Below are 56,487 nucleotides of genomic sequence, written 5' to 3'. Positions count from 1 at the left end.
TTCCAAACATCCTAAAGTTCCTAACAGTAATGGGACAAGGTATGCTTGAACAAAATTATACAGTAGAAAAGTATTTCTCATTTCTTTTTAATCTTGTTGTTCCATTTGCTGCGTTTTTTGACATGCCAGTTGTCATTATGTTTTTAACGAAGATTGGCATAGTAAAACCTAGCTACTTACAAAAGGTTAGAAAATACGCATACTTTATATTAGTAATTGTAGCATGCTGTATTTCACCACCAGATTTTATTTCTCATATTTCAGTTTCAATACCATTAATTTTATTATACGAACTAAGTATTTTTACATCTAAATCGGTTTATAGAAAAAAAGAGGTAAATGAGTAAAAGCTCATTTACCTCTTTTTTTTCACATTAAGAAAGTATAAATTGGCAATTTTGAAGAAAAGCATCTATCTTCGTCCGACGGCTCATCAATCGGCGAGTTTTCTTTATCTATATCTATTAATCGTTTTATTAATAAAAATTTAAACTTTGAACAAGTTGAATATTCATAAATTCATCATAGGTTATAAAAAGCTAGGCAAACACCCTTTGACAGAAAATGAATGGAGTTAGGAGCATACACTATGCAATATTCAATTTGGTTCACTGTTTTATTTCTCGCTTTTTCATCTAGTATAGATAATTTTGGAGTAGGAATAACTTATGGAATCCGTGGAATAAAGGTTGGTATATTAGCTAATTTAATTATCTCAATCATAGCGTTTATTTTCAGTGAAGCGGGAATTGTTTCAGGGCAATATATTTCAAAAGTATTCCCTGGAACACTATCCAATGTAATCGGAGCATTTTTTTTATTAGTTATTGGACTTAGAATTGTCCTTCTTACGATTCCAAGAAAAAACAAAGAAGAAATTATAAATGATCATGAAGATGAATCAAATACTAATGGCCTTACAAATTATTTAAGCTCACCAGAAAAGGCCGATGTCGATCATTCTGGAGATATTAGTAGCTTTGAGGCAATCATACTCGGTACAGCAGTATCGATGAATGCACTTACGAACGGCTTAGGTGTTGGATTAATAGGACTTTCACCATTTGCCATCTCAATAGCAGCCAGTATTTTTAGTTTCGTAGCGATTTGGTTAGGAGTCCTTTTAGGGAAAAAAGTTGCGAATGTAAAAATAGGTGGATGGTCACTTGGACAATTTAGTTCCATTATAAGTGGGATTATTTTAGTGTTAATTGCGATACACAATCTCCTTTAACAAGGGATTTAGATAAAGAAAAGAAGCTGATGGAAAAATTTCAACATCAGCTTCTTTTATTTGTGAGATCCTATGCAATTGTAGAATGTGATTCTTCGTTATCACTTACTTTCATTACATCTTTTTTTGAAATAGAAAGATAAGCAACTAAAATGATGATAATAATTGATAATACTAGGCTTACTGGTCCACCACCGAATCCGAGTCCACCATGCTTCTGAGATACAGAACTCCAATCAGAAAAAGATGCTCCAACCGGTCTGGTCATAATATAAGCAAACCAAAAAGAGAAAATTTCATTTAACTTGAAGAATTTTTTTCCGATTACCGGTATTGCTAGTAAGATCGTGAACAGAATACCTGATGAAAAATAACCTAAATGCATTGTTGATGCAGTCATATCACCAGCAGCTGTTCCTAAAGCGAAAGTTCCCATAACAACCGACCAATATAAAACCTCACGGCGTTTTGTGTATATACTGTGTATAGAAAGAGTTTTTTCCTTGCGATACCAAACCGCAAAAATAATTGCTAACAATACAGCAAAAAACAATGTTGATGCTACGTAAGGCACACCAAGACCAACGTGTACAACGTCTGCAGCAACTGTACCAAATACACTAATCATTACAACAACAAGCCAATAAATACTAGGTATATATTTGCGGACCTTAAACTGTAAAAATAAAGACAGTATTAGGACTATTAATGCTACTGCAACACCGATTACTGGCGTTAAAGTTTTTACGATATAATCAGAAAACACTTCACCCATACCCGTTGTTAATAGCTTAGTGATCCAGAAAAAAATCGTTACCTCTGGAACTTTTTTTAACATATTTTCTATTTGTGGATTTATTGTCTTATTTGTATGCTTTTTTTCAATTGTTTCCATTTCATGTCCTCCTTATTGGATTTAAATAAAATGTAAACAAGTTTTATGAAAGTAAAATGAAAATGGACAAGAAATTTAATGAAATTTACTTAAAGAAAATTCGTAATTTAGAATTTTTGATTGTATAACACAGTGTATTCCATTAGAATCAGTAAAAAGAAAATAGGTGATATGATGATTAGGTATCCTATTCTAAATAGTGGTGCAACGATAGGGGTGACTGCACCGTCATCAGGTTTAAAGGAGCAGTTCCATGGATTGATGAAGCAATCAATTAGTCGCATGGAAAGAGATGGATTTAAGTTGGAATGTGGAGAGACAGTTTGGACACATGACAAGGCTAAATCAGCAAATGCCCAAACGCGTGCAAGCGAGTTAAATCGAATGATGAATGATGAAGAAATAAACCTAATTTTTCCGCCGTGGGGTGGAGAGTTTGCGATTGAAACCCTCGATAAATTGGAGTTCGAAAACTTTAAAGAAAAATGGATTTTAGGATATTCAGACACAAGTATTCTATTATTAGCATTTACATTAACAACAGGGATCGCAACTGCCCACGGTACGAACTTAATCGATTTAAGAGGAGAATACTCTGATGAGACAACGGCAATGTGGCAGAAGGTTTTAACAACTAAGTCCGGGGGCTCTATTACTCAAGCTTCCTCACCAATGTTCCAAGTGAAATGGCAGCATGATAACTCAACACCTTATGTATTTCATTTGTCTGAAAAAACAAAATGGAAAACAACTTCGACTAAAGCTGAAAAAGCTCAAGGAAGATTGCTTGGTGGATGTATTGACGTGATTAGACATCTTGTTGGGACTCCTTATGGTGATGTACGATTATTTAGTAGTAAATACATTAGCGAAGAACCGATTATCTGGTATTTTGAGAATTGTGAAATGAATACAACTGACCTAAAAAGGTCCCTAGTACAAATGAAACTTGCAGGATGGTTCGAAAATTGCTCTGGAATATTATTTGGACGTAGTGCAGCAAATCAAGCTGTAGATCACTATACAATAGAAGATGTATACAATGAATTAAATGAAGAATTAGAAATACCAATTATATACGATATTGATTGCGGTCATGTGCCACCTCAAATTACTTTCATTAATGGAGCATTTGCAGAAGTAGAAGTGAATGATGGGAAAGGTGTAATTGTACAGTCCTTTATTTAATTCAACACTAAAGCGTTTTTTAAGAAAAAGAACGCTTTTTTAATATTTAAAGAAGAAAACAAGTGCAAATATTGTAATAAACACAGTGATAATCCCAATCACGACTTTTGTGTAGAGAATATATTCATCAGAAAGGTCAGGTTCTTCATTATACATCCATATTCTGCCCATTAATAAACTTTCTCTTGTTTCAAAAAAAGACCATACCAAAATTACATAAAAAGGCATTAATAATATAAAAAATACAATTTTTTCAACCATATTTTTCAACCTCTCAAAATTATCTGAACTTTTATTTAAGGTAATTATATCTCAATTATGGATAAGGAAATTGGGGGTTCTGTGATAGATCTGTGACTTATATAAAATTTATTTTTAGTTTGTAAGGAGTATTTTAGAAAATGTATTATGACCCATAGTAGCAATCAAAGAAGCTAAAAAGAGGGTATTTAAATAATTCTCATGAAAGGTTATTGATTTGGTGTGGCTCTTTTTAAATAGAAAAAGTTGTATAAGTGCTTAAAAGACTATAACATAGTAATATTATGGCATAATAAAAGAAAGACATATTATTAAATAGAATCAGGAGCAGTAAAATGATTATAAATAATGAACAAGAATTAGAAGCTTTAAGAAAAATAGGTCGTATCGTAGCGTTAGCAAGAGAAGAAATGAAAGCAAAGGCTGTCGCTGGAATGACAACGAAAGAATTAGATGAAATTGGTAGAAACGTGTTAGATGAGCATGGCGCAACTTCGGCTCCACAAAAAGAGTATGATTTTCCTGGTACAACATGTATTAGTGTAAATGAAGAAGTAGCTCATGGTATTCCCGGAGAACGAGTACTTCAAGATGGAGACTTAGTTAATATTGATGTTTCCGCAGCATTAGATGGTTATTATGCTGACACTGGCATTTCTTTTGTAATTGGAAATGGTGATTTATTAAAAGAAAAACTTTGCAAAGTTGCAGAGGATGCTTTTTGGGCTGCTATGAAAAAAACAAAAGCAGGGGCAAAGAAAAACCAAATTGGTAGAGCAGTATTCAATGAAGCAAGTAAAAATGGTTTAAATGTAATTGAAAACTTAACGGGCCACGGAATTGGTAAAAGTCTTCATGAAAGTCCTCAACATATTTTAAATTATTTCGATCCAATGGATAAGGCATTATTAAAAGATGGTCTTGTATTAGCAGTAGAACCATTTATCTCAGCAAACGCGGATCATATCATTGAGTCTGGGGATGGCTGGACATTTGTAACTCCAGATAAAAGCTTAGTAGCGCAATGCGAACACACAATTGTTGTAACAAAAGGTGAGCCAATTATCTTAACGCAATTGTAAGGGATAGGAAAAGCGAAGAATTTTATGTTCTTCGCTTTTATTTTTGCTCATACTTACTTCGAGTAGTTTAGCTCCCAAGTAAATCCGTTTTTATCTTTTACGACTGCAAATCTAGAGTTCCAAAATGTATCTTGCAGTTCCATATGAACTTCTCCGTCTTTTGATAACTTTTCATAAATTGATTTTATTTCATCTTCGGAGCTCATTTCAAGTGTTGTCCAAACATTGTCGCCTTTAACTAATGGTCTAAAAACATCTGCAAAATAGATTATACAGTTATCATTGATATGTAATTCGGCGTGAATATACTTTCCTTCATGGCCTTTAAACATTTCCATTCCATCACCAGTTTGTGTGTTCCTGATCTCACCACCAAAAATTTGCTTGTAGTACTCAAGCTCTTCTTTACAGTTTTCAACGTAAATATGTGGTAAAATATTTTTCATTTTTTCTCCCCAATTCCTTTAGTTTGTTGTTGAAGAATAAATATGTATAAAATGCGAACTAAAACTCACAATTTAAGTATAGCCAACTATAATAGGTATTGTGCTAAAAGTTAAAATATTTTATAATTTAAATAAATTTATGTTCGAAAAGGAGGTGTAGAGAAGATGTTACGTTTTCAAATGGTTTGCGCACAAATGATAGAGTTTTTATATTATTGTCGTGCAAAATTTGCGTGTTTAGCTGTTAACGGGATAGCTGTGTCCTTTTTTAATAATTTAACAACTCAAATAAAACGAAAACGTACTCTTTCCTACGACTTCAATTGATAAAATAATTGTGTGATACACACTTCTATTAAGTCACGATTTAAGCCATGGATGAGTTCTATGGCTTTTTTCTATGGATTGGTACGGAAAATAGAAGGAGAATTAATCATGATTGCATGTAGTATAGAAAAAATTTCAAAAATGTTCGGTGGAAATTCACTTTTTACGGAATTATCATTTCAAATTCATCAAGGTAGCCGCGTCGGTTTAGTTGGCGCAAATGGTAGTGGTAAAACTAGTATTTTTAAACTTTTAACAGGTATTGAATCGCCTGATAGTGGCTCAATTCACTTTAAAAAAGGAATAAAAATTGGCTATCTTGCGCAGATCCCTGTTTTTCAGGCCGAGATGACAAGTAGAGATGTATTATTAACAGTTTTTGAAGAATTACGGAAAATAGAAAATGAAATGAAGCAATTGGAAATAAAGATGGCCAATACGATAAATGAACGCAAATTAGAACAATTGTTAGTAAGTTATGGATCATTGCAAGAGAAATTTAGTATTAACGGCGGATATGAGATGGAAGCCTCGCTTTCGAAAATTGCTAATGGGTTAGGAATCAATGACTTACTTTCAAAACAATTTTCTTCTTTAAGTGGTGGAGAAAAAACAAAGATTGGGTTAGGAATCGTCCTTTTACAACAACCAGATTTATTATTACTTGATGAGCCAACAAATCACTTAGATTTATCAGCCATTGAATGGTTAGGCTCTTACTTAAAGGAGTATGAAGGAACAATCGTTGTCATTTCTCATGATCGACATTTCTTAGATGAAGTGGTCAATCATATTTTAGAATTAGAAGACGGAGAAATTATTGCTTATCATACAAATTATTCAATGTATGTTGTTCAAAAAGAAGAAAGATTATTAAGAGAGTTTCAGGCTTACGAAGAGCAGCAAAAGAAAATTCAAAAAATGAAAGAAACAATCAAACGTCTGAGAGAGTGGGCTAATCAGGCAAATCCACCAAATGCTGGTTTGCATAGAAGAGCTAGAAGTATGGAAAAGGCTCTAGAACGAATTGAAAGATTAAAGCGTCCTATTTTACAAAAAAAGAAAATGGCATTTCAACTAGAGGAATCTGGTCGAAGTGGAAAAGATGTCGTTGTAGCTGAAAATCTTTCAAAATCTTTTGCGGACAAAGCTTTATTTAAACAGCTTAATTTCTCATTATTCTATGGAGAAAGAGCAGTTATAGTAGGAAACAACGGTACCGGAAAATCAACTTTATTAAAGATGATTTTAGGCCAAACCGCAATAGATGAAGGAAAATTAAAGCTTGGCAGCAGTGTGAAAATTGGTTATTTATCGCAACATTATGAACCAATCCATTCTGATCACACAGTACTACAGGAATTCAGAGAAGAAGTACATGTGACTGAAGGTGAAGCGCGAAATATATTAGCTGGTTTCTTATTTTATGGTTATATGGTTTATCGAAAAGTAAGCCAACTTAGTGGTGGAGAGCGAATGCGATTAAGATTGGCTCAACTTATGTACCAAGATATTAATTTATTAATCGTAGATGAGCCTACTAACCATCTAGATATTGAATCTAGAGAAGTATTAGAAGACGCTTTAGAAAATTTTAAAGGAACGATTCTTTCTGTCTCGCATGACCGTTATTTCATAAATAAGCTATTTTCAAAAATTTACTGGCTAGAAAATGGGTCTCTATTCGAGTTTATTGAAGAATACCAAGTCGCGAAAGAAAAAATGACCGTATATCGAAATAAACTTGAAAAGGAAAAAGTAGTAAAAACAAATCCTGAATCTAAACCAGCAAATAAGATTAATTCAAAATCGCGAAATATAGAAGACATTGAAAATGAAATCTATCAGTTAGAAGAAGCGATCAGTGAAAAAAATAAGCAAATGATGCTTGAAAGTGATCTAAACAGTTTACAGAAATATCATCAAGAATTGGAAGCATTAGAATTAAAAAGTATGGCTTTATATAAAGAACTTGATGAATGTATTGAATGAGAAAAAATGGTAAGTATTTATTAATGAATACTTTTAATACGTATAGGCGTAATCATCAATTGATAGGTAAATGACATAGTACTTGCTCATGTCTCAAATAGAATTAATAAGCTATAAAGATTACGATTCTATTTAGGTGGTGAGTATATGTTTTATGATGATCTGTATAGTAGATATCCAGGACCAGGTCAAGCACAACCAGTACATGGCCCAGGTCAAGGGCATGGACCAGGCCAAGGATCAGGACACGGACCAGGACAAGGACACGGCCCAGGTCAAGGGCCAGGGCATGGACCAGGATATGGCCCAGGACAAGGACAAGGACACGGGCCAGGGTATGGCCCAGGTCAAGGACACGGACATGGACCGGGGTATGGCCCAGGTCAAGGGCACGGGCATGAACCGGGGTATGGCCCAGGACAAGGACACGGGCATGGACCGGGATATGGCCCAGGACAAGGACACGGGCATGGACCGGGATATGGACCAGGACACGGACCAGGTTATGGTCCGGGACATGGATTTCCTGGACCAGGAGGTTATTGGTCAGGAAGCTATTACATCCTGAATGGTAGAAGATGGTACTATGTTCCTAACGTGGGATGGGTTGTTGTATATTAAAAAATAATAGAGCTGATTGATTTTATCAGCTCTTCTTACATAACTAATCGAAAAATATGACCAAAGGAGTAGTGTGCAATGGGAAAAGTGATTAGATTTGAACTTCAAGTACCTAATATTGAACAAGCAATCGATTTTTATTCAAAGAGCTTTGGATGGAAATTTACAAAAATGCCTGGCCAACATGAATATTATTTTATTCAAACAGGTGAATCAGCAGACAAAGGGATCGATGGTGGATTAATGCTTTCACCTGATGGGCAGACTCGTACTACGAATTCAATTGATGTAACTTCGATTGATGAAGCGATTGATAAAGTATCGAGCAATGGTGGAAATATAGTAGTTCCTAAAACGGCTATTCCTCAAATGGGTTATTTTGCATACTTTATTGATAACCAGGGCTTACTTTTTGGACTTTCAGAAGAGAACACTAGCGCTCAATAATTCAAAAAAAATACCAGTATCCAACTAATCGGATAACTGGTATTTTTATTAATTTTTTTCTACCCCAAAAACAATGCCGCCTTTTTTTCTAGCGGTTTCAGTTACAGTTAAAACTACCTTACTAAGCTCCTTTAAATTTTCATACTCTGCTTGGTTAGATTCTTTAATAATGCGAGTAAAGTCCTGGATCTCATATAACATATCATTTTCTACTTGGTTAACTTCCAGTGACTCTCTTTGCTTTGACTTATGGTTAATCAAAGTAATTTTTGAAATTGGAGATGGTTTATCAATCACTAAAGACCCGATTTCACCTGTAATTTCACTTTCAATATAAGATTGGGAGACTTTAGAGCATTGAATGCTACAAGTAAAGTCTTCATAATTTAACACTAATGTTCCACTACCATCAATACCGCTACGAAGTTTTACAGGTGTATAATCTACAGAAGACGGTTTTCCGAATAAACCAATCAATACATAAACTGGGTAAACACCTAAATCTACTAATGCACCACCTGAAAATTCTGGAGAAAATACATTTGGATTTTCCCCTCTAAGGAACGCGTCGTATTTCGAAGAGTATTGTAAATAATGTAGATTAGCACTTCTTATCTGACCAACTTTTGCAAGACCTTCTTTTAAAGCTGTGAAGTTTGGAGAGTGGAAGTTACGAATTGCTTCAAATAAATATACCCCGTTTTCTTCTGCAACTTTAAATGCGTGATCTAATTCTTTTGTTGTAGAGAAAATTGGTTTTTCACAAATAACGTGTTTTTTATTTTGCAGTAATAAAATTGCTTGTTCATAGTGTAGTGAGTTTGGTGATGCTATGTATACTATTTCAACCTCAGGGCTTTTTGCTAATTCTTCGATGTTCGTAAAATAATTAGGTGCATTGTGCTTTAAGGCAAATGCTTTAGCACTTTCTTCATTTCTCGAATAAATTGCAGTTAAGTTAAGCAATTTACTATCCTTGGCTGCTTCAATAAAACTTTCTGTAATCCAGCTTGTTCCAATTGTACCTAAATTCATCTTTTCATCTCCTAAAAAAACATAGTTAACTTTATCTTTACAATCCTAATCGAAAGATATGTTAAAATAAAGTAAAATACATCGAAGGAAGTGACATTTTATGAAGAAAATTTGCGTTTATGCTGGTTCAAATCTTGGGAATAGAGAGTCATTTAGTCTTCAAGCTAAAAAACTAGGTGCTTTATTTGCTAGTAACAATATAGATTTAATTTACGGTGGATCAAGACTAGGAATTATGGCAGAAATCGCAAATGAAGTTTTAAAACAAGGTGGAAATGTCATTGGCATTATGCCCGGTGGACTATTTCGTGGAGAAGTTGCTCATAAAGGGCTGACGCAATTCATTGAAACAAAAACAATGCATGAGCGTAAAGCTTTAATGAACGAAATGTCCGATGGTTTTATCGCGCTACCAGGTGGAGTTGGTACTTTCGATGAATTATTTGAGATCATTTGTTGGTCACAAATTGGAATCCACAATAAGCCAATCGGTTTATTAAATGTTGATAACTATTTCACTCCAGTCTTAGATTTACTTAGACATGCTGTAAAAGAAGGATTTATGGGTGAAAATACCCTTTCACTATTCGTTGTTGCAGAAAATGCGGACGACTTATTAAAACTAATGCAGGATTATGAGCCACCTGTTATCCAAAATAAATGGAAGCAGTTAGAAGGTAAATAAAACCAGAGGTGAACCCACGATTTTGTGGGTTTTTTTTTTCGTTTTTGAATCGTAATCCTCAAATTCTTGCTGGCTTTTTAGAGAATTCCAGCGAAAAGAAGTCGATTGACCCAAAACATCAACAAGATTTGTTAACATATCAACAGGTTTGGTCGGTAAATCAACGAGATTTGCCAGTATATCAACAGGCTTGGTCGGTAAATCAACGAGATTTGCCAGTATATCAACGGGATTTGGTGGGTAAATCAACGAAATTTGCCGTTATATCAACGAAGTTCACAACTTTATCAACAATGTTCAATTTATGTTCGCAATTTTCAATTTGAATTGGTTAGTAATCAACAGAAAGATACTGCCAACTAACTTTATACACGAAAGTCGGCGATTTATGAACAAAACTCGTTGGTTTATGAACAAAACACAGTGGTTTATGCACAAACGGCGCTTTATTACAAAATACAGAGGTTCATTCACAACCAATCATTTGCCATAAACAATAAAAAGGGTGTCTCTTAAGTTAAGAGACGTCCCCTTCAATTAGTTTTCTTGCTTTCTTCTATTTTTAAGCCACTTCGCGGGATTCAATTTTTTGCGATAGTTCGTCATTACATCTTTACCCACAAATACTCCACCAATCCAAAACATTGCTTCTCCTAGAATAACTAATAGTGCGATTAGACCAGCTTTTAAGCCGCCGGAAACATGTAAAAAAGGTAAAGTGAAGATTAACAAATATGGAATAAATGAGCCAAATACTAAGTAGTATGGTATTCTTTTCATAAAGTTCTCCTTTCAATTCCTTTCATGAGAATAGCATTAATTATTCAGAAAAGGAAGGGGAAAACTTAATAGATCGTGATAATTTATAACATAATTAGGAGGCCTCAAGATGAATCAGGATGTTGTTCTTGAGCTGAAAAATGTAAATAAGACAATTAAGAATCAAGAGATTATTAAAGATATTAGCTTTGATTTACGTCAGGGCGAGGTTCTAGGTTTATTAGGTCCAAATGGTTCAGGAAAAACGACGACAATGCGAATGATTGTTGGTCTTATGAGTATTACAAGTGGTGAAATTTATATAAAAGGTCATTCAATTAAGGATCATTTTAAAGAATCGATTAAGCATATTGGTGCTATGATTGAAACGCCTGCTTTTTATCCTTTTTATAGTGGGTATAAAAATCTAATGTATTTTTCTCGAATGCTAGAAGGTGTTTCAAAAAAAAGAGTGCTTGAAGTAATTGATTTACTTGGACTTTCAAATGCAATTCATAAAAAGTTTTCAACCTATTCTTTAGGGATGAAGCAGAGATTAGGCATTGCGCAAGCTTTATTACATAATCCTTCGATTTTAATTTTAGATGAACCTACTAATGGATTAGATCCGGCTGGGGTAAGAGAAATTCGTGATTATTTAAAACGTATAGCTGAAGTTGAACAAACGGCAATTTTGCTATCAAGCCATTTATTATCTGAAATAGAATTAATATGTGACCGTTCTATTATTATTCAAAACGGTCAATTTGTTGAGTCAATTGAGTTAAACGATCAAAGTGGTGAGAAGTTATTTATTGAAGTAGTTGTTAAAACTACAATCGATTTTGAAAGTAAATTTACAAAACTAGATAAAAAGTACAAATATGAAATTATGAATAATCAATCATTAATCTTTGAGATTGATGAAGAAGAGATTCCTTCTTTAATGAGAGAGTTAGTAATGGCTGAGGTAGAGATTTATTATGTAACTCGAAAAAAAGAAAGACTAGAAGACTTATTTATTCAATTGACAGGAGGAAATGTCATTGAGTAATTTTATAGGATTAATTGATAACGAACTACGCAAAGTCTTCGTTCAAAAATCATTTATTATTTCGTTAATAATATTATTTATACCAATCATCGTTCTAGGCAGATGGGATTATGTTGAAAAGGTGAGAGGAGCGGATAAGGCTAAAAATTGGAGAACAGAATTAAAAATAGAAAATAAAAAGATCGAAGAAGAGTTGGTAGCGCAAAACCCGTCAGATTTACCATCTCTTGCAAAGGAACAAAAAGAGATGTATGAAATCAACAAGTATCGTCTTAAACATAATATCTCAACGATTCAACAACATACTGTTTTGGACTTTATGAAAAAAGGTGCGGCCATAACGAACTTTATCGGAATCCTTCTTATTTATTTTGCGAGTAATATGATGTCAAAAGAGTATCAATGGAAAACGATTAATTTCTTGCTAGTTAAACCATCAACAAGAAGAATGATTTATTATGCAAAATTTATAAGTTTGGCAATTTTATATTTCATCTTTTCGTTTGCAATCATTATTTACTCTTTTATTATAGGTAGCGCACTCAACGGGCTAAGTTTTAGCACACAACCAGTTTTACAATATGTAAATAACCACGTAGTAGAACAGAGCATTTTACCAAGTTTAATACATGATTATATCATCAATCTACTACCTTACTTATTTTTCGTGGCAGTTGCATATTTCTTGTCAACAGTTTTAAGGACGAGCAGTGTTTCATTATTAATAAGCATAATTCTGCTGTCAACATCGGATGTGATCGCAACATTGTTAAAAGTAAAAGACTGGTCGAAGTTTCTACCATTTATGCATACCGATTTATCAGTTTACACAAATGGCGTCAATATTGAAAATGGGATGAGAATTGAATTCTCTATTACAGTACTAGTCATATATATATTGTTAGTCCTCGTCACTGCTGGTGAAATCTTTAAAAAGAGGGATGTTTAGGGATCAAGAAAGGAAAAAGGATAAGGCATTTGCCTTATCCTATTCTTTTTAACTTATTCATGCTTTACCATTGTTCCATACGGTATGTCGTTGGTAGTGGATGCTTTGTACATAGAGCAAACTTCTAGCTGTGCTGATTTGTTATATTCCCACTTTAGACAGGCGTTTTGGTTGTACTCTGTTGATGAATCTGTTGTGAAAAAAATCGTCGCTAAACTGAAAATGGTAAATCCTCCAATTAGACCTCGCTTAATCTCATCGCCATTTTCTTTTATCCATAGAATAGTTTTGCGCATATGCTCCTCCAAGGGAAAAAATTATTAATAAGTAATTCATTCTATGAACAAAAAGAGTAAGATAATACAAATCAGTAGATAAGTTTAGTTGGAAGAATCTTCTAAAAAAAGCACCATTGCTTAATAGCGCAAAGGTGCTTTTTTTTAGCTGCAATTACTCTTCATCCTGCTTCAATAATCCATATAAGAATAAATTCATAATTTCATCTACTACGTCTTTTTGTTGGATATATTGTGAGGTTGTTGGATCCATATTCATAAAGGCTTGGCTTATAACTTGAATATAGATAAGTAGTGTTTGATTTTGTACTCCGCCCCTAACTAAACCGAGAGATCGTCCTTCATCGATTAGCGAGGTCAACACTTTGAAAGATTTGTTCATTGTAAAGTCTAAAACTAATTCTTGCAGTTCGGGATCTTTCTTCATTAAAGCTGTAAACATTTCCAAATTAATAATATCGAGTCCTTGTTTTTTGCGAATAAATAATTCTTTAATTTTCTCATTAAAAGGGATGTCACTTGAAACGACCTGTTGGTATTCCTCATATTTTTGGTTCATTAATCGAATAATTGTTGCCTTCAAAAGTGCTTCTTTACTGCCATAATAATTGTAGATTGAAACTTGAGATACATTTGCTAATTTGGCAATATCTGCAATTTTTATATCATTTAATGGTAGTGTCAATAGTTCAGTTGTACTTAATTCAATGCTCTCCATTTTCTGCAGAGTTCGTTTTTTATATCCGTCCAATATTTATACCTCCGTCAATATCTATCTAATAGTATATCATGTTTTGAAATATCCTATTAAAAATATTTCAAAATGTATTCTCTTTTGAGAGAATGAGGTATATACTAGTTTTGTAATAATCATATTTAAATATTTCAAAACAATGCAGGAGGTTTATTTTATGTACGCGATTGAAATCAACAATTTAACAAAGACCTACGGCAATTCAAGGGGAATATCGGATATTAGTTTTAATATAGAAGAGGGAGAAATATTTGGTTTTATTGGTCCAAATGGTGCTGGGAAATCAACAACGATTCGAACTTTATTATCTTTAATTTATCCGACTAGTGGTAGTGCAAAAATATTTGGTAAGGACTGTATTCAGTTTGCACCAGAAATAAAAAAAGAAATCGGCTATTTACCTTCTGAAGTTTTTTATTATGACAATATGAAAGTAATGGATTTGTTAAAATACTCAGCTAGTTTTTATAAAAAGGATTGCACGAAGCGAATTAAAGAATTAGCTGAAATTATGGATCTTGATTTAACAAAGAAAATTGATGATTTATCTTTAGGAAATAAAAAGAAGGTGGGGATTGTTCAAGGATTGCTTCACGAACCGAAGTTAATCATATTGGATGAACCGACTAGTGGCCTTGATCCTTTAATGCAACAAAGATTTTTTGACTTACTAGAAGATGAGAATAAAAAGGGAGCTACTATTTTATTCTCATCACATATTTTAAGCGAAGTACAGCGTCTATGTGATCGAGTTGCCATTATTAAGGAAGGTAAAATTGTTACAGTTGAAAAAATCAGTACATTACAAGAAAACAATTACAAACGTTTTAAAATAGATATTCTAAATGCGGTAGATCCAAACTTCTTCAATATGCCAGGTGTAAATAATATAGAGATAAAAGGTAAAACAATCAGCTTTATTTTTAAAGGAAATATAAACAACGTTTTGAGAAAAATAGCAGACATTGAAATTGAAAATCTATGGATTGAAGAGCCTGACCTGGAGGAAATTTTCTTACATTATTATGAAAAGGAGGCCTAATAAGCAATGAACATTTTTTTACACGAATTAAAAGCTTATCGGAAATCCACTTTCATTTGGACGGTTTCTTTAATGGCAATCGTTGTGTTTTTCTTATCTCTTTTTCCAGCTATTGCAAAGGACTATGCAGAGTTTACAAAAGTTTTGGAGGGCTATCCTGAGGGCGTTAGAAAAGCACTTGGAATTGAGATTGAGAGCTTTGGAAATATAGTAGGATTCTATTCGTATGTTTTTGTCTATATTTCACTATGTGGTGCGATACAGGCAATGATTTTAGGTACATCGATTGTGTCAAAAGAAGTACGAGAAAAAACAGCTGATTTTCTTTTAACTAAACCAGTGACCCGAACAAAAGTTATCACTTCTAAGATTTTTGCAGGTGCCGTCTCTTTAGCCATTACAAATATCTTCTATCTTGTAGCAACTATACTTATGGCACAACATGTAAAAACAGCTGATTATAGCAATAAATTAATTATATTACTTTCTATTTCTCTATTTATTGTTCAACTAATATTTTTTGGAATTGGAATACTTGTTTCGGTCGTCTTTTCAAAAATAAAAGCAGTCCTATCAATTTCACTTGCTGTTGTGTTTGCATTTTTTGTTGTTGGAATGGTAGTGGCTACAGATGAAAGTAATGCTAAACGATATTTATCACCGTTTAAATATTTTGAACCAAAGTATATTATTGCTCATTCAAAATTTGAAACTTCATTTTTAATCTTGTCGATCGGTATTATTTTCGTTTCGATCATTGCGAGTTTTGTAATTTATAAGAAAAAGGATGTTCATGCAGTATAAATTTAAAGAAAAGGAGGGATGGAGTTGAATCTATTTTTTAGAGAAATGAAGACATATCGTAAATCTATTATTTTTTGGTGTATTGGGATTGTATTTTTAGTTGGAAGCGGAATGGCAAAATATAAGGCTACTGCATCAAATGGACAAATAACTGAGATTTTTAATCAAATGCCTAAATCTTTACAAGCAATAATGGGATCAGGTGCACTTGATTTATCAAAGGCAAGCGGCTATTTTGGCATATTAGTTTTATATTTATATTTAATGGCAACCATTCACGCCGCCATGTTAGGGGCCAACATAATTGCAAAAGAAGAACGTGATAAAACGGCAGAGTTTTTATTTGCAAAGCCTATTTCAAGAAATAAAGTCATAACGTCTAAATTATTAAGTGCCCTAGTAAACATTCTTATTTTTAATGGTATTACGTGGATATCCAGTGTATTAATAGTAGGGAAGTATAGTAAGGGTGAGGATGTATTCGGTAATATAGCTGTTGTAATGGTCGGTATGTTTATACTACAGCTACTATTTTTAGTAATTGGCTCGGCTATAGCAGCAGTTAATAAAAACGCCAAAAAAGCAGCATCCTATGCAACAGGTATTCTATTAATCACATTTATCTTGTCGATCGCAATTGATTTGGATGATCGGATTGAAGGATTGAAATATATTACGCCATTTAAGTACTTTGAAGCGAAAGATATTATGTATGGTGGAGGATTTGACATTGTTTTTACAACGATCTCAATTGGATTGATCATACTATTAACAGTTATTACTTATGTTTCGTTTAAAAAACGGGATATACATTTATAACGAAAAGTAAATAAATAGTGCCGAAATCTAAGATAGGGATATTTTGGATTTGTTGGCACTTTTTTTATTTAATATTATATTCAGAAAATATTGACATGTATTAATAATCGCAATACCTTTAATATAGTAGGTTATTTATTGCAAGGGGGTAAAACTGGGGGATGTTTCAGCCAACAAAAGAATTTGCAGAATTTCTAGATCAAAAAGATTCTTTATCAATTTATCGTAATGAGTTCTATTTACAGCCTAATACAATCTATTTAGATGGTAATTCTCTAGGGCTTCTTTCTAAAAGAGCCGAACAAAGTTTATTAGATCTATTAGATTCATGGAAAACACTTGCAATCGATGGATGGATGCAAGGTGATCATCCATGGTATTATTTTGCTGAAAAATTAGGAGTATTAAGTGCACCTTTAGTTGGGGCAAAAGAGGATGAAGTGATTGTAACTGGGTCTACGACTTCGAATCTTCACCAATTAATCGCATCTTTTTATGAGCCAAGCGGCCAAAAAACAAAAATTTTAGCAGATGAATTAAATTTTCCATCTGATATTTATGCTATTCAAAGTCAATTAAAATTAAAGGGCTTTGATCCAGAAACACATTTAATCCAGGTGAAGAGTCGCGATGGTCGCACAATTAGTGAAGAAGATATCATTGAAGCAATGACTGAAGAAATTGCATTAATTATTCTTCCTACTGTTTTATATCGAAGTGGACAGTTATTAGATATAGAGCGATTAACAAGTGCTGCTCATGAACGTGGAATTATAATAGGATTTGATGGTTGTCATTCTGTTGGAGCAATTCCTCATCAATTCCATGAATGGGATGTGGATTTTGCTTATTGGTGTAATTATAAATATTTAAATAGCGGACCGGGTGGAGTAGGAAGTTTATTCGTTCACGAAAAGCATTTTGGCACAATGCCTGGATTAGCTGGTTGGTTCGGTTCAAATAAAGAAAAACAGTTTGATATGAAGCATGAATTTACTCCATCGAATACAGTTGGAGCTTATCAAATTGGTACGCCACATGTGTTAAGTATGGCGCCACTTGCTGGCTCACTTGAAATGTATAAAGAAGCTACAATTGATCGAATTCGTGAAAAGTCATTACACAGTACAGCCTATTTAATGAGCTTAATAAATGAAGAATTAAACAATTTTGGTTTTACAATTGGTAATCCACTAGAAGATTCAAAACGAGGTGGACATGTTTGTCTTGAGCATGAAGATGCTGCAAGGATTTGTAAAGCGTTAAAATTAAATGGAATTGTTCCTGACTTTAGAGCACCAAATGTAATCAGACTAGCTCCAATTGCATTTTATACTTCTTATGTGGATGTATGGAATAGTGTACAAATTTTAAAGAAGATCATGGTTGAAAAGCAATACGAGCAGTTTAAAAATCAGCGCGAAATCATTGCTTAGGAGTTGTTTGGAATGTCATTAATCGATATATCAAGAAGATTGCAAAATGGTATGCCTGTATGGCCAGGTGATACAAATTTTTCATTCGAATTAAGCTGGACAAAAGAAGAAAGTGGTTCGGTCAATGTTGGTAAATTGACTTTTAGCGCTCATACAGGCACACATATCGACGCGCCTTTTCATTTTGATGAAAATGGCAAGAGAGTGATCGATTTAGATCCTAATTTATATGTGGGAATCGCAAAAGTAATTGAGTTGATTGAAGTAGACTCTATTAAAAAATCAGATTTAGAAACTTTTAAATTAGATGGCGTGGAACGTTTATTAATTAAAACAAACTCGTGGAAAAATGATAGCGTTTTCCCGGAGAGTATTCCACATATTGAAAAGGAAGCAGCAGAGTATTTGCATACAAAAGGAGTTAAATTAGTTGGGGTTGATGTACCTTCAGTAGACCCACTTGATAGTAAGGAATTAGAAGCACATCATGCTCTTCATCATGCAGGTATTCATATTTTAGAATCAGTTGACCTAAGAGATGTTGCTTCAGGAGAATACGAGCTTATAGCATTACCACTACCTTTAACAGATGCTGACGGTAGTCCGGTACGAGCAGTCTTACGTAAATTAGTTTAGGGAGATATGAAAATGATACAAGAGCAAAAAAAACTGACAGATTACGAGAAATATATTCGCACAGAAGAATTATTAAGTTTACAAAAACCTGATGAAGAATTATTTTGTCCAGATGAATTAACGTTTCAAACAGTTCACCAAATTGCCGAGTTACATTTTAAATTAATCATCCAATCGATTCATTTTGCGGATAAACATATGCGTGCAAAAGAGGTGACAAGAGCAACTCATCACTTACAACGTATTAATAATCACTTAGTACACTTACCAGCAGTTTTTGACATGGTAAAACTAGTAAGTCCAAGTGATTATCACATAATTCGTTTAGCTTTAGGAAGAGGTAGCGGTCAAGACTCTCCTGGATTTAATGAAATTTTAAAATTAGGACCAACACTTTGGCAGCCTTTCAAAGATCTATTAGATGAAAATTTACTGACAACAGTACAATTACACCAAGATGCTACTAAAAACTTTGAGTTATTCCAATTAATGCAAGAGTTAACTTGCTTCGATGAAAGATTCCAATCTTTCCGCAGACAACATATTCAACTTGTACGTCGCATGATTGGTATGAATACAAAGAGCTTAAAAGGAGTACCAGCAGAAGCATTAGAACGTGCTGTTCGCTTCGAATTTTATCCAGAATTATGGCAAACGGTTTGTGATTTAACAGATTTAACTGGATCTAGTTATAATCCAAAGCCATTATAAAGCAGAGAAGGGCAGATTCGATTTTTCGAGTCTGCTTTTTTAATTTGGAATAAATATGGGGCATTTTACGATTAGTTGATAGTAACTCGTGATATCAACAAGAGTTGGGGATAGTTCAACGAAGATTTAGTGATATCAGCAAAAATTGGGGATAAATCGACGAAGAATGGGGTGATATCAGCAAAAATTGGGGATAGATCAACGAAGAATGGGGTGATATCAGCAAAAACCAGTGTTATATCAACAAAAACCAGTGTTATATCAACAAAAACCAATGATATATCAACAAAAACCAACGTTATATCAATAAAGTTCGCAACTTTATCAACAAAGTTCACTTAGTGTTCGCTTTTCTTTTTGTTGTCCACAGTATTTATAAACCCATTGATGAAAGCAGATTCTGCTTTTTCTTTTTACTTAAAATGGAAATTTTGCATTATGGGTAAGATAATGCCATATGATTTTTTATTAGGGCGGGTGAGTTTATGGATAAGGGGCTTCAAAAGCAGTTAGATTTTGCGGCTTTATTGAGTATTGTTTCCTATTTGATTCTTGCGTCGGTGAAAGTGCTTGTTAGTTTTTATACAGATTCTAGTGCTCTTTTAGCTGATGGACTTAATAATGTGACTGATATTGGTGCGACGTTGGCCGTGTTTATTGGGATAAGGATTGCAAGAAAACCAAGAGATTTAGATCATCCATATGGTCATTCAAGAGCAGAACAAATCGCTACTTTAATTGCGTCTTTTATTATGATGTCAGTTGGTTTACAAGTAATCATTGAAAATATTCGGAAGCTATTCGTTGGGGAATATGGGACTCCGAATAAATTAGCTGCTGTAGTTGCATTTGCTTCTGGGATCTTTATGTTTGGTATTTATTTTTATAATAATAAGGTTGCAAAGAAAACGAAGAGTAAGGGGCTTGCGGCTTCAGCTAAAGATAATTTATCTGATGCATTAGTTAGTTTGGGAACGACTATTGGGGTACTCGGAGCTTCATTTGGTTTTCCGATTATTGACCCAATCGTTGCCATTTTAGTGGGTGTTATTATTTGCAAAACTGCATGGGAGATTTTTTATGATTCAACTCTTCTATTAACTGACGGATTTAATCCTGATGAAATGATTTTATTTAGTGAAACCGTTGATCAAGTACCAGGTGTACATAAAGTAGTTGATCTAAGAGCGAGAATGTACGGAAATACAACGATTGCAGACGTAGTAATTGAGGTGGATGGCGGTATTGATGTGAGTAAAAGTCACAATATAACGGACCAAATCGAAATGATTCTACAAGAACAGCACGGGATTCATTATACACATATTCATGTAGAGCCAAAGAGCAGTTTAAAGGGAAGAGATGGAGTAAGGGAATAGGAAAAGACTTTTATTCTTTTCCAATCCCCTTACTCCATCTTAATTCATATCTTGTTTAACAAATACAATGAAAGAGATTAGTAATGCTAATAGTCCCCAAATGGATAAGTTCATTAGGGAGAAGTGCATGTTTAATCCTTCTATGGAAGGAAGCTGGCCAGCTAGGTAGTCGGTTAGTCCGAGATTTACACTAAAAAAGTATTTTGCTCCTGACCAAGATGTAGCCAGACCACTAAGGACACTACCCGTAATTAGTGCTGCTAGCATAATGCCCATTGCAGCGGGTGTAGTTCGGACTAATACTGATACCATAAATGATAGCGTTCCAATTATAATGCATACGAACCATGCAAGTCCAAAGGCCATGATAATGTATTGCCATTGTGGAATCAGTTGAACTGAATCTGTTATTAGCTGATTATTTTTGATGACAAATCCTGTTAGCACAGGGACGGTCCAGCCTTTAAAACTGAATACAAATCCTGAAGCAATATACGCCATTACACCGTATAAGACTAGAAGAAAAGAGATTAATAAACAGATTGATATATATTTACTAAGCAAGACCTTCCATCTTTTAATAGGACGAGTTAACAGTATTTTTATCGTACCGTCGCTTCGCTCTCCAGATATAATATCAATCGTAATGACCATAACCAGTAAAGGTAGGAGTAGCCATCCAATACTTTGTTCAATTAGTTTACGTATAAATGTAGGCGCACCAGGAGTTGTTGGATTTATATCATTATCCAAATAATATTGTTCTTGATCGATTTGAACTTTTAGCCAACTTTTCCATTCATCAGGAATTCCGGTTGAGTTTAATCTATTTTGCTGGTCGACTATTTTTTGTTGAAGTGATACTTTCCAATTATCCGTTCCGAGTCTTTTTATTGTTTCTTCCGTTTGCTGCAATTGAGCATAAACAAAAATTGGAATGAGTACTGCTAAAATGATAAAAATAACAAGTATTCTTCTTTTCCTTACCATTTTTTCAATTTCATTAAAGACGAGTCTAACTAGCTCAGCCACGAACTTCGCCTCCTGTCATTTCCATAAATAAATCCTCTAATGTATCGGACATCGTTTTAACTCCGTTAACCTGAATGTCTTCAGCTACGAAATGTTGAATAATCTCGTTAATTTTTAAAGGTGACATTCGGCAAAGAATGAGGTCATCTTTTACGTTTATATCTTGAATTGTAGAATCCTTTTTTAATAAATCTATTGCTTTTTGTGTTGGAGAGACTCGCCATTCAACACGTTCAGCCGCTTCTTTTACTAAATCTTTTACAGTAGAGACTCTAACCATTTTTCCTTTATTAATAATTCCTACTCGATCACAGATCATTTCAATTTCACTCAATAAATGACTTGAAATAAATACGCTTATATTTTGCTCTTTGACTAGCATATGAATAAATTCGCGTAATTCACGAATACCAGCCGGATCTAAACCATTTGTCGGTTCATCTAATATAAGAAGCTTTGGTCTTCCAAGTAAGGCTTGGGCAATACCGAGCCTTTGTTTCATTCCTAATGAATACGTCTTTACTTTTTCGTGAATTCTTTCGCTCAATTTCACGAGATTTACGACTTCGATGATCTTTTTATCATCTTTAATCCCTAACATTCTTGCAGATTGATTTAAGTTTTCCCATCCAGTTAAATAGCCATATAATTCGGGATTCTCTACAATACATCCAATTTGTTTCATTGCTTCTTTGAAGTGCGTATTAACGGGAAATCCAGCAATTTCAATCGTACCTTTTGATGGTGCTATTAGACCGACTAACATACGAATAGTTGTTGTTTTACCAGCTCCATTTGGACCAAGAAAACCAAATACTTCACCTTCGTAAACTTCAAATGAAATTTGGTCAACTAGTACTTTACCTTTAATGCTTTTTGAAACGCCTTCTAATTTAAGTACTTTATTCATTAGACTCACCTCGAAACTGACTTCCGATTTTACTAGTTAAACGATTTGCCATTTCTATATAACCGTCTTTGTTTGGATGAAAATGGTCAGTGTATAAATATTGATCTTCTTCGTTATAAAATAAATCAAATGTTGGAATTACGTAAGCATTTTTAACTTGAAGAGTTGCTAACTCAAGTAGATTATTCCATCTATAAACGAAGCTTGAAGATGCATCGAGACCTTGAACATTATGAAACGGATTATAATAACCAAAAGCATAAATAGACGCATTTGGATTTTGTTGATGTATTATTTTAAAAATCGAATTTAAATTATTTTGAAATGTTTTTTCATCAGGTCGATACGTTTTTAAAAATTGTTCATTCATTTGATTCGCACCTGGAAATAAATCATTGCTACCAATGGAAAGAACGACTATATTTGCAGTGCTTAGTGTTTCTTGAATATTTTTTTTCTTTAAATCATGAAGTAAATCTGATGTTTTTGCACCACTAACAGCTAAATTCGATATAGACGTGGACTGTTTGTACTCTTTTTGAAGATCGTTTTTTAATCTCCCTACATAGCCTGTCCCTTCATCGTCACCAACTCCTCGAGTAAGTGAGTCACCTAATGCAACGATCTTTAGTTGATCGCTTTTATGTACGTTATCATCATCTTTCTTCTTTTGATTATTGCTTGCAATTAGTTTGCCTTTTTGCGGATTTAGAACAGTATAAGCACCTTTTGCAAAGCCGTAAGCTAATAAAAAGAAACAAAGTAAAGAAATGAACATAATGAATCGAACAAATTTATTGTATTTCAATTTTCACACCACCAGAAAAGGAAATATTTTCATTTATTAATCATTATTACCATATTAAATTTAGAATTGCACGAAAAAACCTGCCTTCTAAAAATGAAGACAGGTAGACACACTTTATGAAGCGCGTTTTAATTCTTTTACTTCTAATTTTTTTTCATTGTTTAAGAAGTAATAAGCCATTCCGACACCTACAGAACCACCTATAATATTACCGAATGTAACTGGGATTAAATTATGCAGTACATCACCAAATGTAAACGTCACTTCATGTGGTAAAATATATGATAATACAAAGACAGCAATATTTGCGATACTATGTTCATAACCAGAGAAGAAGAAAGCAAATACTAATAAGAAGATCAGCAATATTTTCGCAAGATCATCTTTAAATCTAGTTGGTAAGAAACAAGCAAGACAAACAAGCCAGTTACATAAAACACCTTTAAAAAATAAGTGGAAAAATGATGCATGAATTTTATGGTCAACTACACCATTTAAAAAATGATCAGCAGGGAAATCTTTCGCTAAACCAGTTAAATAATATATAAATGCAAAAAAAAGCGCACCAATAATATTGCCTGAGTAACATGCAATCCAATTTTTTACTAAATCAAGTTTAGACGTTTTTTTAGCTAATGTTGAGAAAGTAAAATACATAGTATTACTAGTAAATAATTCCCCACCACCGTAAATAATCATAATTAATGCTGTAGCGAAAACGAATGGATATGCTATAGATGAAAATGGCGAATCCTGTAATCTAAATAATTCAGCTAATTTTAAACAGACAATCAAAATAAAGCTTATATAAATTGAGGCTAATGCAGCACGAGTTAAATATTTAATTAAGCTTTGATCTAATATTTTCTTTTTTTTAAGAGCTAAATCGATACAATATTGGATACTATCTCGTTCCAATTGGTTTCACTCCCTATGGGTTCTTTAAACACATTCATAGTATACAAATAAAAAATGATTAAAAGTTTGTGAAACTGTGAACAAATTATGAAAAGTAAAATTGAATACATCAATGCAATATTATCTACGAAAATAACCATTCTTTATTATTTTTACTTTACAATTGTAAATAATCGTCTTAGTACTGGTCGAAGATATACTATAATTTTAAGGAAAACAAATATGAGTTTGAAGACAAGAAGGGATCGTAATTAATAAAAATTACTATTCAGTTTTAAGTTGCGGGTAAAGACTATTTTATGGGAAGGTGATTTTGATGGAAAATGAGTTTGAAGCAAAATTTGATGCATTACTAAAAAAATACACAGAATTGTTATTAGGGGATTGGTCAGAGGAAAAGCAAGCAAAAGTCGAGAAGTGGGTTATGTACACATACATATCTAAATCAATGCCTGCTTTAGTAAAGCACTGGAATGATACGTACCCACAAGCAAAAGATGAAGTCGTTAATTTAATAAAAGAAATTAAAACATTAAATGATCAGCATAGAGAGGCTATGGCTAATAAAAACAAGCAATAATACTTATCCATAATTTTCAAAGATGACGGCATCAATAAATTATGATAATATAATTTTAAGTAAGGGTATACAATTTTCAATAAACAAAATTCGACAAATTATTAAATAATTGTTTTAACAAATTTCATAAGATGATACATTAATATTATATAGAGAGAAAAGTTAAGATTAATTCTGGGGGTAGAGTAATGGAACAAGTTATGAAGAATGCTTTTTTATTTATGTCTAAAAATAAGTTTTTAACTAAAATGGCTAAGAAATATGGCCTAAGATTTGGTGCAGGGCGTTTTGTTGCAGGCGAAACAATCGATTTAGCTACAAAAGTTATTAAGGACTTAAATAAAAAGAATTTAAAAGTAACAATTGATTATCTTGGTGAATTCGTAGACACTGTTGAGGAAGCAAATGAAATGGCTACTTCTTGTATTGAAGCAATTGAAGCGATTGGTAAAGAGAAATTAAATTCTCAATGCTCGCTAAAAATGACTTCAATGGGTCTTGATATTTCGGACGAGCTAGTATTAGCGAATATGCGTCGTATTTTAGAGGCAGCTAAAAAGAATGGCGTATTTGTTACAATCGATATGGAAGATTTCTCTCGTTGTGAAAAAACGATTCGTATCTTTAAACAATTAAAATCTGAGTACGATAATATTGGAACGGTTATTCAAGCTTATTTATACAGAACTGAAAGCGACATTACAGATCTAAACAGTTTAAACCCAAATTTACGTTTAGTAAAAGGGGCTTATAAAGAGCCTGCTGAAGTAGCATTCCCAGAGAAAAAAGATGTGGATGAAAACTTCAAAAAAATCATTAAAATGCACTTGTTAAACGGTAACTTTACTGCAATTGCTTCTCATGATGAAGCAATGATTGAATACACAAAACAATTAGTAAAAGAGCATAATATTCCAAATGAACAATTTGAGTTCCAAATGTTATACGGAATTCGTACAGAGCGTCAATTAGAGCTTGTTAAAGAAGGATATAACATGCGAGTTTATGTTCCTTATGGTACTGACTGGTATGGATACTTCATGCGTCGCTTAGCAGAGCGTCCTGCAAACGTAGCATTCGTATTAAAAGGTATGTTCAGTAAATAATTTTAAAATTAAAGGCTAACTAAAAAGGATTGAGTGAGGATCCTTTTTAGTCAGCCTTTTTCTCTTTATTTACAGGATTTTTTTGTGAAAAGTAAGTTATTAGTAAAACAACATTATTCATATAATTGCTAAAATCATAATTGTCCTAGTTTTGCTATTAAGTTTTTTAGTGAAAAAGTTTACTGCCCCATGTTTTTTTTACCGTACTGTTGATTGTTACTTTGTCTTCCTTTTTCTTGCCCTTGATCTCCATGACTCGCATTACCTTGAACACTTGCTGCACTAACTCCACCCTTTGATGGGTTTCTTTCACGTTTCATTTCTTATCACCTCCATTTCTTAGACTAACCTAATTAAATAAACTTATTAGTAAAAAATGGTTTTAGATGAAAAAAATAAAGGAAAAGGAAAATGGTTTAAGGTCGAGAAAAAGACTTTAAACTAAATTGTAAAATTTTATTAATTTGAACTTTTTGTTTATTGCGAAAAATGAGAATTTATCATATAGTGAAAGAAGAGGTGCTCATTTGCTACGGATTGTTCTATCTTGAAAGTGAATGAGTATTCATTCAAGAAACGAGGAGGAGAAATGCATATGATCCAAAGAATTAAAAAAGCCGCTGTACTCGGCTCTGGTGTGATGGGATCTGGTATCGCTGCACACTTGGCAAATATAGGTATTCCAACATTACTACTTGATATTGTACCAAGAGAACTATCTGAGGAAGATGCTGCTAAAGGTCTTACTACAGACTCCATAGAATTCCGTAATCGATTTAGTCAAACGGCTATTCAGAAATTATTGAAACAAAAGCCAGCTCCTCTTGCATCAAAGAAAAACTTATCATTAATTCAAGCGGGTAACTTTGAAGACGATATGAGTCGTTTAAATGAAGTTGACTGGATTATTGAAGTAGTTGTTGAAAATTTAGCAATTAAAAAACAAGTATTGGCTAAGGTAGATGCATTTCGCAAACCTGGTTCAATCGTAAGTTCAAACACATCTGGTATTTCCATTGAAGCAATGTCTGAAGACTGTTCAGATGACTTCAAAAAACATTTCTTAGGCACTCACTTTTTTAACCCACCACGTTATTTAAAATTATTAGAAGTTATTCCTACTAAACATACATCTGAAGAAGTACTTACATTTATGAAAGCTTTTGGAGAAGACGTCTTAGGGAAAGGCGTTGTATTAGCAAAAGATACTCCTAACTTTATTGGAAACCGTATCGGAACATATGGATTACTTGTAACTGTACAAGAAATGCTAAAAGGCGGATACAGTGTTGGAGAAGTTGACTCTATTACTGGTCCAATGATTGGGCGTCCTTCTAGTGCAACATTCCGTACATTGGATGTAGTTGGATTAGATACATTCATCCACGTTGCAAACAATGTATATGACCTTGTAGAAGGCGAAGAGAAGGAAGTATTTAAAGTTCCTGAATTTATGAAAGAAATGGCAAATCGTAAATGGCTTGGAAGCAAGTCAGGGCAAGGATTTTTCTTAAAGCAAGGTAAAGAGATTTTAGAATTAGATCCAAGCACATTTGAATATGGGGAAAGAAAAAGCTTGCGTACGCCATCAACTGAAAGTATTAAACAAGTTAAGGGCTTAGCCAATAAATTGAAAGCGCTTGTATATGCTGATGATCGTGCAGGTAATTTCTTATGGAGCATCATTAGCCCGGTGTTAGTATACTCTGCTGAATTGTCTGGTGAAATTTCTGATAACATCGTCGGAATTGACCAAGCAATGAAATGGGGATTTGGTTGGGACTTAGGACCGTTTGAAATTTGGGATGCAATTGGTGTATCTAAATCAGTTGTACGAATGGAGAGCGAAGGTTTAACTGTCCCAAATTGGGTTAAGAGTATGATCGATAATGGCAACGAAACTTTCTACAAGCAAGACAACGGAGTTACTAGCTTCTATCACAATGAAAAGTATGAAGAACTAGTAAGAAATGATAAAGAAGTTAAGTTAAGCGTCTTAAAGGAGCAAGGTCGAATTATTAAACAAAATTCTGGAGCAAGTTTAATTGACCTTGGAGATGGAGTTGCTTGTTTAGAATTCCATACGAAGAGCAATGCAATTGGTATGGATATTACGCAAATGGTTAACTTTGCAGTTGATGAGGTTTCCAAAAATTATAAGGGCTTAGTGATTGGTAACCAATCTAAGAATTTCTGCGTTGGTGCTAATTTAGCCATGATCTTAATGGAAGCACAAGATGACAACTACTTTGAAATTGAAATGGTTGTGAAAGCATTCCAACAGGCAATGATGAAAATTAAATACTCTGATAAGCCTGTAGTAGTTGCTCCTTATGGAATGTCATTAGGCGGCGGTGCTGAGATTTGTTTACCAGCTGCTAGTGTAGTAGCGTCAGCTGAAACTTATATGGGGTTAGTAGAAGTTGGAGTAGGCTTAATCCCAGGCGGTGGCGGTAGTAAAGAGCTTTATATTAAACAATTAAAAGAGTTCCCAGAAGGAGTTCAATTTGACCTACAAGCCCTTGCTAATCGAGTATTTGAGACGGTTGCAATGGCAAAAGTTTCTACTTCTGCTCAAGAAGCATTTGAAAATGGTTTCTTAAACCATAATGACCGTAAAGTGTTTAATGCAGATCATTTAATTTATGAAGCAAAGCAACGTGTACTTGAGTTATATGAAGGTGGATATAGTGCACCTATTCGCGAAAAAGTACCTGTAGTTGGTGAATCTGGTTATGCCACTTTATTAGCTGGTGCAAATTCTATGTATTACTCTGGCTATATAAGTGAGCATGATTTAACAATTGCTAAAAAACTAGCGTACGTAATTGCAGGTGGTAAAGTACCATTTGGAACGCTTGTAGATGAAGAGTATTTATTAAATATAGAGCGTGAAGCATTTATAAGTTTAATTTCTGAAATGAAATCCCAAGCACGTATGCAACATATGCTTGTTAAAGGAAAACCGTTACGTAATTAATGGGAGATGGAGGGAAGAACATGAGAGAAGCTGTTATTGTAGCGGGTGCAAGAACACCTGTAGGTAAATCGAAAAAAGGATCACTAGCAACGGTTCGTCCAGATGATCTAGGGGCATTAGTTGTAAAGGAAACATTAAAACGCGCAGGAAATTATGATGGTCCAATCGACGATATTATTTTTGGTTGCTCTTCACCAGAGGCTGAGCAAGGATTTAATATGGCACGAAACATTGGTGCATTAGCGGGATTATCACATTCAGTGCCTGGAATTACAGTTAACCGTTATTGTTCTTCTGGCCTACAAAGTATTGCTTTTGCTAGTGAACGTATTATGTTAGGTCACTCTGAGGCTATTATTGCAGGCGGAGCAGAATCAATGAGCTTACTTCCAATGGGAGGGCATGTTGCTCGTTTAAATAGTAGATTAGTAGAAAATGCACCTGAATATTATATGGGAATGGGCCATACTGCAGAGCAAGTTGCTAATCGATATGGTATTTCGAGAGAAGATCAAGATGCTTTTGCAGTACGCAGTCATCAGCGTGCGGCAGCTGCTATTAAAGAAGGCCGTTTTGTTGACGAAATCGTTCCAGTTGATGTAACTCTTCGTTCAGTAAACTCGAATCATAAATTAGAAGAAAAGCATTTCACTTTCTCTCAAGACGAAGGTGTTCGAGAAGGGACTTCTTCTGAAGTATTAGCTAAATTAAGACCGGCATTTAATGTGAGAGGTTCTGTGACAGCAGGAAATTCTTCACAAACAAGTGATGGTGCAGCTGCAGTATTAGTAATGGACCGTGAAAAAGCGGAGGCTGAAGGGTTAAGCCCGCTATTAAAATTCCGATCTTTTGCAGTAGCTGGAGTAGCTCCTGAAGTTATGGGGATTGGGCCAGTTGAAGCAATTCCAAAAGCGCTAAAATTAGCAGGATTAAGCATATCTGATATCGGCTTATTTGAACTTAACGAAGCATTTGCTTCTCAATCAATTCAAATTATTCGTCATTTAGGACTTGATGAGAACCGAGTAAACGTAAATGGAGGAGCTATTGCTTTAGGTCATCCACTTGGCTGTACTGGTACTAAATTAACTTTATCATTATTACATGAGATGAAGCGTCGTGGTGAGCAGTTCGGTATTGTTACGATGTGTGTAGGTGGCGGAATGGGTGCTGCTGGAGTATTTGAATTAATTTAATCGATCGGTGTTAATAGATTGCTAAAATAGGTTTTCAAATAATTACTTAATTAAATAGGAGGAGTTATTGATGGAAAAAACAATTGGTGATTTACTTAAAGGCGGAAGCTTCTTAACGAATGAAGTGACATTTGATAAAGTTTTTACTCCTGAGGATTTTTCAGATGAGCATAAATTAATTGCGAAAACAACTGAAGAGTTTGTCATTAATGAAGTATTACCTGAGTTAGAGTATTTAGAGCAACATGAATTTGACCGCACAGTAAGATTGTTAAAACAAGCAGGTGAGCTTGGACTATTAGCTGCGGATGTACCTGAAGAGTATGGTGGAATTGCATTAGACAAAGTTAGCTCTGCATTAATAACTGAAAAAATTTCCCGCGCTGGCGGCTTCTCACTTTCTCAAGGAGCTCACGTTGGAATTGGAACACTTCCTATCGTATTATTTGGAAATCATGATCAAAAGCAAAAATATTTACCTGGTTTAGCATCAGGCGAGAAATTTGCTGCTTACGCATTAACTGAACCAGGTTCGGGGTCAGATGCATTAGGAGCTAAGACTGTTGCTAAATTAAATGCTGAAGGAACTCACTATATTTTAAATGGTGAAAAACAATGGATTACAAACTCAGCTTTTGCAGATGTATTTGTTGTTTATGCAAAAATTGATGGAGAGCACTTCTCAGCATTCATTGTTGAAAGAGAATTTGAAGGTGTTTCAACTGGCCCAGAAGAAAAGAAAATGGGTATTAAATCTTCTTCTACTCGCACATTGATATTAGAGGATGTCAAAGTTCCAGTAGAAAACCTTTTAGGTGAAATTGGAAAAGGTCACGTTATTGCATTTAATATTTTAAATATTGGTCGCTATAAATTGGCTGTAGGTACAGTTGGTGGTTCAAAACGTGCTTTAGAATTATCAGCAATCTATGCGAATCAACGTCAACAATTCAAAACGCCAATTGCTAAATTTAGTTTAATTCAAGAAAAATTAGCAAGTATGGCTACAAAAATTTATGCGAGTGAAAGCTCAGCATATCGTACTGTCGGACTTTTTGAAGACCGCTTCAGTCAATTAACAGAGGAGCAAGCGAAAGATCCTAAAGCAGTTGCAGCAGCTGTGGCTGAGTACGCTATTGAATGTTCATTAAACAAATTCTTCTGTTCAGAAGTATTAGACTATGTAGCTGATGAAGGCGTACAAATCCATGGTGGATATGGTTTCATGGCTGAATACGAAATTGAGAGAATTTACCGTGATTCACGTATTAATCGAATTTTTGAAGGTACAAATGAAATTAATCGTTTAATTGTACCAAGTACTTTCCTTCGAAAAGCAATGAAGGGAGAACTACCATTACTTCAACAAGCACAACAAATTCAAGAAGAATTAATGATGTTAATGCCATCAGAAGTTGGGGATGCGCCGTTAGAGCAAGAAAAATATCTAGTACGTAATGCAAAGAAAATTGCGATTATGATCGCAGGTTTAGCAGTTCAAAAATTCGGTAAAGCATTAAGTAATGAACAGGAAATTCTAGTCAATATTGCAGATATCGTTAGCAATGTATACGCAATGGAATCGACAGTTCTACGTACTGAAAAGGCAATTAATAAAGTAGGGCTTGAAAAATCAAATCAAAAATTACTTTATACTCAAGTATTCTGCCAAGAAGCATTTAACGAAATCGAAGCACATGCTAAAGAAACACTTGTAGCTGTTGAGTCTGGAGATACTTTACGAATGATGACTTCAGCACTTCGTAAGTTTACACGCCACACGCCAATTAATGTAATTGCGAAAAAGCGTGAAATTGCAGCTATTGTATTAGACGAGGAACGTTATACTGTATAATTTAAAAAAACTGCTGATTTTAGATCGGCAGTTTTTTTCTTTAATTTAATTCGTTTAAAAGGATAAAATTCCCATGAATTGTGCCATACTAGTATAAGTTGAGTTATATTTAAGTGATTAGTCGAAGGTTTTGGGGAATTGCTATGGTATTTTAGAATAATATATGATTTTTGTTAGAAAATGTATCAAAACACGAACGTTCTACTAGTGTAGAGTGAATATTATGCTATAATATTGGTGTACGACAAATTATTACAGAATTTTCGAACGGAAGTATTTTAACTCGCTTATTCCCTGTGATAAAATAGAATTTGGGAGGAGTTGCTAAATGAGTATCATTTTTTATACATATCCAAAATGTGGAACTTGTCGAAAAGCTGCTTCATGGCTAAAAGAACATAATATTACAGTAGAAGCAATTGATATTACATTAAATCCACCTTCAAAGGAATTACTTGCTGATATTTATAAAGCAAGTGGACTTTCTATAAATAAATTATTTAATACAAGTGGCGTTAAATATCGTGAGCTTGGATTGAAGGATGTTATTCCAACAAAAACTGAGGACGAGCTATTAGAACTACTAAGTTCCGATGGTAAATTAATTAAAAGACCTCTAGTTTTTAATGGAGATCAAGCAACAGTTGGTTTTAATGAAGAAGTATTTGAAAAAGTTTGGTTATAAAATAACTATAAAATTTAAGGTAATTAATCAGAGGAGGATTTCACAATGTCAATTCCAAATGAACTACGTTATTCAGAAGAACATGAGTGGGTAAAAGTTGAAGGTAATAAATACTATATCGGTATTACTCATTTTGCTCAATCAGAGCTTGGAGATATCGTATTTGTTGAGCTACCAGAAGTAGGCGACGATCTTACTATCAATGAGCCATTCGGTAGCGTTGAGTCTGTAAAAACAGTATCTGAACTTTATGCTCCAATCAGCGGTAAAGTAATTGAAGTAAATGCTGATTTAGATGAAAATCCTGAATTCGTAAACGAATCTCCTTACGAAAAAGCATGGATGGTAGTTGTTGAAGCTACAAACGCTTCTGAACTTGATGAGTTAATGACTGCTGGTCAATACGAAGAAATGATTAACCAAGACTAATTATCTTACATTAAGCGTCCTTTTGGGGCGCTTTTTATTTATAGAAATTTCATTGATAAAACATCAAGACAAGTTGGATGATTCAGAGCGGCGTTATACTAGGCAGTAATTAGAATCGCAAACAGTTGAAGTAACGAAGAACGCGTGCGTTTGCCAATAGTCTGAAGTGTCCACATGAGTGTTTTTTTAAATTTATGTGTATAATTGCAGTAATAAAGCTTAACTTATTTACATAAAACATAATTTAAAGGGACATTTTCATTTAGGGAAAAAAAGGAAACAACAAAGGGAAAATCGAATATACTATATACAAAAGATTTTTAGTCAAAAGTTTTTGAGTCCTATACATTAGGTGATGCCCAGTGAATATTGAAGATCAAAGAAAAGTTATCATTGTCGAAGGTACTACTGATAAGAGAAAAATACAGACGATTATAAAGGAGCCTGTAGATATTATCTGTACGAATGGTACAGTTGGTACTTCAAAGCTAGATGAGCTTGCTGAAATGTTAGATTTAAGAGAAATTTATGTGTTAGTCGATGCAGATGAGGCTGGTGAGAAGCTTAGAAGATTGTTAAAAAGAGAATTTCCACAGGCTGAACATCTGTACATTGATCGAAGTTATCGAGAAGTAGCAACAGCTCCAAGTCAACATTTAGCAAGTGTATTATTAGGAGCGGATATTTCAGTATTTACGGATTATTTACGAACAAATTAAAGAGGAATAATGATCATGCAGCAATGGACAAAGACAGATTTAATGCAAAGAATACAGTCAAAAGAGACTACCGTGATTTATATATATACCGCAATGTGTGGTACATGCCAAGTAGCATCAAAAATGCTAGAAATTGTTAACGAGATTCTACCGAATTTACCAATGAGTAAGGTAAATATTAATGAAATTGTGGAGGAAGCTCAAAGCTGGAAGATTGAAAGTGTACCTTGTTTACTTATTTTTGAAAATGGGGAAATGAAACAAAAAATCTACGCTTTCCAATCTGTTCCATATTTACATGAACTGTTAAAAAAATATAATTTATATATTAAACGATGAGCGCATTCAAAATGATGCGCTCTTTTTTAATTGCCTTAAACTATTTCCTGTTTTTAGACATATTTCTCGGGAAATGAGTTGAATTGTGTAGAAATAATATTAAATAATAGATTTTTATCAAGTAAATGTCGAGCGAAATATAAAGAACACACCTCTAATCTATGAGAAAATAGATTAAAGAATCCAAAAAGAGGTGTTTAAGATGGAAATTAAGGAGTGGGTTGGACAAGCTAAAAACTTATTTATAAAAAAAGAATATTTACAAATTATTTTACCAATTGAAGAAAAAATAGTAGAGTTTAACGGAATAAATGAAAAACTATTTGTTAGATTTAGCAAAAAAGCACCTTTTATTGAGGTAATCGATCGCTCAATACCTCAACTTAGAGTTAACTTTACAAAAGATGGATGGGAATCGCTATATTCAGGTTCGCAAAGATTAAGTCTATTGTTAAAGCTAAAGGATGCTTCATTTGATGGGAATTACCGCTTATTACTACTGATTGAAACAATTTTTCAATATACAAGTGTAGAAAGTGATAAAAAACTTTTGGAAAATTGTTGACAACTTGTGTCTAAGTTTGTAGAATTGGACTTACGTTAAAGAAATACGTTAAACAACTTAATATATCGTAAGATTAACTCTTATCGAGAGAGGTGGAGGGACTGTGCCCTATGAAACCCAGCAACCGTCAATGATCGTCATTGAAATGGTGCTAATTCCTGCAAAGCAAATTGCTTTGAGAGATGAGAGAAAGGAATACTTTTTGTATGTAAAACCTTTCTGCTCATGTGAGTTGAAAGGTTTTTTTGTATTATACGACTAAAAAAGTACGTTCTTACAAAAAATTGAAGAATGAGTTGTTAGAATGTTTTGAAAGGAGAACTAGTATGATTCAAATAAATAATGTAAGTAAAATATACAAGGGTAAAAAAGGCACAGTTACCGCGGTACAAAATGTATCGTTAACGATTAGTGCAGGTGAGATTTTTGGCATGATCGGATATAGCGGCGCAGGGAAAAGTACGCTATTACGTATGCTAAACGGACTTGAATCACCAACATCAGGTGAGGTTATTATTAATGGTCAATCTATTTCGAAATGTTCATCTAGTCAATTAAGAAAAGCAAGACAGAAAATAGGAATGATTTTCCAACATTTTAATTTATTATGGTCAAGAACTGTATTAGAAAATATACTTTTCCCACTTGAAATTGCTAAAGTACCTAAACAGGAAAGCATTACTCGTGCGAAGGAATTAGTCAAACTAGTGGGACTTGAAGGAAGAGAAAATGCTTATCCTTCTGAACTAAGTGGTGGACAAAAGCAACGTGTTGGAATTGCAAGAGCATTAGCTAATAATCCAGATGTTCTTTTATGTGATGAAGCAACTTCTGCATTAGATCCAGAAACTACTGATTCAATCTTAGCTTTGCTTACAAATATTAATAAGCAGTTAGGTATTACGATTATTCTAATCACACATGAAATGCATGTTATCCAGAAAATTTGTCAACGAGTTGCCGTAATGGAAAATGGACAAGTTGTAGAAGAAGGCCATGTTGTAGATGTATTTACACGTCCTAAACAATCAATTACGAAGAAATTTGTAAAGCAAATTAAAGGCACAGATGAAGAATTGGACAATGAAGTAATTTCTAAAAGTGTTGGGAATGATAATACTTACAAGCTAACTTTTAAAAATGGACAAGCAGACCAACCGCATATTTCTGAAGTAGTAAAACACTTTGAAATTGAAGTTAATATTTTGCAAGGGAAAATTGTTCAAACCGCTGAAGGATCTTATGGGACTATGAAAATTCAACTTGTTGGTGATAGAAATAACATCAAAGAGGCAATTTCTTATTTAGAATCAAAACAAGTTGAAGTGGAGGTAGCATAAGATGGCACAACTTTTTCAAAATGTCGATTGGGAAGCGATGCGAATAGCCACTCAAGAAACATTATTTATGACAGTTATAGGTGCGGTGGCAACGTTTATTTTTGGAATAATAATCGGTTTATTCTTATTTTTAACTAGTAAAGACCAACTTCTTGAAAATAAATTTTTTAATACAATCCTAGCAGCGTTTGTAAATATTTTTCGTTCAATACCGTTTATCATATTAATCATTTTACTAATTCCATTTACAATCTTTATTCTTGGTTCAATGCTTGGTGCAAAAGCAGCATTACCTGCACTTATTATCGGTGCTGCACCATTCTACGCAAGAATGGTTGAAATAGGCTTACGTGAAATAGATAAAGGTGTAATTGAAGCTGCAAGAGCAATGGGAGCTAGTACTTTCACAATCATCGTAAAAGTGTTAATTCCAGAAGCGTTACCAGCAATTATTTCAGGTTTAACTGTTACTACTATTGCAATTGTTGGTTATACAGCAATGGCAGGTGTAGTAGGTGGTGGTGGACTTGGTAACTTAGCATTTATGGAAGGGTACCAACGTTCAAATAACGAAGTGACATTTGTTGCGACAGTTATTATTTTATTAATCGTGTTTATTCTTCAATTTATTGGTGATTTAATTACAACAAAAATAGATAAAAGAGCTTAATGATATTAGGGAGGAAACGACAATGAAATTCAAAAGAATCGCAGGCGTTTTAGGAGCAGGTGTATTAGCATTATCTTTAGCAGCATGTGGTGCTAATAGTAAAGATAAAGAATTAGTAGTAGGTGCATCAAATGTACCTCACGCAGTTATTTTAGAACAAGCTAAACCAATTCTTAAAAAAGAAGGAATTAACTTGAAAATTGTTAAATTCCAAGATTATGTTTTACCAAATAAGGCATTAGCTTCAAAAGAATTAGATGCAAACTATTTCCAACACATTCCTTATTTAGAGTCTCAAATGAAAGAAAATGGTTATAAATTTGAAAACGCTGGTGGTATTCACATCGAGCCAATCGGTGTTTACTCTAAAAAATATAAGAGCTTAGATGATCTACCAGATGGAGCTAAAATTATCATGAGTAGCTCTGTAGCTGACCATGGTCGTATGTTAAGCTTATTACAACACGAAGGTTTAATTAAACTTAAAGCAGGTATTGATCCAACTACTGCTCAAATTAAAGACATCGCTGAGAATCCAAAACACTTAAAATTCGAAGCTAATGTTGACGCTGGTATGCTTCCAAAAGTTTATCAAAACAATGAAGGTGACGCAGTATTAATCAACACAAACTATGCAATTGATGCTGGACTAAATCCAATGAAAGATGCAATTGCTTTAGAAGGAAAAGATTCTCCATACGTAAACATTGTTGCTGTTCGTAAAGGTGATAAAAACAAAAAAGAAATCAAAGAACTTGTTAAAGTATTACACTCTAAAGAGATCCAAGATTTCATTATTAAAAAATATAAAGGTGCTGTAGTGCCTGTAAGCCAATAATGAATTAGAGGGGATGTCTCATTTTGAGACATCCTCTTTTTTTGAGGAGAGGCGATTCTTCGTATTGTAGCTGTTTTTGCTGTTTTGTTCATAAATGGAAGAGTTTCGTGCATAAATGAACGTTTTTTGTTCATAAAGTGTGGGGATTTGTTCATAAGATGATTTGGCCACTAAATCCCTGCTTTTATTATTTTGAAAAACACGAACACTATGTGAACTATATTGAAATAGCTGTGAACTCCGTTGATATAACACTAATTCTCGTTGATAAACCGAAGTTACTCGTTGATATAAATCAGTTACTCGTTGATATACTGCTTTTTCAAATGTTAAATCCTAAAAACTTGGGAGTATAATGAACTCCATTTAATAAAAGGCACAAAAAAACCCGCAAGGAATCCCAATTTCCTTGCGGGTTTAGTACTAATTTTTCACTAGAACATCATTAACAGGTGAGACTGGTGGTCGACCAGCCATGACCTCGATAATATTTTTAGCAGCGATCTCTGACATAGCATCGCGTGTTTCATATGTTGCATTACCGATATGGGGTGTTAAAACAACATTTGTTAGTGATTTTAGTTCTTCTGTGATTTTTGGTTCGAATTCGAATACATCTAATGCAGCACCGGCAATTACGCCGTCTTTTAAAGCAATTACTAATTCCTGCTCGTTCACTAATGGGCCTCTAGCTGCGTTTATAAAAAATGCAGTATCTTTCATTTTTGCGAACTCTTCTTTACCAAACAAATGGTGTAGCTCCTGTTTATAAGGGCAGTGAAGTGTTATATAGTCAGAAGTCTGTATTAATTCTTCTAATGATACATAAGTTGCATTTAATTCTTGTTCAAGCTCTTTACTTAATCTTCTTGGTTGATTATAAATAATATTCATATTAAATGCCTTAGCACGCTTAGCTACTGCTTGTCCGATATTTCCAAAACCAAAAATTCCAATCGTTTTTCCGGACACTTCTGTTCCTCTAAAAAATAATGGAGCCCATCCTTCGAAACCTTTTGTGCGGCAAAGTTCGTCTCCTTCGACTATTTTTCTAGAAATGGCTAAAAGAATTCCAAAAGTTAACTCTGCAGTTGCGTCTGTAGAAACCATTGGTGTGTTTGAAACATGGATTCCTTTACTAGATGCATAATCAACATCGATATTATTAAATCCTGCCCCGTAATTAGCGATAATTTTTACATTTTTAGCTGAATCAATTACTCTTTTTGTAATAGGAGTAGATAGCAAACTTAAAATTGCATCAACCTCACTAACTAACTCACACAATTGGTCCTCGGTAATTAATTGCTCGTTTTCAAAAACAGTGACATGATGATCTTTTAAAAGTTCCTCAGCCTTTTCTGGAATTTTACCTGCTACTAAAATATGTGCCAAAATAGAAACCTTCCTTCAATAATTTAATTTTATGGATGTTAACTTTTTTATTATAAATGAAGTTTTAAGTTTTTGTTTATTTAGTATTTGGCTGATTAGAGAATATATTTACTTTTTAGTTTGTTTAGTAAAAATCCACATTTATTATTTGGAGACAAAAAAAGCAGACAAAGTCTGCTTTTTATTAATATCTATTATGATTTAAACTTGCGGTAGGGGGCGTTTGGTTTACTGAATAAAACTTATTTAAAGATCGATCTACATATACCCAACCCTTCCAGCCTAAGTGAATTGTGTCTTTTAGGAAAAACTTATCGTAATCATGAGAAGAAAAATCAGCTACTTGGAAACCTGCATCTTCAATTTGTTTTTTTACCTTTTTGTAATAAACCTCTCTAACTTTTTTAGGGAATCCGGCGTAATCATACCAAGGTCCATTTACTGGAACGGAAATAAACAACGCTTTAGTATGCTCTTGCTTTAATACCGCTAATACCATTTGAAGGTCATCGTATTCTGGTGATACGCTATAGCTTTTATTTCGTTTAGAATTTTTAAATGTAACAAGGCGATTTTGGATATACTTTTTATAGTATTTATTATTAATCCCAAAATGGTTCGAACTGGATTGACTACGACCTATTTTATCGGCGGCTTTAGCAACTTTATTCCAGGGTAAATCTTCATACTTTGATTTTGTTAAGTGGAAATTTTTATCTGGATCCATAATAACAGTTTCAAAAAGATCTTTCTTTTCAAGTATTTTAAAATATGTGTAAGCTAGAGGCTTTTCAACAAATGCCTTGAACTTAATTTTTTTGTTAGTTGAAGTTAATGCTTTTAATTGTGTTACTAACAAAGAGTCTTTTTTTATGATAGATAGCGTTAAAAGCCTCTTTGCAGCCTGTTCCTTTATTGAACGATTAATTGTATTATTAAGAACGAATGAATAAGTTTGAAGCGCAGAATAATTTGGTGAAAAATGAGTATTATTAATTCCACGTCGAATAAACCATTGTGGAGACAAGACAAATACGATTTTTTTATTTTTTATTCCATCACCTAAAGAGGCTAAATCAAGAAAATGAACGAGACTTTGTGATCCTCCTCTACCAATTAAATATGGGGTGAATTCATTTTTTTCTCCCATAAAAAATCTAGAAGGATGGAAGGTGTCTCTTCTGGCAAGTTCAGAAGACCCAAAAATCGGTAAAAATTTCGGGTCGGTTAACATTTTATCTTGAAGTAAAGTGCCTTGAAATGTTTTAGGGTTTAAAGATGCTGCTGTGTTATTTAATCGCTCTTTTGTAATAAAAAGTTCATAAAAAGAATTTGGAAGATATAAGGCAAGTAAAAATATGAAAATAGCCGTTATCATACCAAAAAATTGGACCTTTTTCATCTTCTAGCCTCTAGAATTGAAATAATCTTATTTGGTGTTGCCCACTCCTCGCGATCAAAGTCAGAAATCGTTACGTTAATACCGATTTGTTCCTCAATTTCGACTAATAAGCTAACGGTTCCAAATGAATCTAATAATCCATCTTCGAAAATAAGTACATCTGGGTTTTCGATGACTTCATCCGTATTACATAAATCAGCTAAAATTTTTAAAACTTCTTCTCTTAAATTTTCCATTATATAGATGGCTCCTTTAGTTCACTAGATGTCCTGAAAATATTAAAAATCCAAAACAAATAAAGTGAAATGTAATAATGATCGCTAATACATGTGTTAGTTTATTATTTTTCCAAAGCTTTTTTTTCTTATTGAACTGTTCAAACCAATCAAAACTACACATCAATATTGCTTGATATAAGCCATAGAGTAGATAATTTATTTGAAGTCCATGCCATGCACCCATTACTAAAAATAGGGTGGTATATCCGATATATGAGATATTTCTTCTGTTTTTAATGATTTTTTTCTTTGTAAGTAAGAATACAATTCTCATATATATATAGTCTCGAAACCAAAAAGATAGGCTCATGTGCCAGCGATTCCAAAAATCTTTTATATTCCGGCTAATAAATGGCATATTAAAGTTTTCAGGGGTTTTAATACCTACTAAATAGCTGACACCGATCGCAAATGCACTATAGCCTGCAAAATCAAAAAATAAATACAAACTATATGCATACATATACGTCAGATTTGAAACGAATGTATGACCTAATGCAAACTGAGTTTCAAGGATGTGTGTGTTAATTAAATATCCAATTATATATTTATAGAGAAAACCAATGAATATTTTATGAACTCCAATTTGAAAATACTCACGATATTCACTAGCTGTTAGTACCTTTTGAGAATCCTGTTGAAATCTTCTAAATCGATCGATTGGACCAGAAGAAATAGTTGGGAAAAACAATAAAAACCTCAAGAAATCAGCAGTTTTAATTTCCTTTATACTTTGGTCACGAAGTTCGATAATTACTTGTGTTGTCTTAAACGTTAAATAGGATATCCCTAAAAAACCTAAGATTGTAGTACTTTCAAAGAGTGGTGATACCTTTACAATAATTAAAGGTAAAATCGATAAAAATACACTTGAGTAATAAACAAAGGAATGGTTCGCTTTCTTTCGATAAATACCATAACCTTTTATTAAAATGACTACCCAGAATATATAGCCAACTAAATAGAAGGTTTGTATTTTAGAAGAGGAAAAGATTATTAATAAAAACACAAAAGTAAGAAATGATGTGTAGTTAGTTAATCTTTTTCCTAAAAAGCCTATTATGACCGCTGGGATTAATAGAACAAATAAAATACCAAAAAACGTAAAAGTACCATATGGAATCATTGGTATACTTGCTCCAATAATTTTTTTCGATCTACTTTACCATTAGTAGTCATTGGCAAACTTGATTGATAGCTAAATTTCCTCGGTATCATATAAGTTGGCATAAATTTAGTTAATTCTTCTTTTAAAAAACGTGTTAAGTGATATTCCTTTTCGAAATCATGTTCTTTAACGACTACTAGGCAATGTAAATTTATACATTTACCATCCTTTATTTCTGGTAATACAACTGCAGAATGAACTAATGGTAATTTTCTAATGTTATTTTCAATATCTTCAATTTCAATACGATAACCGTGTAGCTTTATTTGGAAATCAATTCTACCTTTATAGAATAGTAGACCATTTTCAAAGTAACCCGAATCACCAGTTTTATAGGCGTTCATTCCATTGATCTGGTCATAAGCTGCTTCAGTTTTTAATTGATTATTAAGATAGCCTTTACTAACACTTGGACCTGCTATAATAATTTCTCCAGTTGACCCTTCAGGGAGTGGATTTCCCAATTCATCCATAATGTAAATAATCGTATCGTCTTTTGGAGCACCAATCGGTAACGGTGAATATTTGTTGATCACTTCTTCAGTAATTTTTACAAATGTTACTGCAACAGTTGCTTCCGTTGGACCATAAGTATTATAAATCTCCGCATTAGGAAATCGAGATAAAAGCTGTTTAGCGCTATTATTCGAAAGTACTTCACCACAAAAAAGAAAAGTCTTTAATTTAGGTAGGAAGGCTTCGTTAAAATCTGGATTCATCATGCACATCTCTATAAAGGACGGTGTAGATGTCCAAACTTCGAGATTTCTTTCCATTAAATAATCGAATAATAATTTTGGTCGTTCAATCAATGATTTTTCAACAGCAATAAGTGTTCCACCTGATAATAACGAAGGATATAAATCCATCACTGATAAATCAAAAGAGAAAGGTGCTTGATTCAAAAAGCGTTGTCCTTTTTGTAAATTAAAATCTTTTAAAATCCATCCGGAAAAGCTGCGCAAGTTTTTTTCAGTAATTTGAACTCCTTTTGGATCGCCAGTACTTCCGGAAGTATAAATAATGTAAAATGTTTCATCGTCTTTAACGTAGAAATCAGCTAAAGAATCAATTAGATTTGTAGAACGAATAATACTTTGTAGTTCGCCAAGATTTATGACTTTAATTGCTTCAAATTCTAATGAAAATTCCTTTGGAGTAATTAATAAAGTTGCCCCAGAGTTAGTTATCATTTTTTTGAGCCTTTCAAAAGGAATCGACTCATCAACCGGGATATAAGCACAACCTGCTTTAACACATCCTAAGAAAGTTGAAATCATCTCTAATTGCATATGACCATACACAATAATAGGCTTATTCGCAAAATTATTTTTAACAATCCAACTAGCAATGGCATCTGATTGTTGTTTTAAAGTTTTATAAGTTAATGAATAATCACTATTTTGAAAAGCAATCGTGTCTGGGGTATTGAAAGCCCATAAATCTATTTGTTCAATAATTGATTTCATCTTTTCACGTCCTAAAAATCGTTATATATATAGGTGCCAGTAAAAGCATCTTTAAATCCATACAAGTACAGTAGTGCAAGTAAAATTGATAAATAAAATGCAGTATAAAACAAAAATCTTAAGGTTTTTGAACGAAAAATATGGATTTTGTCCATTTGTTTTCACCTTTCCTAATTTTTAGCTAGACGTATTATAACACCGTAGAAAAAATAAAAAATTAACCAAACACCCTTTTAATTAAGTGTTAGATAATAAATTATTAAAATTAAGGTAAATTTTTTCTAATGAAAATATAAAGATTAATGGACGAGTTCGTTATTACAATTAAGTAAAGGTGATTTTTGTTGAAGAAGGATAGTGGTTCCTAAAAATCTCTACTCTACAGGGATGGTGGATTGATGAAAAAGTTTTATCTATTAGTGATAACTTGTTTTTTTATTGTAATGTTTCCTCTTTGTAGTTTTATCTGGCATAAAAGCCCTACTAAGGCAAAGGTTTCGAGTCACTTTAAAGAGGTTAAAACGGAATTTTCTACTAACAAAAATAAGAATACGAGAGCAATGGATACCTATTTACGGCAGATTCATTTTAACGGAGTGGTACTTGTTAGAAAAAATGAAGAAAATATTCTTAAAAAGGGATATGGATATCGAAATGTCACTAGTCAGTTACCGAATACACCAAATACTTATTATCCAGTTGCTTCGATTTCTAAATTTTTTGTTGCCACATCGTTAATGCAATTAAAAGAAAAAGGTTTGATCTCTTTTAACGATCCAATTTCAAAATACATACCGAATTTTCCGAATGGATCAAAATTAACTTTATTTCATTTAATTTCACATACTTCTGGAATTAAACTGCAAAAAGAGTTATTTAATACGATTTCATCAACCAATCTAATTAAGGAAATAGTTAAATCAAATAGTCAGTATAAACCGTTAAACAAATGGGACTATAATGACGCAAATTATATGTTACTTGCTTACGTTATTGAGAAAGTAACTGGAAAATCATATGGAGAAAATGTTAAAACAAATATTTTTGATAAAGCGAATATTACTGAAATTGGACAAGGGAATGATTTTTACAAAAATGAGAATCATGCAATAGGATATAAATTAATTCAAACTAACAGCGAACCGAAGCAATTACGACTTCCGAATTTTAGCTACCTACTAGGCTGTGGTGATATTTTTTCAACAGTTACAGGAATACAAAAAATGGACGAGGCACTCTTATCGCATAAACTAATATCCAGTAAAAGTTTTGTTCAATTTACTAAGCCATATCAACATCATTATGCTTTCGGAATTTATATTAAAGGGGGATATGTATATAATCATGGAGTATTTCGTGGAATTGATTGTATAAATGTCTTCGATCCAATCTCAAAAACAATTGTAATCGTCTTTTCTAATAGTCAAAAAATGAAACCAAATACACTTAATGTAGCAATGAAATTGTTTAAATTAGTGTAATAGAATTTGATGATTACTAGAATACTCTTATACAGATAGCAAATTATTTCATAAATCCTTTAAAAGATACTCATACTATTTTTTGATAAAGAAAGTAGGAGGAGTCTAGTGAAAAAACTTGTTTATTATTTCTTATTATTGCTAATGATTGGGAGTATTAATTTGAGCTTTACTTTGTCTAGTAATGCCGAAACAAAAACACCAATCAAGGAAAATGCATTAACCCGACATATTAAAATCAGTGAACAAAAACTAAATGATGCACCTATTAAATATCCACAAATCAGTGGAGCACCTAATTCAACAGCTCAACAAACGATAAATAATCTTTTAAAACAAGGGGCAGATACAGCCAATAATAATCGTTTAAAACTATTGGAAGATGAGAAAGAAGCAAAGGCAAAATGGGATTCTAGCCAAGGTCCATGGAGACCTTATGAATATGTTTTTACTTATAAAGTACTTTATAATAATCTTGATAAATTAAGTATCATTTATAAAGAATATTCATACACAGGTGGAGCGCATGGAATGACTACAGGAACTACATATAATTTTGATGTTAAAACCGGTGAAATAGTTCCACTATCAAAATTAATTAACGAAAATACAAAATCAGTACAAGAATATGCTTATCAACAATTGCAAAAGAAATATAAAGGATATGTTTTAATAAAATCTCCTAATGAGATTGACTTAAGTGATAAAAATCGACTATGGGCATTTGACCATGCAGGAATCAAGTTGATTTTTAAAGAATACGAAGTAGCTGCATACGCTGCTGGTATGCCTGAAGTCTTTATACCTGTTCAGGTTTATCAATAAACTTCACCACGAAAAAAGAGCCTTCATTTTTAGACGAAGGTTCTTTGTGTTTTGTGGTGAAATATACATTGTTCAATATTGGAAAAGGGAATCTCGCCCCATGGAAAGCGAGAATTTGAACAACATACAGCTTTTATTACATTGAAACTATATTGCTGATCGATTGACAAGTTCATTTTTCAACAGCGAAAAAAGAACCTTCATTTAAAAGAAGGTTCTTTCCCTTAATTATTTACTAATTTGATTTATGAAATTAGGCTTTTTCGTGAATAATGGTATAGTCTGCATTAAATCATAGTTTTGTTTTAACAATAAAAAGAATAAATTGAACAACTATATAAATAATGAATAATCTAAATTAAGTATGTACGACAGAGTGTGTAAAATCTAATCTTCAATCTGTTCTTTTAATAATAGTGCGTAAAGATCTTCAACTCGTTCGGCCATGAATCTTTGTGAGTCTTCGATTCCTTTGTTGTAAAACATTGGTCCAAGTTTTTGTGATATAAAGTCTAATAGCAGCATAGAACTTAACTCACTAAGTTCTTCGTCTCTTTCGTTTAAGAAATATGTTTGTAGTTGGTTTATCGCAAATTTCTGTTGATCAGGTGAGAGCTTTGTTGATTTAGACATAAAATTCTCCTTTTTATAGATGTAATATTAGATTTTTATTTCCTATATATATAGTATCTTTATTTATTCTTTTTTTGTGAAAAAAAGTTACACGGAATAAAACTTTTTTGGTAAAATAGTGCACAGCTTGAAAATACTTTTTAATTGCTTTAAGATTAGAATGAGAATAAAATGAGAATGAACTTAAAATAGCCATTTTCTATTTTATAGAATTTTATTTGTATTATTATGGAGGGTGTAAAATGGGAGCTTCTACATTAAAAATAAAAGACCTTCAAGTAGCTATTGAAGGAAAGCAAATTCTTAAAGGTGTAAACCTTGAAGTAAAAGGTGGAGAAATTCACGCAATCATGGGACCAAATGGTACTGGTAAATCAACTTTATCATCTGCTATTATGGGTCATCCTAAATATGAGGTAATTGGTGGTAGCATCGAGCTTGATGGCAACGATGTATTAGAAATGGAAGTTGATGAGCGCGCTCAAGCTGGTCTTTTCCTTGCTATGCAATACCCAAGTGAAATTAGCGGTGTAACAAATGCAGATTTCTTACGTTCTGCAGTGAACGCACGTCGCGAAGAAGGCGATGAAATTTCTTTAATGAAATTTATCCGTACTTTAGATAAAAACATGGAATTCTTAGAAATGGATCCAGAAATGGCTCAACGTTATTTAAATGAAGGTTTCTCAGGTGGAGAGAAAAAACGTAATGAGATTCTTCAAATGATGATGATTCAACCTAAGATTGCAATTCTTGATGAAATCGACTCTGGTTTAGATATCGATGCGTTAAAAGTTGTTTCTAAAGGTGTTAACGAAATGCGTGGAGAAGAGTTTGGTTGCCTAATCATCACTCACTACCAACGCTTATTAAACTACATTACTCCTGACTTCGTTCACGTAATGATGCAAGGTCGCATTGTAAAATCAGGTGGTCCTGAATTAGCTGCTCGTTTAGAAGCTGAAGGATATGACTGGATTAAACAAGAGTTAGGTATCGAAGACGAGACTGTTGGGCAAGAAGCTTAATCGGATAGGAGGGATTCGCATGACAACTGGTACTACAATTCCATTTAGTCAAGAAACAGTAAAGCAGCTTTCTGCACTGTTAAACGAACCTGCATATTTCACAGAGTTCCGTTTAAATGCACTTGCAAAAGCTGAATCACTTTCTCTTCCAAAGCCAGATAAAACAAATATCTCTAAATGGGATTTCTTTGGAAAAGAATTTAATGTTACAACTGGCAATGTTCCTACGAAGGAACAATTACCGGAATCAGTAACAGCTTTAATGAATGAAGACGCTGATCAATCAGTTTACGTACAATATAATGGGTCTGCAGTATATCACTCTCTTTCTTCAGAAGCGAAAGAAAAAGGTGTAGTATTCGTAGATTTACACACTGCAATTAAAGATCATGAAGATCTTGTGAAAAAATATTTTATGACAGAGGCTGTTAAAGTCGATGAAAATAAATTAGTTGCTCTACATGCAGCATTAGTTAACGGTGGAGCTTTCTTATACATTCCTAAAAATGTAGTATTAGAAAAACCAGTCCAATCTATTTTCGTAGTAGACGGTGAAACTGTTCCTGCATATAACCACGTTCTTGTTGTTGCTGAAGCTAACAGTGAAGTTACTTATGTTGAAAACTATGTTTCTACATCTGCAGATTTAGATGCGGCTGTTGTAAATGTTGTAACAGAAGTAATTACTTTAGATAATGCAAAAGTTCGTTATGGTGCTGTTGATACTTTAGCTAAAGGCGTTACTGCATATGTTGTTCGTCGTGGACACGCAGGTCGTGATAGCAAAATTGAGTGGGCACTTGGACTTATGAACGATGGAAACTCAATTTTTGAAAATGTTACAAACCTAATTGGAGACGGATCTTTCGGTGACTTGAAAATGGTAACTGTAGGTCGTGGAGAGCAAACTCAGAACTTTACGACAAGCATTATCCACTTTGGTAAAGGATCTGAAGGTTGGATCTTAAAACATGGTGTATCAAAAGATGCTGCTACTTCAATCTTTAATGGTATTGGTAAAATTGAACATGGTGCTTCTAAGTCTAATGCACAACAAACTTCTCGTGTATTAATGCTTAGTGAAAAAGCTCGTGGTGATGCAAACCCAATTCTATTAATTGATGAAAATGATGTAATGGCAGGTCATGCTGCTTCAGTTGGTAAAGTAGATCCAACTCAACTTTACTACTTAATGAGTCGCGGTATTCCGAAGAAAGAAGCAGAGCGCTTAGTTATTCACGGATTCTTAGCACCTGTAGTTTCGGAATTACCAATTGAAGAAGTTAAAAAAATGCTTGTTGATGTAATTGAGAGGAAAGTTAAGTAATGGATGTTAAAGCAATCCGTGAAGCCTTTCCGATATTAAATCAAGAAGTAAATGGACATCCTTTAGTATATCTGGATAGTGCTGCAACTTCACAAAAACCAGTTCAAGTAATCGAAGCTGTTGCTAACTATTATAAAGAAATTAATTCAAACGTTCATAGAGGTGTACATACTCTAGGAACGAAAGCTACTGATGCATACGAGGGAGCTCGTGATAAAGTTCGTAAATTTATAAATGCATCATCGATTGAAGAGATTATTTTTACTAGAGGTACTACTACTGCAATCAATACAGTTGCTGCTAGTTACGGAAGAACGAACCTTGAAGCTGGAGATGAAATCGTGATTTCTTATATGGAACATCACAGTAACATTATTCCTTGGCAACAGGTTGCTAAAGCTACTGGAGCAATATTAAAATATATTCCATTAGAAGAAGATGGAACAATCAGCGTTGAGCAAGCAAGAGCTACAATTAACTCTAATACAAAAATAGTTGCGATTATGTACGTTTCAAATGTACTTGGTTCAATTAACCCTGTTAAAGAGATTGCAGCAATTGCTCATGAGCATGGAGCAATCATGCTAGTTGATGGTGCTCAAAGTACGCCACATATGAAGGTAGACGTTCAAGACTTAGATTGCGATTTTTACGCTTTTTCAGGTCATAAAATGTGTGCACCTACAGGTATTGGGGTACTTTATGGTAAAAAACAACTTCTTGAAAATATGGAGCCAATTGAATTTGGTGGGGAAATGATTGATTTCGTTGACTTACAAGATTCTACTTGGAAAGAACTACCTTGGAAGTTTGAAGGTGGAACACCAATCATTGCTGGTGCGGTTGGTTTAGGAGCTGCAATTGATTTCTTAACTGAAATCGGTATGGATAATATCGAAAAGCATGAACATGAGATTGCGAATTACGCACTTGAGCAGTTATCTACTGTGAAGGGTGTAACAATTTATGGTCCAAAGCATCGTGCAGGTTTAGTAACGTTTAATGTGGAAGATGTTCATCCACATGATGTTGCAACTGTATTAGATGTAGAAGGAATTGCTGTTCGTGCAGGACATCATTGTGCTCAACCATTAATGAGATGGTTAAAGGTATCAGCTACTGCTCGTGCAAGTTTTTACCTGTATAATACAAAAGAAGACGTAGATGCTTTTGTAAAAGGACTAGTAAAAACGAAGGAGTACTTTAGCGATGTCTATTAATCGAAATATTGATCTTGATGCATTATATCGTCGTGTGATTATGGACCATTATAAAAACCCTCGTAATAAAGGGGTAGGGGCTATATCAGAAAACGATTTAACAGTAAACATGAATAACCCGACTTGTGGTGATCGAATTGAGCTTCGCTTAAAAGTTGATGATGGAATTGTATCGGACGCTCGTTTCGACGGTGAAGGTTGTTCAATTTCAATGGCATCAGCTTCAATGATGACTCACGCAATTAAAGGTAAAAAAATAGAGGAAGCTTTAAAACTTGCTCAAATATTTTCAGATATGATGCTTGGAAAAGAATATGATGAATCGATTGATTTAGATGATATTGAAGCATTACAAGGTGTTTCAAAGTTTCCAGCTCGAATTAAATGTGCAACACTTGCATGGAAAGCGATGGAGAAGGGCTTAAAATCAGAGGAATAATCCTCTGAGCTTAATCCTACTCTTCTATTAGAAGGGAGTATGAATAATGTCTACTAATTTGCCAGATATTAGTGATTATAAATATGGTTTTCATGACCGTGACGTATCGATCTTCCGTTCAGAGCGTGGTTTAACGAGAGAAATTGTTGAAGAAATCTCACGTATGAAAAATGAGCCACAATGGATGTTAGATTTCCGTTTAAAATCTTTACAATTATTCTATGATATGCCAATGCCTCAATGGGGTGGAGATTTAGCTGATTTACGCTTTGATGAAATTACTTATTATGTAAAGCCATCAGAGAAAACAGAAAAATCTTGGGATGAAGTACCTGAAGAAATCAAAAACACTTTTGATAAATTAGGTATTCCTGAAGCAGAACAAAAGTATTTAGCAGGTGTATCTGCACAGTATGAGTCTGAGGTAGTTTACCACAGCATGAAACAAGATTTAACTGATCTTGGAATCTTATTTACTGATACAGATACTGCATTACGTGAGCATGAAGAAATTTTCAAAGAGCACTTTGGAAAAGTAATTCCACCAACAGATAACAAATTTGCTGCATTAAACTCAGCTGTTTGGTCTGGTGGATCATTCATCTACGTACCAAAAGGTATTAAAGTTGATACGCCATTACAAGCATATTTCCGAATTAATTCAGAAAATATGGGTCAATTTGAGCGTACATTAATTATCGCTGACGAAGGTGCACACGTACATTACGTTGAAGGATGTACTGCTCCTGTTTATACAACAAACTCTCTTCACTCTGCAGTAGTAGAAATCATCATTAAGAAAGATGCTTACTGCCGTTATACAACAATTCAAAACTGGGCGAATAACGTATTCAACCTAGTTACGAAACGTGCTGTTTGTGAAGCGAACGCAACAATGGAATGGATCGATGGAAACATTGGTTCAAAATTAACAATGAAATACCCAGCAGTAATCCTTAAAGGTGAAGGTGCTCGTGGTCTTACACTTTCTATTGCAATCGCTGGTAAAGGACAACACCAAGATGCTGGTGCTAAAATGATTCACTTAGCTCCAAATACTTCATCTACTATTGTTTCGAAATCTATTTCTAAACATGGTGGTAAAGTAACGTACCGTGGTATTGTACACTTCGGACGTAAAGCAGCTGGATCTCGCTCGAATATCGAGTGTGATACGTTAATTATGGATAATGCATCAACTTCTGATACAATTCCATATAACGAAATCTTAAACGACAACATTTCTCTTGAGCACGAAGCGAAAGTTTCAAAAGTGTCTGAAGAGCAATTATTCTACTTAATGAGCCGTGGTATTTCTGAGCAAGAAGCTACAGAAATGATCGTAATGGGCTTCATTGAGCCATTTACAAAAGAACTACCAATGGAATACGCAGTTGAAATGAACCGTCTGATTAAATTCGAGATGGAAGGTAGTATCGGGTAAGTAAAACCCTTGCTATTATTGGAGATTTTTAAACGGTATCATAGTTTGATACCAATATGATACCGTTTAGTCTTCAAAAACACTCATAGCTTCGTGTTTTCGTTCAACATACAGGTGCCCGTATGTGTTGGCAGTTTGTTTAATATCATCATGTCGCATTAGTTCTTTTACTAAATAAATATCAATTCCTTTATTTATTAAATACGATGCGTAACTGTGTCTTAAATCGTGGATCCTTAAGTTAGGAAAAACTTTCTTAAAGTGTTTGTGATAATGAGCATAGTGATATGGTAACATTCCACCAAAAACATAGAAGCTCTCATTGAATCCGTAGAATTTTTCTTCGGATTCTTTTTTTATTTGTTTTAACATCTCCGCAATAAACGATGGGAAAGGAACAAATCCTTCACTACCTTTTGTTTTTGGAGCAGTAGGGAGTCGGGTTTTATGATCAAGAGTTTTAGATACATACAATTGATTATTCTTTAGTTCGACATCTTTCCAAGTTAATGCTAAAGCTTCTCCAACACGCAATCCTGTGTAAAATAATAATCTTGTAAATTCAGCATAATGATGCATGTTGAAATCGACAACTGTTTGTTCGAATTCGCCTCTTTTGATAAAATTTATATTCGGTTTTACTCGTTCGATTGACCCGACTTTTAATGTAGGATCTATCTTTAAATTAAAAAATTTAACTGCATGGTTTATTAGGATTTTAAAATTACTATAAACAGTCCTGGCGCTATTAAGTGAATCAAAATGTTTTTCTAGATAAGATTTAAACTCTATGACTTGTTGTGTATTTATATCTTTTACTTTAATATGGCCAAATCTAGGTTGGATATGGAAACGGTACTCGTTAGTCCGACGACGTACCGTTTTATCTTTATAAGATTTGAAAGTGATATTATGATTAAACACTTCGTCAATTGTTACTTCATCTGAAAATGTATTTTGAATTGAAATAATAAATGCTGCTTCAGCTGTTATAGCATCTTTTCTCTTTTTAAAACCACGCTGCATCTTCTGTTTATTTCGTCCGTAAAGATCCTTATATCTTGTTTTAAAATACCAGGTCTTACGTTCTTTATCTTCGTATACAGGCATGATTTTCTCCTTTTTTTAGAATGTATGTTCTATTTTTGCTTTAAAAATAAAAACCATCTACTGGTTAAAGTGAATATGGACCGTTAATTTTTTCTGCTTCAAATGGATTCCATGAATCATAATTATTGTTATTAGCAGATTCTTCTTCCATTTTCTTTCCAATCATTGTTTGGTGTCCACAATATTCACAATAAAGTGCGTCACCTACATTTTTTTGTCCACATCCAAAGTTATTATTAATATTTAAACATTCGTTATATAAATACGTAGCACACTTTTTACAATATGAGGCATTTTCTGAAAAATCCTCATTTCCGCATGTGCACTTGATAAATCGCATATTTTTATCAATTTCAGGAAATTCTATCATTTCTTCGTATGTCACCTCTTCGGTAATATCATTAACATCATTACAATCATTTAATGCAATTTCCGGAAAAAGAAATTTACTTTCTTCAAGAGTAATAATCTTTGTGTTTATCAATCTATTCCGTAATGCAAATCTTGAAACACCAAAAACTTTTTTTAATCCATTAACTTTTTGCCTTGAAAGGGGAGGAGTAGCATATGTTTTAATCCACTCATAAGGCATTAGTAATTCTGCAGCAAATGCATTTGCTTCTTTTTCTAAAAGATAATGTTGTTTCTCTGTAAGTTGGTCTATATTGTGATCAATCAAGTGATTTAAAAGAATATGTCCTAATTCATGTGCGTAAGTAAAATTGTTTCTAGGACGATAATTATTATTCGGATTGATTAATACTAGATGTTTCTTTTTCTGTGGCACCCAAATAGCGGCTCCTTCTGCAACAACATCTGTGTACTTCACCCTAAAATTCTTATCAAGTAATTCTTTCACATTTACTGGTGGTGAGGTGATCGCGTTTGCCGCCAAAAACATTTTAACTTTATTGTTAACAAATGGGTATCTAACTTTTTGAAATCGTACAGTCATTAATCCTCATCTTCCTCGTCAATAAATGCTTGAATTACCTTTAATACTTTATTTTTATTTTTTTCAGATAGTTTTTCATTAGCTCTCTGTAAAACTTGTACTCCTTGTGGCCATTCCTTATAAATATTATTTTCTACTTTATCAGGAACCTGAGCATCCTTCGAAACTCCGAGTAAATAATCAATAGTGACTTCATATAAATCAGCTAATAATTTCAGTGTTTCAAAATCTGGATTTCTGTCACCAGATTCGTATCTGGAAAGTTGAACATTTGAAATCATTATTATTTCGGCTGCTCTTTTTTGGGACATTTTTTTCTTTTCTCTTAGATTCCTCAGTGTTCTTCCTAAATTACTCAATGGTTCCCCTCCCTTTTCTTTATCTATATTTCATAAGTATTTTACCATCTCGGTAAAAACATAATGTATTTTTTACCTAAAAGGTAAAAAAAGTGTTGACGTTACCAAAATGGTAATTTATTATAAAGACAAGGGGTTACCAAAATGGTAATTTAATAGGAGGTGAGTCATATGAAAATTGATCATAAAAAGATTCGTGATTTAAGAAGAGGGAAAAAAATCACTCTCCTAGAAATGTCTGAGAGACTTGGGTTCAAAAGCGCAAACGGATACTACTACTTAGAATCTGATAGATGTTCTATTAAAGCGGAAATACTTGCTGAAATCGCGAAGATACTTGGTGTTAAATTAGAAGAGCTTTTTTTTGAACAGAATTTTACCGAAATGGTAACTGAATCAACATAGGAGGTTTACCAAAAGTGAAAATGTACTACAACTCCCATGATGTTAAAGAAATTCTCGGTTTTGGGAGTTTACGAACAGCTCAAATTCGCATTAAAGCGATGAATGATGAATTAAAGGGAATGGGTTACTGGGTAGAAAGAGGAAAGGTACCAATTGGGTTCTTTCACCAAAAATACCCTTTTATCCAAAATCCTATAGAGGAAAGGAGGATTTAGATGACTACTTTATTAGTAATGTATTTCATGGTTGGTTTTGCCTTAGCTGGATTTTTAGCTTTTATGTTAATAGCTCCTAAGAGTGTAAAGGCGTTATTTAATAAATATTTATGGGGTGGGGTAGATGAGGAAATTAATTAAAGTGGATTCCAGTGATTTTAAAAATTATCTAAATCGCACTGAAGCAACATTTCAAGCAGAAAGAGAAATTACTCAAGACAAATTAAAACAGGGAATAGACGGTCTAGAGTGGTTAGTTATGCAAATTCTAGTAGATGACCTAAAAAAAGAATCATTAGACCAGTGGTTAAAATTAGCACCTAAGATTTCAAAAGGAACAAAAGACACAAATATTTTGATGATGAATGCTATTCGATTAGATCACGATTCATTTTATGAATTGCATGAACTTAATTGGTGGATCGTTTTTGATGAAACAATGACTTATTTATCTTTATTAAAAGAAAGAAATTACTACGATTATTTAGATTTTATAAATGAAGTGTATTCGAAAAATGGGAGAGATGAGAAATGACCAACTTAACAATTTTAGATTTTCAAAATCAACGAGTTTTAACTACTGAACAATTAGCAATGGTATATGAAACTGATGAAGTAAGAATTCGCCAAGGTTTTAGTAGAAATGAAGATAAATTTGTATCAGGTACTCACTATTATAAATTAACAGGTGCTGAATTGAAGGAATTTAAAGCTAAGTATCTTAAAGATACTAACCTAAAATTTGCAAGTGAGTTGATGCTTTGGACAGAACGAGGAGCTAATCGTCATTGCAAAATTTTAGATACTGATAAAGCTTGGGAACAATTCGATAACTTAGAAGAAACGTACTTTAATGTAAAGCAAAATGCAATTGATACTTCGCAACTAAGTCCAGAATTACAAATGTTTAGTCAAATTTTTAATTCACTTGCTAAAAATGATTTAGAACAAAAACGTCTTAGCCAAGCAGTAGAAGAAACAAAACAACAGGTACATAACATCAGTGAGATCGTTGCTTTAAATACAATCGACTGGAGAAAGGAAACGACTGAGATTATTAACAAAATTGCTCGTAAAACTGGTGGACATAAACAATACCAAGAAATAAGAAATGAAAGTTACAAATTATTAGATGAACGTGCAAAGTCGGATATAAAACAACGTCTAACGAACAAGCAAAGAAAAATGGCATTAGAAGGTGTAGCTAAATCTAAAATTGATAAAGTTTCTAGGCTAGATGTGATTGAGGAAGATAAAAGATTACTAGAAATATATTTAGCTGTTGTTAAAGAAATAGCAATTAAATATCAGGTCCAAATAAATTCAGCATCATAATTTTTTTACCCAATTTGCGAAAAAATACGAAATAAATTTGGAATATTTAAAATTAAACAAATAAAAAAAGCTGACCAGAAGGGTCAACTCTTAATGAATCATAGACATCTTCATTATATGCGTTGACTCCTGGAATATGCAATAGGAGAGAGAAAAGTGAAAATTTCATTCGATTTT

General features: G+C 33.4%; 66 protein-coding genes and 1 riboswitch (1 of these 67 only partly in view). Of the genes, 43 read left to right on the top strand and 23 right to left on the bottom strand.

The annotated features are described in order from the left end of the window. Window positions 1-347, top strand: partial view of a twin-arginine translocase subunit TatC gene (gene tatC, locus CN692_RS08030; protein WP_257131652.1) — the 3' end only. It extends 364 nt beyond the left edge of the window; 347 of the gene's 711 nt are visible here — the last part of the coding sequence; its start codon lies beyond the left edge, outside the window; its stop codon occupies window positions 345-347. 242 nt (window positions 348-589) lie between these two features. Continuing rightward, window positions 590-1,234 carry a sporulation membrane protein YtaF gene (ytaF, locus tag CN692_RS08025; protein ID WP_098118644.1) on the top strand — a complete coding sequence of 215 codons (645 nt, stop codon included), beginning with the start codon at window positions 590-592 and terminating at the stop codon, window positions 1,232-1,234. A 70-nt stretch (window positions 1,235-1,304) separates the two neighbouring features. On the opposite strand, the gene CN692_RS08020 is transcribed toward ytaF, so the two are convergent. Beyond that, the gene (locus CN692_RS08020; protein ID WP_257131651.1) at window positions 1,305-2,129 is read right to left on the bottom strand and encodes a COG4705 family protein; all 825 of its coding nucleotides are present in this window, start codon (window positions 2,127-2,129) and stop codon (window positions 1,305-1,307) included. Window positions 2,130-2,303: 174 nt separating this feature from the next. On the opposite strand from CN692_RS08020, the gene CN692_RS08015 reads away from it, so the two are divergent. Next, the gene (locus tag CN692_RS08015; RefSeq protein ID WP_098118643.1) at window positions 2,304-3,317 is read left to right on the top strand and encodes a S66 family peptidase; all 1,014 of its coding nucleotides are present in this window, start codon (window positions 2,304-2,306) and stop codon (window positions 3,315-3,317) included. 39 nt (window positions 3,318-3,356) lie between these two features. Here the strand turns inward: CN692_RS08015 and CN692_RS08010 are convergent, their stop codons facing one another. Continuing rightward, entirely contained in the window at window positions 3,357-3,578 is a 222-nt protein-coding gene (locus CN692_RS08010; RefSeq protein ID WP_098118642.1) for a hypothetical protein, read from the bottom strand. A 335-nt stretch (window positions 3,579-3,913) separates the two neighbouring features. Here CN692_RS08010 and map point away from each other — a divergent pair, with 335 nt between their 5' ends. Beyond that, the gene (map, locus tag CN692_RS08005; RefSeq protein WP_098118641.1) at window positions 3,914-4,660 is read left to right on the top strand and encodes a type I methionyl aminopeptidase; all 747 of its coding nucleotides are present in this window, start codon (window positions 3,914-3,916) and stop codon (window positions 4,658-4,660) included. A gap of 53 nt (window positions 4,661-4,713) precedes the next feature. Here map and CN692_RS08000 read toward each other — a convergent pair whose 3' ends face one another. Beyond that, a complete protein-coding gene (locus CN692_RS08000; protein WP_098118640.1) occupies window positions 4,714-5,106 on the bottom strand; it encodes a VOC family protein in 393 nt (130 codons plus the stop codon). A 165-nt stretch (window positions 5,107-5,271) separates the two neighbouring features. Between CN692_RS08000 and CN692_RS27005 the strand changes: the two genes are divergently transcribed. The 4 genes from CN692_RS27005 to CN692_RS07985 all read left to right on the top strand — a co-directional run bounded on the left by CN692_RS27005 (window position 5,272) and on the right by CN692_RS07985 (window position 8,493). Continuing rightward, window positions 5,272-5,433 carry an RAxF-45 family protein gene (locus CN692_RS27005; RefSeq protein WP_306659817.1) on the top strand — a complete coding sequence of 54 codons (162 nt, stop codon included), beginning with the start codon at window positions 5,272-5,274 and terminating at the stop codon, window positions 5,431-5,433. Window positions 5,434-5,541: 108 nt separating this feature from the next. Beyond that, a complete protein-coding gene (abc-f, locus tag CN692_RS07995) occupies window positions 5,542-7,425 on the top strand; it encodes a ribosomal protection-like ABC-F family protein (RefSeq protein ID WP_098118639.1) in 1,884 nt (627 codons plus the stop codon). A 147-nt stretch (window positions 7,426-7,572) separates the two neighbouring features. After that, a complete protein-coding gene (locus CN692_RS26090; RefSeq protein ID WP_098118638.1) occupies window positions 7,573-8,046 on the top strand; it encodes a hypothetical protein in 474 nt (157 codons plus the stop codon). A 78-nt stretch (window positions 8,047-8,124) separates the two neighbouring features. After that, window positions 8,125-8,493, top strand: a complete 369-nt coding sequence (locus CN692_RS07985; RefSeq protein ID WP_098118637.1) for a VOC family protein — start codon at window positions 8,125-8,127, stop codon at window positions 8,491-8,493. 48 nt (window positions 8,494-8,541) lie between these two features. Here CN692_RS07985 and CN692_RS07980 read toward each other — a convergent pair whose 3' ends face one another. Then, complete coding sequence (locus CN692_RS07980) at window positions 8,542-9,528, bottom strand: Gfo/Idh/MocA family protein (RefSeq protein WP_098118636.1); 987 nt, start codon at window positions 9,526-9,528, stop codon at window positions 8,542-8,544. A gap of 100 nt (window positions 9,529-9,628) precedes the next feature. On the opposite strand from CN692_RS07980, the gene CN692_RS07975 reads away from it, so the two are divergent. After that, on the top strand, window positions 9,629-10,213 hold the full coding sequence (locus tag CN692_RS07975; RefSeq protein ID WP_098118635.1) for a TIGR00730 family Rossman fold protein: 585 nt from the start codon (window positions 9,629-9,631) through the stop codon (window positions 10,211-10,213). On the opposite strand, the gene CN692_RS07970 is transcribed toward CN692_RS07975, so the two are convergent. Both CN692_RS07970 and CN692_RS07965 read right to left on the bottom strand, forming a co-directional pair. Continuing rightward, on the bottom strand, window positions 10,199-10,462 hold the full coding sequence (locus tag CN692_RS07970) for a hypothetical protein (RefSeq protein ID WP_098118634.1): 264 nt from the start codon (window positions 10,460-10,462) through the stop codon (window positions 10,199-10,201). The genes CN692_RS07975 and CN692_RS07970 overlap by 15 nt on opposite strands. A gap of 288 nt (window positions 10,463-10,750) precedes the next feature. Beyond that, window positions 10,751-10,993 carry a transporter suffix domain-containing protein gene (locus tag CN692_RS07965; protein ID WP_098118633.1) on the bottom strand — a complete coding sequence of 81 codons (243 nt, stop codon included), beginning with the start codon at window positions 10,991-10,993 and terminating at the stop codon, window positions 10,751-10,753. A gap of 109 nt (window positions 10,994-11,102) precedes the next feature. Here CN692_RS07965 and CN692_RS07960 point away from each other — a divergent pair, with 109 nt between their 5' ends. Both CN692_RS07960 and CN692_RS07955 read left to right on the top strand, forming a co-directional pair. Continuing rightward, the gene (locus tag CN692_RS07960; protein ID WP_098118632.1) at window positions 11,103-12,026 is read left to right on the top strand and encodes an ABC transporter ATP-binding protein; all 924 of its coding nucleotides are present in this window, start codon (window positions 11,103-11,105) and stop codon (window positions 12,024-12,026) included. Continuing rightward, window positions 12,019-12,975 carry an ABC transporter permease gene (locus CN692_RS07955; RefSeq protein ID WP_179865497.1) on the top strand — a complete coding sequence of 319 codons (957 nt, stop codon included), beginning with the start codon at window positions 12,019-12,021 and terminating at the stop codon, window positions 12,973-12,975. The genes CN692_RS07960 and CN692_RS07955 overlap by 8 nt, the downstream gene beginning before the upstream one ends. A 53-nt stretch (window positions 12,976-13,028) precedes the next feature. Here CN692_RS07955 and CN692_RS07950 read toward each other — a convergent pair whose 3' ends face one another. Further along, window positions 13,029-13,271: a hypothetical protein gene (locus CN692_RS07950; protein ID WP_098118630.1), complete on the bottom strand. Its 243-nt coding sequence runs from the start codon at window positions 13,269-13,271 to the stop codon at window positions 13,029-13,031. A gap of 154 nt (window positions 13,272-13,425) precedes the next feature. Then, entirely contained in the window at window positions 13,426-14,022 is a 597-nt protein-coding gene (locus CN692_RS07945) for a TetR/AcrR family transcriptional regulator (protein ID WP_098118629.1), read from the bottom strand. A 160-nt stretch (window positions 14,023-14,182) separates the two neighbouring features. On the opposite strand from CN692_RS07945, the gene CN692_RS07940 reads away from it, so the two are divergent. The 7 genes from CN692_RS07940 to CN692_RS07910 all read left to right on the top strand — a co-directional run bounded on the left by CN692_RS07940 (window position 14,183) and on the right by CN692_RS07910 (window position 20,852). After that, the gene (locus CN692_RS07940; protein ID WP_098118628.1) at window positions 14,183-15,067 is read left to right on the top strand and encodes an ABC transporter ATP-binding protein; all 885 of its coding nucleotides are present in this window, start codon (window positions 14,183-14,185) and stop codon (window positions 15,065-15,067) included. 6 nt (window positions 15,068-15,073) lie between these two features. Then, window positions 15,074-15,871 (top strand): ABC transporter permease subunit, encoded by a 798-nt coding sequence (locus CN692_RS07935; protein WP_098118627.1) that lies wholly within the window; start codon window positions 15,074-15,076, stop codon window positions 15,869-15,871. Between the two features lie 24 nt (window positions 15,872-15,895). Beyond that, window positions 15,896-16,690, top strand: coding sequence for an ABC transporter permease subunit (locus CN692_RS07930; protein WP_098118626.1), 795 nt, complete (start codon window positions 15,896-15,898; stop codon window positions 16,688-16,690). 161 nt (window positions 16,691-16,851) lie between these two features. After that, window positions 16,852-18,126, top strand: coding sequence for a kynureninase (gene kynU / locus CN692_RS07925; RefSeq protein ID WP_098118625.1), 1,275 nt, complete (start codon window positions 16,852-16,854; stop codon window positions 18,124-18,126). A 12-nt stretch (window positions 18,127-18,138) separates the two neighbouring features. Continuing rightward, window positions 18,139-18,762, top strand: a complete 624-nt coding sequence (gene kynB / locus CN692_RS07920; RefSeq protein ID WP_098118624.1) for an arylformamidase — start codon at window positions 18,139-18,141, stop codon at window positions 18,760-18,762. Window positions 18,763-18,774: 12 nt separating this feature from the next. Then, window positions 18,775-19,473, top strand: a complete 699-nt coding sequence (locus CN692_RS07915) for a tryptophan 2,3-dioxygenase family protein (RefSeq protein WP_098118623.1) — start codon at window positions 18,775-18,777, stop codon at window positions 19,471-19,473. Window positions 19,474-19,958: 485 nt separating this feature from the next. After that, window positions 19,959-20,852: a cation diffusion facilitator family transporter gene (locus CN692_RS07910; protein ID WP_098118622.1), complete on the top strand. Its 894-nt coding sequence runs from the start codon at window positions 19,959-19,961 to the stop codon at window positions 20,850-20,852. A gap of 39 nt (window positions 20,853-20,891) precedes the next feature. Here the strand turns inward: CN692_RS07910 and CN692_RS07905 are convergent, their stop codons facing one another. The 4 genes from CN692_RS07905 to CN692_RS07890 all read right to left on the bottom strand — a co-directional run bounded on the left by CN692_RS07905 (window position 20,892) and on the right by CN692_RS07890 (window position 24,520). After that, window positions 20,892-21,851, bottom strand: a complete 960-nt coding sequence (locus CN692_RS07905) for an ABC transporter permease (RefSeq protein ID WP_257131659.1) — start codon at window positions 21,849-21,851, stop codon at window positions 20,892-20,894. Between the two features lie 25 nt (window positions 21,852-21,876). Beyond that, window positions 21,877-22,794, bottom strand: a complete 918-nt coding sequence (locus tag CN692_RS07900; protein ID WP_098118621.1) for an ABC transporter ATP-binding protein — start codon at window positions 22,792-22,794, stop codon at window positions 21,877-21,879. After that, a complete protein-coding gene (locus CN692_RS07895) occupies window positions 22,787-23,602 on the bottom strand; it encodes a GDSL-type esterase/lipase family protein (RefSeq protein WP_098118620.1) in 816 nt (271 codons plus the stop codon). Before CN692_RS07895 ends, CN692_RS07900 begins: the two co-directional genes overlap by 8 nt. A 114-nt stretch (window positions 23,603-23,716) precedes the next feature. Beyond that, complete coding sequence (locus CN692_RS07890) at window positions 23,717-24,520, bottom strand: formate/nitrite transporter family protein (RefSeq protein WP_098118619.1); 804 nt, start codon at window positions 24,518-24,520, stop codon at window positions 23,717-23,719. 316 nt (window positions 24,521-24,836) lie between these two features. Between CN692_RS07890 and CN692_RS07885 the strand changes: the two genes are divergently transcribed. Both CN692_RS07885 and CN692_RS07880 read left to right on the top strand, forming a co-directional pair. Continuing rightward, complete coding sequence (locus CN692_RS07885) at window positions 24,837-25,100, top strand: DUF2573 family protein (protein WP_097976287.1); 264 nt, start codon at window positions 24,837-24,839, stop codon at window positions 25,098-25,100. Between the two features lie 188 nt (window positions 25,101-25,288). Continuing rightward, on the top strand, window positions 25,289-26,206 hold the full coding sequence (locus CN692_RS07880) for a proline dehydrogenase family protein (RefSeq protein WP_098118618.1): 918 nt from the start codon (window positions 25,289-25,291) through the stop codon (window positions 26,204-26,206). Between the two features lie 179 nt (window positions 26,207-26,385). On the opposite strand, the gene CN692_RS07875 is transcribed toward CN692_RS07880, so the two are convergent. Then, window positions 26,386-26,526: a YuzL family protein gene (locus CN692_RS07875; RefSeq protein ID WP_098118617.1), complete on the bottom strand. Its 141-nt coding sequence runs from the start codon at window positions 26,524-26,526 to the stop codon at window positions 26,386-26,388. A 278-nt stretch (window positions 26,527-26,804) separates the two neighbouring features. On the opposite strand from CN692_RS07875, the gene CN692_RS07870 reads away from it, so the two are divergent. The 11 genes from CN692_RS07870 to metQ all read left to right on the top strand — a co-directional run bounded on the left by CN692_RS07870 (window position 26,805) and on the right by metQ (window position 37,822). Next, the gene (locus CN692_RS07870) at window positions 26,805-29,186 is read left to right on the top strand and encodes a 3-hydroxyacyl-CoA dehydrogenase/enoyl-CoA hydratase family protein (RefSeq protein ID WP_179874408.1); all 2,382 of its coding nucleotides are present in this window, start codon (window positions 26,805-26,807) and stop codon (window positions 29,184-29,186) included. Between the two features lie 20 nt (window positions 29,187-29,206). Beyond that, entirely contained in the window at window positions 29,207-30,382 is a 1,176-nt protein-coding gene (locus tag CN692_RS07865; RefSeq protein ID WP_098118615.1) for an acetyl-CoA C-acetyltransferase, read from the top strand. Between the two features lie 70 nt (window positions 30,383-30,452). After that, window positions 30,453-32,237: an acyl-CoA dehydrogenase family protein gene (locus CN692_RS07860; protein WP_098118614.1), complete on the top strand. Its 1,785-nt coding sequence runs from the start codon at window positions 30,453-30,455 to the stop codon at window positions 32,235-32,237. Between the two features lie 328 nt (window positions 32,238-32,565). Then, a complete protein-coding gene (locus CN692_RS07855; protein ID WP_098118613.1) occupies window positions 32,566-32,922 on the top strand; it encodes an arsenate reductase family protein in 357 nt (118 codons plus the stop codon). A gap of 45 nt (window positions 32,923-32,967) precedes the next feature. Continuing rightward, the gene (gene gcvH / locus CN692_RS07850; RefSeq protein ID WP_098118612.1) at window positions 32,968-33,351 is read left to right on the top strand and encodes a glycine cleavage system protein GcvH; all 384 of its coding nucleotides are present in this window, start codon (window positions 32,968-32,970) and stop codon (window positions 33,349-33,351) included. A gap of 368 nt (window positions 33,352-33,719) precedes the next feature. Continuing rightward, a complete protein-coding gene (locus CN692_RS07845; protein ID WP_091023583.1) occupies window positions 33,720-34,070 on the top strand; it encodes a toprim domain-containing protein in 351 nt (116 codons plus the stop codon). 15 nt (window positions 34,071-34,085) lie between these two features. After that, a complete protein-coding gene (locus CN692_RS07840) occupies window positions 34,086-34,409 on the top strand; it encodes a thioredoxin family protein (RefSeq protein ID WP_098118611.1) in 324 nt (107 codons plus the stop codon). Between the two features lie 202 nt (window positions 34,410-34,611). Further along, window positions 34,612-34,974: a hypothetical protein gene (locus tag CN692_RS07835; protein ID WP_098118610.1), complete on the top strand. Its 363-nt coding sequence runs from the start codon at window positions 34,612-34,614 to the stop codon at window positions 34,972-34,974. Window positions 34,975-35,051: 77 nt separating this feature from the next. After that, window positions 35,052-35,163: riboswitch (SAM riboswitch) on the top strand. A 137-nt stretch (window positions 35,164-35,300) separates the two neighbouring features. Continuing rightward, window positions 35,301-36,314: a methionine ABC transporter ATP-binding protein gene (locus CN692_RS07830; protein ID WP_098118609.1), complete on the top strand. Its 1,014-nt coding sequence runs from the start codon at window positions 35,301-35,303 to the stop codon at window positions 36,312-36,314. A 1-nt stretch (window position 36,315) separates the two neighbouring features. After that, the gene (locus tag CN692_RS07825) at window positions 36,316-36,984 is read left to right on the top strand and encodes a methionine ABC transporter permease (protein WP_098118608.1); all 669 of its coding nucleotides are present in this window, start codon (window positions 36,316-36,318) and stop codon (window positions 36,982-36,984) included. 22 nt (window positions 36,985-37,006) lie between these two features. Beyond that, the gene (gene metQ, locus CN692_RS07820) at window positions 37,007-37,822 is read left to right on the top strand and encodes a methionine ABC transporter substrate-binding lipoprotein MetQ (RefSeq protein ID WP_098118607.1); all 816 of its coding nucleotides are present in this window, start codon (window positions 37,007-37,009) and stop codon (window positions 37,820-37,822) included. Between the two features lie 423 nt (window positions 37,823-38,245). On the opposite strand, the gene CN692_RS07810 is transcribed toward metQ, so the two are convergent. The 6 genes from CN692_RS07810 to dltX all read right to left on the bottom strand — a co-directional run bounded on the left by CN692_RS07810 (window position 38,246) and on the right by dltX (window position 43,689). Beyond that, the gene (locus CN692_RS07810; RefSeq protein WP_098118605.1) at window positions 38,246-39,217 is read right to left on the bottom strand and encodes a 2-hydroxyacid dehydrogenase family protein; all 972 of its coding nucleotides are present in this window, start codon (window positions 39,215-39,217) and stop codon (window positions 38,246-38,248) included. Between the two features lie 184 nt (window positions 39,218-39,401). Then, on the bottom strand, window positions 39,402-40,619 hold the full coding sequence (dltD, locus tag CN692_RS07805; RefSeq protein ID WP_098118604.1) for a D-alanyl-lipoteichoic acid biosynthesis protein DltD: 1,218 nt from the start codon (window positions 40,617-40,619) through the stop codon (window positions 39,402-39,404). Then, window positions 40,616-40,855 (bottom strand): D-alanine--poly(phosphoribitol) ligase subunit 2, encoded by a 240-nt coding sequence (dltC, locus tag CN692_RS07800; RefSeq protein ID WP_098118603.1) that lies wholly within the window; start codon window positions 40,853-40,855, stop codon window positions 40,616-40,618. The genes dltD and dltC overlap by 4 nt, the downstream gene beginning before the upstream one ends. Before the next feature lie 16 nt (window positions 40,856-40,871). Next, window positions 40,872-42,023 carry a D-alanyl-lipoteichoic acid biosynthesis protein DltB gene (gene dltB, locus CN692_RS07795; RefSeq protein ID WP_098118602.1) on the bottom strand — a complete coding sequence of 384 codons (1,152 nt, stop codon included), beginning with the start codon at window positions 42,021-42,023 and terminating at the stop codon, window positions 40,872-40,874. Beyond that, on the bottom strand, window positions 42,020-43,534 hold the full coding sequence (gene dltA / locus CN692_RS07790) for a D-alanine--poly(phosphoribitol) ligase subunit DltA (RefSeq protein ID WP_098118601.1): 1,515 nt from the start codon (window positions 43,532-43,534) through the stop codon (window positions 42,020-42,022). The genes dltB and dltA overlap by 4 nt, the downstream gene beginning before the upstream one ends. An 11-nt stretch (window positions 43,535-43,545) precedes the next feature. Further along, entirely contained in the window at window positions 43,546-43,689 is a 144-nt protein-coding gene (gene dltX / locus CN692_RS07785; protein WP_098118600.1) for a teichoic acid D-Ala incorporation-associated protein DltX, read from the bottom strand. Window positions 43,690-43,932: 243 nt separating this feature from the next. Here dltX and CN692_RS07780 point away from each other — a divergent pair, with 243 nt between their 5' ends. Both CN692_RS07780 and CN692_RS07775 read left to right on the top strand, forming a co-directional pair. After that, window positions 43,933-45,015: a serine hydrolase domain-containing protein gene (locus CN692_RS07780; protein WP_098118599.1), complete on the top strand. Its 1,083-nt coding sequence runs from the start codon at window positions 43,933-43,935 to the stop codon at window positions 45,013-45,015. Between the two features lie 108 nt (window positions 45,016-45,123). Then, the gene (locus CN692_RS07775) at window positions 45,124-45,840 is read left to right on the top strand and encodes a DUF3298 and DUF4163 domain-containing protein (RefSeq protein WP_098118598.1); all 717 of its coding nucleotides are present in this window, start codon (window positions 45,124-45,126) and stop codon (window positions 45,838-45,840) included. Window positions 45,841-46,227: 387 nt separating this feature from the next. On the opposite strand, the gene CN692_RS07770 is transcribed toward CN692_RS07775, so the two are convergent. Further along, complete coding sequence (locus CN692_RS07770; RefSeq protein ID WP_098118597.1) at window positions 46,228-46,473, bottom strand: DUF2164 family protein; 246 nt, start codon at window positions 46,471-46,473, stop codon at window positions 46,228-46,230. 242 nt (window positions 46,474-46,715) lie between these two features. Between CN692_RS07770 and sufC the strand changes: the two genes are divergently transcribed. From sufC to sufB, 5 genes are read left to right on the top strand one after another with little or no spacing between them, the layout of a single operon-like run. After that, entirely contained in the window at window positions 46,716-47,501 is a 786-nt protein-coding gene (sufC, locus tag CN692_RS07765; protein ID WP_091023520.1) for a Fe-S cluster assembly ATPase SufC, read from the top strand. Between the two features lie 19 nt (window positions 47,502-47,520). After that, a complete protein-coding gene (sufD, locus tag CN692_RS07760; protein WP_098118596.1) occupies window positions 47,521-48,828 on the top strand; it encodes a Fe-S cluster assembly protein SufD in 1,308 nt (435 codons plus the stop codon). Next, complete coding sequence (locus tag CN692_RS07755; protein WP_098118595.1) at window positions 48,828-50,048, top strand: cysteine desulfurase; 1,221 nt, start codon at window positions 48,828-48,830, stop codon at window positions 50,046-50,048. Before sufD ends, CN692_RS07755 begins: the two co-directional genes overlap by 1 nt. Further along, the gene (gene sufU, locus CN692_RS07750) at window positions 50,038-50,487 is read left to right on the top strand and encodes a Fe-S cluster assembly sulfur transfer protein SufU (protein ID WP_098118594.1); all 450 of its coding nucleotides are present in this window, start codon (window positions 50,038-50,040) and stop codon (window positions 50,485-50,487) included. The genes CN692_RS07755 and sufU overlap by 11 nt, the downstream gene beginning before the upstream one ends. Window positions 50,488-50,533: 46 nt before the next feature. Continuing rightward, a complete protein-coding gene (gene sufB / locus CN692_RS07745) occupies window positions 50,534-51,931 on the top strand; it encodes a Fe-S cluster assembly protein SufB (protein ID WP_098118593.1) in 1,398 nt (465 codons plus the stop codon). A gap of 66 nt (window positions 51,932-51,997) precedes the next feature. Here the strand turns inward: sufB and CN692_RS07740 are convergent, their stop codons facing one another. From CN692_RS07740 to CN692_RS07730, 3 genes are all read right to left on the bottom strand, one after another. Next, window positions 51,998-53,041 carry a tyrosine-type recombinase/integrase gene (locus tag CN692_RS07740; RefSeq protein WP_098118592.1) on the bottom strand — a complete coding sequence of 348 codons (1,044 nt, stop codon included), beginning with the start codon at window positions 53,039-53,041 and terminating at the stop codon, window positions 51,998-52,000. Window positions 53,042-53,105: 64 nt separating this feature from the next. Beyond that, window positions 53,106-53,996 (bottom strand): ImmA/IrrE family metallo-endopeptidase, encoded by an 891-nt coding sequence (locus tag CN692_RS07735; RefSeq protein ID WP_098118591.1) that lies wholly within the window; start codon window positions 53,994-53,996, stop codon window positions 53,106-53,108. Next, window positions 53,996-54,355, bottom strand: coding sequence for a helix-turn-helix domain-containing protein (locus CN692_RS07730; RefSeq protein WP_257143990.1), 360 nt, complete (start codon window positions 54,353-54,355; stop codon window positions 53,996-53,998). Before CN692_RS07730 ends, CN692_RS07735 begins: the two co-directional genes overlap by 1 nt. A 171-nt stretch (window positions 54,356-54,526) precedes the next feature. Here CN692_RS07730 and CN692_RS07725 point away from each other — a divergent pair, with 171 nt between their 5' ends. Genes CN692_RS07725 through CN692_RS07710 form a run of 5 tightly spaced genes read left to right on the top strand, consistent with a single transcriptional unit; the run spans window position 54,527 to window position 56,310 of the window. Beyond that, on the top strand, window positions 54,527-54,760 hold the full coding sequence (locus tag CN692_RS07725; protein ID WP_098118590.1) for a helix-turn-helix domain-containing protein: 234 nt from the start codon (window positions 54,527-54,529) through the stop codon (window positions 54,758-54,760). Between the two features lie 20 nt (window positions 54,761-54,780). Next, a complete protein-coding gene (locus CN692_RS07720) occupies window positions 54,781-54,975 on the top strand; it encodes a hypothetical protein (protein ID WP_098119096.1) in 195 nt (64 codons plus the stop codon). Further along, window positions 54,976-55,116: a hypothetical protein gene (locus tag CN692_RS26085; protein ID WP_179874394.1), complete on the top strand. Its 141-nt coding sequence runs from the start codon at window positions 54,976-54,978 to the stop codon at window positions 55,114-55,116. Beyond that, on the top strand, window positions 55,100-55,510 hold the full coding sequence (locus CN692_RS07715) for a hypothetical protein (protein ID WP_098118589.1): 411 nt from the start codon (window positions 55,100-55,102) through the stop codon (window positions 55,508-55,510). Before CN692_RS26085 ends, CN692_RS07715 begins: the two co-directional genes overlap by 17 nt. Then, complete coding sequence (locus CN692_RS07710; RefSeq protein WP_098118588.1) at window positions 55,507-56,310, top strand: ORF6N domain-containing protein; 804 nt, start codon at window positions 55,507-55,509, stop codon at window positions 56,308-56,310. The genes CN692_RS07715 and CN692_RS07710 overlap by 4 nt, the downstream gene beginning before the upstream one ends. Window positions 56,311-56,487 lie beyond the last annotated feature (177 nt).

The sequence above is a fragment of the Bacillus sp. AFS002410 genome, from assembly GCF_002556365.1.
Taxonomy (GTDB): domain Bacteria; phylum Bacillota; class Bacilli; order Bacillales; family Bacillaceae_G; genus Gottfriedia.
This window is presented reverse-complemented; position numbering and strand designations above follow the sequence as displayed.

What these genes read in the sequence shown, in the direction of transcription:
- CN692_RS07885 (WP_097976287.1), top strand. Translation starts at nt 24,837, where the DNA reads ATGGAAAATGAGTTTGAAGCAAAATTTGATGCATTACTAAAAAAATAC.
- CN692_RS07975 (WP_098118635.1), top strand. Translation starts at nt 9,629, where the DNA reads ATGAAGAAAATTTGCGTTTATGCTGGTTCAAATCTTGGGAATAGAGAG.
- CN692_RS07915 (WP_098118623.1), top strand. Translation starts at nt 18,775, where the DNA reads ATGATACAAGAGCAAAAAAAACTGACAGATTACGAGAAATATATTCGC.
- CN692_RS07980 (WP_098118636.1), bottom strand. Translation starts at nt 9,528, where the DNA reads ATGAATTTAGGTACAATTGGAACAAGCTGGATTACAGAAAGTTTTATT.
- CN692_RS07860 (WP_098118614.1), top strand. Translation starts at nt 30,453, where the DNA reads ATGGAAAAAACAATTGGTGATTTACTTAAAGGCGGAAGCTTCTTAACG.
- CN692_RS07735 (WP_098118591.1), bottom strand. Translation starts at nt 53,996, where the DNA reads ATGACTGTACGATTTCAAAAAGTTAGATACCCATTTGTTAACAATAAA.
- CN692_RS07855 (WP_098118613.1), top strand. Translation starts at nt 32,566, where the DNA reads ATGAGTATCATTTTTTATACATATCCAAAATGTGGAACTTGTCGAAAA.
- map (WP_098118641.1), top strand. Translation starts at nt 3,914, where the DNA reads ATGATTATAAATAATGAACAAGAATTAGAAGCTTTAAGAAAAATAGGT.
- CN692_RS07935 (WP_098118627.1), top strand. Translation starts at nt 15,074, where the DNA reads ATGAACATTTTTTTACACGAATTAAAAGCTTATCGGAAATCCACTTTC.
- CN692_RS07965 (WP_098118633.1), bottom strand. Translation starts at nt 10,993, where the DNA reads ATGAAAAGAATACCATACTACTTAGTATTTGGCTCATTTATTCCATAT.
- CN692_RS07985 (WP_098118637.1), top strand. Translation starts at nt 8,125, where the DNA reads ATGGGAAAAGTGATTAGATTTGAACTTCAAGTACCTAATATTGAACAA.
- dltX (WP_098118600.1), bottom strand. Translation starts at nt 43,689, where the DNA reads ATGGACAAAATCCATATTTTTCGTTCAAAAACCTTAAGATTTTTGTTT.
- sufD (WP_098118596.1), top strand. Translation starts at nt 47,521, where the DNA reads ATGACAACTGGTACTACAATTCCATTTAGTCAAGAAACAGTAAAGCAG.
- CN692_RS08010 (WP_098118642.1), bottom strand. Translation starts at nt 3,578, where the DNA reads ATGGTTGAAAAAATTGTATTTTTTATATTATTAATGCCTTTTTATGTA.
- CN692_RS07900 (WP_098118621.1), bottom strand. Translation starts at nt 22,794, where the DNA reads ATGAATAAAGTACTTAAATTAGAAGGCGTTTCAAAAAGCATTAAAGGT.
- CN692_RS07830 (WP_098118609.1), top strand. Translation starts at nt 35,301, where the DNA reads ATGATTCAAATAAATAATGTAAGTAAAATATACAAGGGTAAAAAAGGC.
- CN692_RS07770 (WP_098118597.1), bottom strand. Translation starts at nt 46,473, where the DNA reads ATGTCTAAATCAACAAAGCTCTCACCTGATCAACAGAAATTTGCGATA.
- CN692_RS07740 (WP_098118592.1), bottom strand. Translation starts at nt 53,041, where the DNA reads ATGCCTGTATACGAAGATAAAGAACGTAAGACCTGGTATTTTAAAACA.
- sufC (WP_091023520.1), top strand. Translation starts at nt 46,716, where the DNA reads ATGGGAGCTTCTACATTAAAAATAAAAGACCTTCAAGTAGCTATTGAA.
- dltC (WP_098118603.1), bottom strand. Translation starts at nt 40,855, where the DNA reads ATGGAAAATTTAAGAGAAGAAGTTTTAAAAATTTTAGCTGATTTATGT.
- CN692_RS07960 (WP_098118632.1), top strand. Translation starts at nt 11,103, where the DNA reads ATGAATCAGGATGTTGTTCTTGAGCTGAAAAATGTAAATAAGACAATT.
- dltD (WP_098118604.1), bottom strand. Translation starts at nt 40,619, where the DNA reads ATGAAAAAGGTCCAATTTTTTGGTATGATAACGGCTATTTTCATATTT.
- CN692_RS07840 (WP_098118611.1), top strand. Translation starts at nt 34,086, where the DNA reads ATGCAGCAATGGACAAAGACAGATTTAATGCAAAGAATACAGTCAAAA.
- CN692_RS07910 (WP_098118622.1), top strand. Translation starts at nt 19,959, where the DNA reads ATGGATAAGGGGCTTCAAAAGCAGTTAGATTTTGCGGCTTTATTGAGT.
- CN692_RS07950 (WP_098118630.1), bottom strand. Translation starts at nt 13,271, where the DNA reads ATGCGCAAAACTATTCTATGGATAAAAGAAAATGGCGATGAGATTAAG.
- CN692_RS26090 (WP_098118638.1), top strand. Translation starts at nt 7,573, where the DNA reads ATGTTTTATGATGATCTGTATAGTAGATATCCAGGACCAGGTCAAGCA.
- CN692_RS07835 (WP_098118610.1), top strand. Translation starts at nt 34,612, where the DNA reads ATGGAAATTAAGGAGTGGGTTGGACAAGCTAAAAACTTATTTATAAAA.
- CN692_RS07755 (WP_098118595.1), top strand. Translation starts at nt 48,828, where the DNA reads ATGGATGTTAAAGCAATCCGTGAAGCCTTTCCGATATTAAATCAAGAA.
- CN692_RS07865 (WP_098118615.1), top strand. Translation starts at nt 29,207, where the DNA reads ATGAGAGAAGCTGTTATTGTAGCGGGTGCAAGAACACCTGTAGGTAAA.
- CN692_RS07875 (WP_098118617.1), bottom strand. Translation starts at nt 26,526, where the DNA reads ATGAAACGTGAAAGAAACCCATCAAAGGGTGGAGTTAGTGCAGCAAGT.
- sufB (WP_098118593.1), top strand. Translation starts at nt 50,534, where the DNA reads ATGTCTACTAATTTGCCAGATATTAGTGATTATAAATATGGTTTTCAT.
- CN692_RS08000 (WP_098118640.1), bottom strand. Translation starts at nt 5,106, where the DNA reads ATGAAAAATATTTTACCACATATTTACGTTGAAAACTGTAAAGAAGAG.
- CN692_RS08020 (WP_257131651.1), bottom strand. Translation starts at nt 2,129, where the DNA reads ATGGAAACAATTGAAAAAAAGCATACAAATAAGACAATAAATCCACAA.
- CN692_RS08015 (WP_098118643.1), top strand. Translation starts at nt 2,304, where the DNA reads ATGATTAGGTATCCTATTCTAAATAGTGGTGCAACGATAGGGGTGACT.
- dltB (WP_098118602.1), bottom strand. Translation starts at nt 42,023, where the DNA reads ATGATTCCATATGGTACTTTTACGTTTTTTGGTATTTTATTTGTTCTA.
- sufU (WP_098118594.1), top strand. Translation starts at nt 50,038, where the DNA reads ATGTCTATTAATCGAAATATTGATCTTGATGCATTATATCGTCGTGTG.
- CN692_RS07725 (WP_098118590.1), top strand. Translation starts at nt 54,527, where the DNA reads ATGAAAATTGATCATAAAAAGATTCGTGATTTAAGAAGAGGGAAAAAA.
- CN692_RS07710 (WP_098118588.1), top strand. Translation starts at nt 55,507, where the DNA reads ATGACCAACTTAACAATTTTAGATTTTCAAAATCAACGAGTTTTAACT.
- CN692_RS07780 (WP_098118599.1), top strand. Translation starts at nt 43,933, where the DNA reads ATGAAAAAGTTTTATCTATTAGTGATAACTTGTTTTTTTATTGTAATG.
- dltA (WP_098118601.1), bottom strand. Translation starts at nt 43,534, where the DNA reads ATGAAATCAATTATTGAACAAATAGATTTATGGGCTTTCAATACCCCA.
- CN692_RS07940 (WP_098118628.1), top strand. Translation starts at nt 14,183, where the DNA reads ATGTACGCGATTGAAATCAACAATTTAACAAAGACCTACGGCAATTCA.
- CN692_RS07720 (WP_098119096.1), top strand. Translation starts at nt 54,781, where the DNA reads ATGTACTACAACTCCCATGATGTTAAAGAAATTCTCGGTTTTGGGAGT.
- kynB (WP_098118624.1), top strand. Translation starts at nt 18,139, where the DNA reads ATGTCATTAATCGATATATCAAGAAGATTGCAAAATGGTATGCCTGTA.
- CN692_RS07880 (WP_098118618.1), top strand. Translation starts at nt 25,289, where the DNA reads ATGGAACAAGTTATGAAGAATGCTTTTTTATTTATGTCTAAAAATAAG.
- metQ (WP_098118607.1), top strand. Translation starts at nt 37,007, where the DNA reads ATGAAATTCAAAAGAATCGCAGGCGTTTTAGGAGCAGGTGTATTAGCA.
- CN692_RS26085 (WP_179874394.1), top strand. Translation starts at nt 54,976, where the DNA reads ATGACTACTTTATTAGTAATGTATTTCATGGTTGGTTTTGCCTTAGCT.
- CN692_RS27005 (WP_306659817.1), top strand. Translation starts at nt 5,272, where the DNA reads ATGTTACGTTTTCAAATGGTTTGCGCACAAATGATAGAGTTTTTATAT.
- kynU (WP_098118625.1), top strand. Translation starts at nt 16,852, where the DNA reads ATGTTTCAGCCAACAAAAGAATTTGCAGAATTTCTAGATCAAAAAGAT.
- CN692_RS07715 (WP_098118589.1), top strand. Translation starts at nt 55,100, where the DNA reads ATGAGGAAATTAATTAAAGTGGATTCCAGTGATTTTAAAAATTATCTA.
- abc-f (WP_098118639.1), top strand. Translation starts at nt 5,542, where the DNA reads ATGATTGCATGTAGTATAGAAAAAATTTCAAAAATGTTCGGTGGAAAT.
- CN692_RS07825 (WP_098118608.1), top strand. Translation starts at nt 36,316, where the DNA reads ATGGCACAACTTTTTCAAAATGTCGATTGGGAAGCGATGCGAATAGCC.
- gcvH (WP_098118612.1), top strand. Translation starts at nt 32,968, where the DNA reads ATGTCAATTCCAAATGAACTACGTTATTCAGAAGAACATGAGTGGGTA.
- ytaF (WP_098118644.1), top strand. Translation starts at nt 590, where the DNA reads ATGCAATATTCAATTTGGTTCACTGTTTTATTTCTCGCTTTTTCATCT.